Annotated in this window: 54 protein-coding genes (2 of these 54 running past the window's edge); 43 read left to right on the top strand and 11 right to left on the bottom strand. The window is 61.2% G+C overall.

Annotated features, from left to right (window positions below; genetic code table 11):
• Positions 1–1,102 carry the 5' portion of a methyl-accepting chemotaxis protein gene (locus ASR47_RS28250; RefSeq protein WP_065310171.1) on the bottom strand. The gene continues 737 nt to the left of window position 1, outside the view, so 1,102 of the gene's 1,839 nt are visible here — the first part of the coding sequence; its start codon is at positions 1,100–1,102; its stop codon lies off the left edge, out of view.
• Between the two features lie 722 nt (positions 1,103–1,824).
• On the opposite strand from ASR47_RS28250, the gene ASR47_RS23320 reads away from it, so the two are divergent.
• From ASR47_RS23320 to ASR47_RS23305, 4 genes are all read left to right on the top strand, one after another.
• Positions 1,825–10,461, top strand: coding sequence for a glycoside hydrolase family 94 protein (locus ASR47_RS23320; RefSeq protein WP_065310325.1), 8,637 nt, complete (start codon positions 1,825–1,827; stop codon positions 10,459–10,461).
• Between the two features lie 119 nt (positions 10,462–10,580).
• Positions 10,581–12,965, top strand: coding sequence for a M1 family metallopeptidase (locus ASR47_RS23315; RefSeq protein WP_065310324.1), 2,385 nt, complete (start codon positions 10,581–10,583; stop codon positions 12,963–12,965).
• Positions 12,966–13,352: 387 nt separating this feature from the next.
• Positions 13,353–15,212: a M1 family metallopeptidase gene (locus tag ASR47_RS23310; protein WP_065310170.1), complete on the top strand. Its 1,860-nt coding sequence runs from the start codon at positions 13,353–13,355 to the stop codon at positions 15,210–15,212.
• A gap of 20 nt (positions 15,213–15,232) precedes the next feature.
• Positions 15,233–16,882, top strand: a complete 1,650-nt coding sequence (locus ASR47_RS23305) for a serine hydrolase (RefSeq protein ID WP_065310169.1) — start codon at positions 15,233–15,235, stop codon at positions 16,880–16,882.
• Between the two features lie 323 nt (positions 16,883–17,205).
• Here ASR47_RS23305 and ASR47_RS23300 read toward each other — a convergent pair whose 3' ends face one another.
• From ASR47_RS23300 to ASR47_RS23265, 8 genes are read right to left on the bottom strand one after another with little or no spacing between them, the layout of a single operon-like run.
• Positions 17,206–18,027: a class I SAM-dependent methyltransferase gene (locus tag ASR47_RS23300; protein WP_065310323.1), complete on the bottom strand. Its 822-nt coding sequence runs from the start codon at positions 18,025–18,027 to the stop codon at positions 17,206–17,208.
• 38 nt (positions 18,028–18,065) lie between these two features.
• A complete protein-coding gene (locus tag ASR47_RS23295) occupies positions 18,066–18,845 on the bottom strand; it encodes a spermine/spermidine synthase domain-containing protein (RefSeq protein WP_065310168.1) in 780 nt (259 codons plus the stop codon).
• Positions 18,842–20,161 carry a sensor histidine kinase gene (locus tag ASR47_RS23290; RefSeq protein ID WP_245714453.1) on the bottom strand — a complete coding sequence of 440 codons (1,320 nt, stop codon included), beginning with the start codon at positions 20,159–20,161 and terminating at the stop codon, positions 18,842–18,844. The genes ASR47_RS23295 and ASR47_RS23290 overlap by 4 nt, the downstream gene beginning before the upstream one ends.
• A 14-nt stretch (positions 20,162–20,175) precedes the next feature.
• On the bottom strand, positions 20,176–21,510 hold the full coding sequence (locus tag ASR47_RS23285; RefSeq protein ID WP_065310166.1) for a sigma-54-dependent transcriptional regulator: 1,335 nt from the start codon (positions 21,508–21,510) through the stop codon (positions 20,176–20,178).
• Between the two features lie 17 nt (positions 21,511–21,527).
• Positions 21,528–22,766 (bottom strand): ABC transporter permease, encoded by a 1,239-nt coding sequence (locus ASR47_RS23280; protein WP_065310165.1) that lies wholly within the window; start codon positions 22,764–22,766, stop codon positions 21,528–21,530.
• Positions 22,767–22,794: 28 nt separating this feature from the next.
• Entirely contained in the window at positions 22,795–24,117 is a 1,323-nt protein-coding gene (locus ASR47_RS23275; protein WP_065310164.1) for an ABC transporter permease, read from the bottom strand.
• Positions 24,118–24,126: 9 nt separating this feature from the next.
• Positions 24,127–24,840, bottom strand: coding sequence for an ABC transporter ATP-binding protein (locus ASR47_RS23270; protein ID WP_065310163.1), 714 nt, complete (start codon positions 24,838–24,840; stop codon positions 24,127–24,129).
• 32 nt (positions 24,841–24,872) lie between these two features.
• Positions 24,873–26,138 (bottom strand): efflux RND transporter periplasmic adaptor subunit, encoded by a 1,266-nt coding sequence (locus ASR47_RS23265; protein ID WP_065310322.1) that lies wholly within the window; start codon positions 26,136–26,138, stop codon positions 24,873–24,875.
• 230 nt (positions 26,139–26,368) lie between these two features.
• Between ASR47_RS23265 and ASR47_RS23260 the strand changes: the two genes are divergently transcribed.
• Positions 26,369–27,994: a MutS-related protein gene (locus tag ASR47_RS23260; protein WP_065310162.1), complete on the top strand. Its 1,626-nt coding sequence runs from the start codon at positions 26,369–26,371 to the stop codon at positions 27,992–27,994.
• A gap of 215 nt (positions 27,995–28,209) precedes the next feature.
• The gene (locus ASR47_RS23255; RefSeq protein WP_065310161.1) at positions 28,210–28,494 is read left to right on the top strand and encodes a hypothetical protein; all 285 of its coding nucleotides are present in this window, start codon (positions 28,210–28,212) and stop codon (positions 28,492–28,494) included.
• A 1-nt stretch (position 28,495) separates the two neighbouring features.
• Here ASR47_RS23255 and ASR47_RS23250 read toward each other — a convergent pair whose 3' ends face one another.
• Positions 28,496–30,358, bottom strand: coding sequence for a phosphoethanolamine transferase (locus ASR47_RS23250; RefSeq protein ID WP_065310160.1), 1,863 nt, complete (start codon positions 30,356–30,358; stop codon positions 28,496–28,498).
• A gap of 392 nt (positions 30,359–30,750) precedes the next feature.
• Here ASR47_RS23250 and rpsL point away from each other — a divergent pair, with 392 nt between their 5' ends.
• From rpsL to rpsJ, 5 genes are all read left to right on the top strand, one after another.
• Complete coding sequence (gene rpsL, locus ASR47_RS23245) at positions 30,751–31,134, top strand: 30S ribosomal protein S12 (RefSeq protein WP_010394376.1); 384 nt, start codon at positions 30,751–30,753, stop codon at positions 31,132–31,134.
• A 150-nt stretch (positions 31,135–31,284) separates the two neighbouring features.
• On the top strand, positions 31,285–31,755 hold the full coding sequence (rpsG, locus tag ASR47_RS23240) for a 30S ribosomal protein S7 (protein ID WP_065310159.1): 471 nt from the start codon (positions 31,285–31,287) through the stop codon (positions 31,753–31,755).
• A 108-nt stretch (positions 31,756–31,863) separates the two neighbouring features.
• On the top strand, positions 31,864–33,969 hold the full coding sequence (gene fusA, locus ASR47_RS23235) for an elongation factor G (RefSeq protein ID WP_065310158.1): 2,106 nt from the start codon (positions 31,864–31,866) through the stop codon (positions 33,967–33,969).
• A 72-nt stretch (positions 33,970–34,041) separates the two neighbouring features.
• The gene (tuf, locus tag ASR47_RS23230; RefSeq protein ID WP_065310157.1) at positions 34,042–35,232 is read left to right on the top strand and encodes an elongation factor Tu; all 1,191 of its coding nucleotides are present in this window, start codon (positions 34,042–34,044) and stop codon (positions 35,230–35,232) included.
• Between the two features lie 304 nt (positions 35,233–35,536).
• Positions 35,537–35,854 (top strand): 30S ribosomal protein S10, encoded by a 318-nt coding sequence (rpsJ, locus tag ASR47_RS23225; RefSeq protein WP_010394389.1) that lies wholly within the window; start codon positions 35,537–35,539, stop codon positions 35,852–35,854.
• A gap of 98 nt (positions 35,855–35,952) precedes the next feature.
• Here rpsJ and ASR47_RS23220 read toward each other — a convergent pair whose 3' ends face one another.
• Positions 35,953–36,513: a tetratricopeptide repeat protein gene (locus ASR47_RS23220; protein WP_065310156.1), complete on the bottom strand. Its 561-nt coding sequence runs from the start codon at positions 36,511–36,513 to the stop codon at positions 35,953–35,955.
• Positions 36,514–36,709: 196 nt separating this feature from the next.
• Between ASR47_RS23220 and creB the strand changes: the two genes are divergently transcribed.
• From creB to dsbD, 32 genes are all read left to right on the top strand, one after another.
• Complete coding sequence (gene creB, locus ASR47_RS23215; RefSeq protein WP_065310155.1) at positions 36,710–37,399, top strand: two-component system response regulator CreB; 690 nt, start codon at positions 36,710–36,712, stop codon at positions 37,397–37,399.
• A 1-nt stretch (position 37,400) separates the two neighbouring features.
• Complete coding sequence (creC, locus tag ASR47_RS23210; RefSeq protein WP_065310154.1) at positions 37,401–38,822, top strand: two-component system sensor histidine kinase CreC; 1,422 nt, start codon at positions 37,401–37,403, stop codon at positions 38,820–38,822.
• Between the two features lie 80 nt (positions 38,823–38,902).
• Positions 38,903–40,327, top strand: coding sequence for a cell envelope integrity protein CreD (gene creD / locus ASR47_RS23205; RefSeq protein ID WP_065310153.1), 1,425 nt, complete (start codon positions 38,903–38,905; stop codon positions 40,325–40,327).
• Positions 40,328–40,548: 221 nt separating this feature from the next.
• Positions 40,549–41,205, top strand: a complete 657-nt coding sequence (gene rplC / locus ASR47_RS23200; RefSeq protein WP_065310152.1) for a 50S ribosomal protein L3 — start codon at positions 40,549–40,551, stop codon at positions 41,203–41,205.
• A 3-nt stretch (positions 41,206–41,208) separates the two neighbouring features.
• A complete protein-coding gene (gene rplD, locus ASR47_RS23195; protein ID WP_065310151.1) occupies positions 41,209–41,829 on the top strand; it encodes a 50S ribosomal protein L4 in 621 nt (206 codons plus the stop codon).
• Positions 41,826–42,143 (top strand): 50S ribosomal protein L23, encoded by a 318-nt coding sequence (rplW, locus tag ASR47_RS23190; protein ID WP_010394398.1) that lies wholly within the window; start codon positions 41,826–41,828, stop codon positions 42,141–42,143. The genes rplD and rplW overlap by 4 nt, the downstream gene beginning before the upstream one ends.
• Positions 42,143–42,970 (top strand): 50S ribosomal protein L2, encoded by an 828-nt coding sequence (rplB, locus tag ASR47_RS23185; protein WP_065310150.1) that lies wholly within the window; start codon positions 42,143–42,145, stop codon positions 42,968–42,970. Before rplW ends, rplB begins: the two co-directional genes overlap by 1 nt.
• Before the next feature lie 10 nt (positions 42,971–42,980).
• Positions 42,981–43,256: a 30S ribosomal protein S19 gene (gene rpsS, locus ASR47_RS23180; RefSeq protein ID WP_008444295.1), complete on the top strand. Its 276-nt coding sequence runs from the start codon at positions 42,981–42,983 to the stop codon at positions 43,254–43,256.
• On the top strand, positions 43,253–43,585 hold the full coding sequence (gene rplV / locus ASR47_RS23175; protein WP_170840583.1) for a 50S ribosomal protein L22: 333 nt from the start codon (positions 43,253–43,255) through the stop codon (positions 43,583–43,585). Before rpsS ends, rplV begins: the two co-directional genes overlap by 4 nt.
• Positions 43,586–43,594: 9 nt before the next feature.
• Positions 43,595–44,419 (top strand): 30S ribosomal protein S3, encoded by an 825-nt coding sequence (gene rpsC, locus ASR47_RS23170; RefSeq protein WP_065310149.1) that lies wholly within the window; start codon positions 43,595–43,597, stop codon positions 44,417–44,419.
• 2 nt (positions 44,420–44,421) lie between these two features.
• Positions 44,422–44,841 (top strand): 50S ribosomal protein L16, encoded by a 420-nt coding sequence (gene rplP, locus ASR47_RS23165; protein WP_010394411.1) that lies wholly within the window; start codon positions 44,422–44,424, stop codon positions 44,839–44,841.
• Positions 44,842–44,853: 12 nt separating this feature from the next.
• Positions 44,854–45,045, top strand: coding sequence for a 50S ribosomal protein L29 (gene rpmC, locus ASR47_RS23160; protein WP_065310321.1), 192 nt, complete (start codon positions 44,854–44,856; stop codon positions 45,043–45,045).
• Positions 45,042–45,314, top strand: coding sequence for a 30S ribosomal protein S17 (rpsQ, locus tag ASR47_RS23155; RefSeq protein WP_065310148.1), 273 nt, complete (start codon positions 45,042–45,044; stop codon positions 45,312–45,314). Before rpmC ends, rpsQ begins: the two co-directional genes overlap by 4 nt.
• Before the next feature lie 251 nt (positions 45,315–45,565).
• Positions 45,566–45,934: a 50S ribosomal protein L14 gene (rplN, locus tag ASR47_RS23150; RefSeq protein ID WP_008444317.1), complete on the top strand. Its 369-nt coding sequence runs from the start codon at positions 45,566–45,568 to the stop codon at positions 45,932–45,934.
• A 9-nt stretch (positions 45,935–45,943) separates the two neighbouring features.
• Complete coding sequence (gene rplX, locus ASR47_RS23145) at positions 45,944–46,258, top strand: 50S ribosomal protein L24 (protein ID WP_065310147.1); 315 nt, start codon at positions 45,944–45,946, stop codon at positions 46,256–46,258.
• Between the two features lie 6 nt (positions 46,259–46,264).
• Entirely contained in the window at positions 46,265–46,804 is a 540-nt protein-coding gene (rplE, locus tag ASR47_RS23140) for a 50S ribosomal protein L5 (RefSeq protein WP_010394421.1), read from the top strand.
• Positions 46,805–46,806: 2 nt separating this feature from the next.
• On the top strand, positions 46,807–47,112 hold the full coding sequence (gene rpsN, locus ASR47_RS23135) for a 30S ribosomal protein S14 (protein WP_010394423.1): 306 nt from the start codon (positions 46,807–46,809) through the stop codon (positions 47,110–47,112).
• 14 nt (positions 47,113–47,126) lie between these two features.
• Complete coding sequence (gene rpsH, locus ASR47_RS23130; RefSeq protein ID WP_065310146.1) at positions 47,127–47,522, top strand: 30S ribosomal protein S8; 396 nt, start codon at positions 47,127–47,129, stop codon at positions 47,520–47,522.
• 10 nt (positions 47,523–47,532) lie between these two features.
• Entirely contained in the window at positions 47,533–48,066 is a 534-nt protein-coding gene (gene rplF, locus ASR47_RS23125) for a 50S ribosomal protein L6 (protein ID WP_065310145.1), read from the top strand.
• A 13-nt stretch (positions 48,067–48,079) separates the two neighbouring features.
• Positions 48,080–48,442: a 50S ribosomal protein L18 gene (gene rplR / locus ASR47_RS23120; protein ID WP_010394431.1), complete on the top strand. Its 363-nt coding sequence runs from the start codon at positions 48,080–48,082 to the stop codon at positions 48,440–48,442.
• Positions 48,443–48,451: 9 nt separating this feature from the next.
• Entirely contained in the window at positions 48,452–48,970 is a 519-nt protein-coding gene (rpsE, locus tag ASR47_RS23115) for a 30S ribosomal protein S5 (RefSeq protein ID WP_010394433.1), read from the top strand.
• A gap of 10 nt (positions 48,971–48,980) precedes the next feature.
• Entirely contained in the window at positions 48,981–49,160 is a 180-nt protein-coding gene (gene rpmD, locus ASR47_RS26695; protein WP_010394435.1) for a 50S ribosomal protein L30, read from the top strand.
• 30 nt (positions 49,161–49,190) lie between these two features.
• A complete protein-coding gene (gene rplO / locus ASR47_RS23110; protein ID WP_034753211.1) occupies positions 49,191–49,622 on the top strand; it encodes a 50S ribosomal protein L15 in 432 nt (143 codons plus the stop codon).
• Between the two features lie 32 nt (positions 49,623–49,654).
• Entirely contained in the window at positions 49,655–50,989 is a 1,335-nt protein-coding gene (secY, locus tag ASR47_RS23105) for a preprotein translocase subunit SecY (RefSeq protein ID WP_065310144.1), read from the top strand.
• Positions 50,990–51,007: 18 nt separating this feature from the next.
• Entirely contained in the window at positions 51,008–51,226 is a 219-nt protein-coding gene (gene infA, locus ASR47_RS23100; RefSeq protein ID WP_005663428.1) for a translation initiation factor IF-1, read from the top strand.
• 42 nt (positions 51,227–51,268) lie between these two features.
• Entirely contained in the window at positions 51,269–51,382 is a 114-nt protein-coding gene (gene rpmJ, locus ASR47_RS26690; protein ID WP_010394471.1) for a 50S ribosomal protein L36, read from the top strand.
• Positions 51,383–51,396: 14 nt separating this feature from the next.
• Positions 51,397–51,762: a 30S ribosomal protein S13 gene (gene rpsM / locus ASR47_RS26685; RefSeq protein WP_046681666.1), complete on the top strand. Its 366-nt coding sequence runs from the start codon at positions 51,397–51,399 to the stop codon at positions 51,760–51,762.
• Positions 51,763–51,779: 17 nt separating this feature from the next.
• Entirely contained in the window at positions 51,780–52,184 is a 405-nt protein-coding gene (rpsK, locus tag ASR47_RS23090; RefSeq protein WP_010394475.1) for a 30S ribosomal protein S11, read from the top strand.
• A gap of 257 nt (positions 52,185–52,441) precedes the next feature.
• Positions 52,442–53,065: a 30S ribosomal protein S4 gene (rpsD, locus tag ASR47_RS23085; protein WP_038496998.1), complete on the top strand. Its 624-nt coding sequence runs from the start codon at positions 52,442–52,444 to the stop codon at positions 53,063–53,065.
• A 109-nt stretch (positions 53,066–53,174) separates the two neighbouring features.
• Positions 53,175–54,152 carry a DNA-directed RNA polymerase subunit alpha gene (locus ASR47_RS23080; RefSeq protein WP_008444343.1) on the top strand — a complete coding sequence of 326 codons (978 nt, stop codon included), beginning with the start codon at positions 53,175–53,177 and terminating at the stop codon, positions 54,150–54,152.
• A gap of 134 nt (positions 54,153–54,286) precedes the next feature.
• Positions 54,287–54,679: a 50S ribosomal protein L17 gene (gene rplQ, locus ASR47_RS23075; RefSeq protein ID WP_065310142.1), complete on the top strand. Its 393-nt coding sequence runs from the start codon at positions 54,287–54,289 to the stop codon at positions 54,677–54,679.
• Positions 54,680–54,909: 230 nt separating this feature from the next.
• A protein-coding gene (gene dsbD, locus ASR47_RS23070; protein ID WP_065310320.1) for a protein-disulfide reductase DsbD crosses the window boundary here: on the top strand, positions 54,910–56,759 show its 5' portion. Its footprint extends 10 nt past the window's final position; 1,850 of the gene's 1,860 nt are visible here — the first part of the coding sequence; the start codon lies at positions 54,910–54,912; its stop codon lies beyond the right edge, outside the window.

The following is a 56,759-nucleotide window of genomic DNA, read 5'->3' as shown; positions in this document are numbered from 1 at the left end:
CGTTGCCGCTGGCAATTTCCGCCGACGACAGCTGCACCGCGTTGCTGGTGTCGCGGATGCTGTGCAGGACGGTCGAGATCTTGTCGACAAAACGGTTGAAGGCGCGCGCGATCTGCGCCAGTTCGTCGCCGCCATCGGTATTGAGGCGCTTGCGCATGTCGCCGTCGCCCGAGGCGATATCGTCGAGCGCGTCGCGCACCAGCGCCAGGCGGCGCAGCGCCTTGGCCACCAGCAGCGCCAGCACGGCGCCGGCCGCCAGGGTCACCAGCAGCGCCATCACGGCCGAATTGCCCAGCATGGACGTGAGCGCCGCCGTCGCTTCGGCGCGGTCCAGCACGATCACCAGCAGCCAGTCTGTGCCGGGCACCTTGCTGGCGTACAGCAGGCCGTCGCGCCCCAGCAGATGTACGGCGGCTGCTTCTTGCGTGGCGGCGCTGCGCGCCAGGCTGGCGCCGGACAGCGACGCGTCAAAATCGGCCACCGGCTTGAGCGTCAGTTTTTTATCGGGGTGGGCGATGATGGTGCCGGCGCCGTCGACCAGGAAGGCAAAGCTGCTGGCCGTCGGCTTGATCGCCACCACGCTGGCCACCACGTTCTCGATCTCGATATCGGCCGCGCCGACGGCGGTGGCCGCGCCCTTCGGACCAAACGCCGCGGCGAACGTCACCACCAGCTTGGCGGGACTGGTGCTCATGTAGGGCGTGGTGAGGATGGGCGCCTCGCTCTTGAGCGCCTGCTGGTACCAGTTGCGCTGGGTCGGGTCATAGCCGTCGGGCATGGGGTGCAAGGCCAGCATGCGTTTGTCGGGGTAGCCGATATAGGTATCGTCGAACTGGCCCGCCACATGGGCCGACTGAATGAACGGGATCGGGTCGGCCAGGTCGGCCGCCAGTTTCAGCGACGACACCACCTGGCTTTTGCCGCGCACCCAGTCCGTGATGGCTTTTGCGTGCAAGGCCGACAGCTGCAGCATCTGGGCATTGAGCGAGGCCATGGTGCTGCTGCGGGTGGTGATGAAATTGGTGAACGTGATCACCAGCATGGCCAACATCACGATCACGATGCAAATGGCGATAAGACGGGTTTTTAATGATGAAAACATGCGGAATCTTTCTGGCTGGCTGAATGAGCTTGAATATTTATTTCAGGCAATTATACCGATAGTGGCTTGTCGGTCGTAAATCATGGTGCTTTTAATATGTATTTTTTTTATTGCTGTCGCATTAATGGCATGACTGTCGTTTTTTATATTGAAAAAGCAGATCCTGATTTTTATCAATGACTTAGCCCATGCATGAGCTCATGTATGTCAGGCGGAAACCGGCTTGGCCACGGCGCCGTTGTTAACTGCCAGCGGATTGATTTTTTATTAATTTATATCGTATGAATATTTTCCGGTGATATGCATCCATGCTGCCTGGCGTATATGTGGCCATGCAGCGGCAGTAATCGCAGAGGCGCTCTATTGCTGAGTTGCATCCGCGCTACTCGGCATGACGGTTTATTTCCATATGGAATCACGAATGCTGCCTGCGGGCCACTTTCTTGGCCCTGCCACGGCCAATGCCCGCTGTGTGTACGCTAGCGCACGGTCTCATGGTGGGTGCGCACCTACGATGAAGTTCAGAAAATCTCTCTGATGTTTGAGATTCATCGTAACGCTCCGGCGCTTTGCTTTCCGTCTTTGCCAGTCCCTGCTTTGCTCCCGCAAACCGGCCCTGGCCTGTGCGGCGGGTGCCGTCGTTTCATGCGCGCACCTAGAGCGAGGCCAAGTTGAAAGAGTACACAGCAGTAGTCAAGGAAAAGCTTTCCCGATTCAAGGACATTTTCCAGGGCAGTATCAATCCCGGCCATGCGGGCGAGAGCTTCGACGCCGCGCGCGACGACGCCTTGCCCTTGCGCTCGGAGTTGTTCAGCGCCATGCAGATGGCCGCGCACGGCAAGAATATCGCCACCGGCCATGCGGTCGGCAAGCGGCAGGGCCGCGACCGCCTTCTGGCGCGGCTGGCCGACAACGCGGCCCTGATCACGGCCACCGTCAATGAACTGACGGCCACCGTGAAAAGCGGGCGCCAGGTCACGCCGGCCTCGGAATGGCTGCTTGATAATTTTTACCTGATCGAAGAACAGATCCGCACCACGCGGCGCCACTTGCCGAAGAACTACAGCAAGGAATTGCCACGGCTGGCGACCGGCCCTGACGCCGGCTGTCCGCGCGTGTACAAGATCGCGCTGGAAATCATCTCGCATGGCGACGGCCACGTGGACATGGAAAACCTGTGCCACTTCGTCGAAGCCTATCAGGACGTCGCCACCCTGACCCTGGGCGAGCTGTGGGCCGTGCCCATCATGCTGCGCCTGGCGCTGATCGAAAACCTGCGCCGCGTGGCCGCGCGCGTGGCCGACGACCGCCTGCAGCGCGACCTGGCCAATGGCTGGGCCGACAAGATGATGGAGATCGCCGACAGCAACCCCAGCGGCCTGATCCTGCTGGTGGCCGACATGGCGCGCTCGAATCCGCCCACCAGCAGCGCCTTCGTGGCCGAACTGTCGCGCCGCCTGCAGGGGCAAAGCCCGTCGCTGACCCTGGCGCTGTCGTGGCTGACCCACAAACTGGCCGAAGCGGGCCTGACCATCGACCAGCAGGTGCAGGTCGAGATCGGCCAGCAGGCGGCCGACCAGGTGACGATCGCCAACAGCATCGGCAGCCTGCGCTTCCTGGGTACCATGGACTGGCAGGAATTTGTCGAGACCATGAGCGTGGTCGAGCAGACCTTGCGCCTGGACCCGGCCGGCACCTATGGCGCCATGGATTTCGCCACCCGCGACAGCTACCGCCATGCGATCGAACGCATCGCCAGGCGCAGCGACCGCAGCGAAGTGGAGGTGGCCGAAATGGCGGTGCAGCTGGCGCAGACGCATGGCGGCGGCCATGACACGCGCAAGGGCCATATCGGCTTTTACCTGGTCGGGCGCGGTGTATTGATCCTGGAAAAACAGGCCGGCGCCAAACTGCCATTCCGCGAAGCGCTGGAGCACACGGCACGGGCGGCGCCGCTGGCCGTCTACCTCGGCGCGATCTCCTTCCTGAGCCTGGCCGCCAGCGCGCTGCTGCTCGAACGCGCGCTGCGTTATGGCGTGTCGGGCTGGCCTTTGGTGCTGCTGGGCGTGCTGGCGCTGATGGGCAGCAGCCAGCTGGCCGTGGCGCTGGTCAACTGGATCGCCACCCTGATGACCGTGCCGCACCCGCTGCCGCGCATGGACTACAAGGCCGGCATTCCGTCGGACGCGCGCGCCATCGTGGTGGTGCCGACGCTGATCTACAGCGAGGCCAACGTGGCCGAACTGTGCGAAGCGCTGGAAGTGCGCTACCTGGCCAACCGCGACCCCAACCTGCGCTTTTGCCTGCTGACCGATTTTGTCGACGCGCCCGCGCAGACCCTGCCCGGCGACGAGGCCCTGCTGCGCCAGGCGCAGACCGTTATCCGTGGCCTGAACCAGAAATACTGCGTCGAAGGCGAACAGTTCAAGGACAACGGCGACCCGGCCGATCCCGAAGACCTGGGCCAGGCCGGCCCGTTCCTGCTGCTGCACCGCCCGCGCCTGTGGAACTCGCAGCAGAACGCGTGGATGGGCCAGGAGCGCAAGCGCGGCAAATTGTCGGACCTGAACCTGTTCCTGCGCGGCGGCGCGCGCGACAAATTCATGCTCGTCGAAGGCGAATTGCGCGGCCTGCGCACCATCAAATACGTGATCACGCTCGACACCGACACCCAGCTGCCGCGCGACGCGGCGCGCCATTTTGTCGCCACCATGATGCACCCGCTGAACCGCCCCGTGCTCGACGCGGCCGGCTCGCGCGTGATCGCCGGCTACGGCATTTTGCAGCCGCGCGTGGCCGTCGCCCTGCCCAGCGCCAACGCCTCGCAGTACGAACTGCTGTGCGGCGGCGAGCCGGGCATCGACCCGTACACGCGCACCGTGTCCGACCTGTACCAGGACGTCTTCTATGAAGGCTCGTTCATCGGCAAGGGCATCTACGATCTCGACATGTTCGAGCGCGTGCTGGGCCAGCGCCTGCCGGACAATAAAATCCTCAGCCACGATTTGCTCGAAGGCTGCTACCTGCGCGCCGGTCTCTTGAGCGACTCGCAATTGTATGAAGAATATCCGGCCCGCTACGACGCGGACGTGAGCCGCCGCCAGCGCTGGATCCGCGGCGACTGGCAGCTGATCGGCTGGCTGCTGGGCCGCGTGCCGGGCCGTGGCGGCAAGCGCGAACGCAATCCGCTGTCGATGCTGTCGCGCTGGAAGCTGTTCGACAACCTGCGCCGCAGCCTGGTCGCGCCGGCCACCACCGCGTCCCTGCTGCTGACCTGGGGCTTTTTGCCGCAGGTGGCGTTCTGGAGCGCGGCGGTGCTGGCCATCATTTTCCTGCCCCCCGTCATTTCGGCCCTGTACGACCTGCTGCGCAAGCCGCGCGACACCCTGTGGCGCCAGCACCTGGACGCCTTCGAGCGCCGCTGCGGCGTGCAGTTCTCGCACGCCATGCTGACCCTGGTGTTCCTGCCGTATGAAGCCTTTATCAGCCTCGACGCCATCGTGCGCACATTGTGGCGCCTGGCCGTCTCGCACAAGCATCTGCTCGACTGGCGCGCCTCGAATCTGCACAGTTCAAAAGGTGAACCGGGCGACAGCTGGCGCGCCATGTGGATCTCGCCGCTGCTGGCGGTGGCCACTTTTGCCGCGCTGCTGCACTGGCGTGCGGAAGCTGTGCCGGCGGCCGCCATCATCCTGGCGCTGTGGCTGGCCGCGCCGGTGATCGCCTGGCGCATCAGCCGTCCGATCAAGCGCGCCGCCGCCCGCCTGTCGGTGGAGCAGGGCGAATTCCTGCACGGCGTGGCGCGCAAGACCTGGGCCTATTTCGACACCTTTGTCGGCCCGGACGACCATTTCCTGCCGCCCGATAACATGCAGGAGCACCCCAGCATGGTGGTGGCGCACCGCACCTCGCCGACCAATATCGGCCTGGCGCTGCTGGCCAACCTGACCGCCTACGACTTCGGCTATATCACCATGGGCCAGCTGATCGAACGCAGCCGCGCCACCCTGCACAGCATGGGCGAACTGGAACGCTTCCAGGGCCACTTCTACAACTGGTACGACACGCAGACCCTGAAACCGCTGCAGCCGATGTATATCTCGACGGTCGACAGCGGCAATCTGGCCGGCCACCTGCTGACCTTGCAGCCCGGCCTGATCGAACTGTATGACGCGCCGATCATCGGCGCGCAGCTGGTCAAAGGCATCCGCACCACGGCCCAGGTGCTGCAGGAATTCATCGCCGTCGACAGCGGCGCGAACGGCGCGCGCGAAGCGCTGGCGCTGCTGCTGGCCGATGCCACGCCGGCCAGCCTGCCCGAGTGGCATGCTTACCTGGGCGCGGCCAACAGCGCCGCCGACGCGCTGCTGTCGCTGTCCCTGCAAGGCAGCGACAACGAGCTGTCCATGTGGGGCGATGCGCTGGCGCGCCAGTGCCGTGCGGCCCTGGCCGAACTGCTGCAACTGGCGCCATGGGCCGCGCATGCGGGCCTCGACGGTTCGCTTTCGCGCGTGCCGACCCTGCGCGAGCTGGCGACCCTGGAAGCGGCGCCCGGCACCTTGCCCGAGCTGGCCAGCCTGCTGGCGCAAGGGCGTGAACAGGCGATCCGCAATGTGCGCGACATCGCCCAGGCCGCGGGCCAGGCGCGCGACTTCGCGCAGATCGAATACGCTTTCCTGTACAACCCGGCGACCAAGCTCTTGGCGATCGGCTACAACGTCAGCGAGCGCCGTCTCGACGCCAGTTACTACGACTTGCTCGCCTCCGAAGTGCGCCTGGCCAGCTTTATCGCGATCGCCCAGGGCCAGCTGCCGCAGGAGCACTGGTTTGCCCTCGGCCGCCAGCTGTGCATGGTGGCCGGCCAGCCGGTGCTGCTGTCGTGGAGCGGCTCGATGTTCGAGTACCTGATGCCGCTCTTGGTGATGCCGAACTACCCGAATACCCTGCTCGACCAGACCTATCACTCGGTGATCGAAGCGCAGATCGACTACGGCCGCCAGCGCGACGTGCCGTGGGGCGTGTCCGAGTCGGGCTACAACACGGTCGACGCCAGCCTCAATTACCAGTACCGCGCGTTCGGCGTGCCGGGCCTGGGCTTGAAACGCGGCCTGGCCGACGACCTGGTGATCGCGCCGTACGCCAGCATGATGGGCCTGATGGTGAAACCGGAAGAGTCGTGCCAGAACATGCAGCGCATGCAGGCGGCCGGCTACATGGGACGCTACGGCTTTTTCGAGGCGATCGACTTTACGGCGGCGCGCCTGCCGCGTGGCCAGGCCAGCGCCGTGATCCGCTCCTACATGGTGCACCACCAGGGCATGGGTTTCCTGGCGCTCAGCTATCTGCTGCACGACCGGCCGATGCAGCGCCGTTTCGAATCCGATCCGCTGCTGCAATCGGCCTTGCTGGTGCTGCAGGAACGCACGCCGCAGGCCGGCGCCTTTTACTCGAACACGGCCGAACTGGCGGTGCTGCGCAGCAGCGCCACCGAGCAGACCCCGCCGATGCGCATCCTCACCCAGGCCAACAGCGCCGTGCCGGAAACGCAGCTGCTGTCGAACGGCCGCTACCACGTCATGGTCAGCAACGCCGGCGGCAGCTACAGCCGCTGGAAGGACCTGTCGGTGACGCGCTGGCGCGAAGACAGCACGCGCGACAACTGGGGCAATTTCTGCTACCTGCGCGACCTCGACGAAGGCGATGTCTGGTCCACCACCTACCAGCCGACGCTGGTCGAGCCGAAAAAATACGAGGTGATCTTTTCGGAAGGGCGCGCCGAGTTTCGCCGCGCCGACCATGGCCTGGACCTGTACACGGAAATCGTCGTCTCGCCCGAGGACGATATCGAGATCCGCCGCACCCGCATCAGCAACAATTCGAACCGCCAGCGCCGCATCGAGATCACCAGTTTTGCCGAAGTGGTGATGGCGCCGTCGGCCGCCGACGCGGCCCATCCGGCGTTCAGCAAGCTGTTCGTGCAGACCGAAATCCTGGCGCAGGAAAACGCCATTTTGTGCACGCGCCGGCCGCGCTCGAAAGAAGAGCAGATGCCGTGGATGCTGCACGTGATGACGGTGCATGACGCTGCCGGCTACGAGGTCTCGTTCGAGACCGACCGCTCGCGCTTTATCGGCCGCGGCAACACGGCGCAGCTGCCGCTGGCGCTGCAGCAGGACGGCCCCCTGAGCGGTGGCCAGGGTTCGGTGCTCGACCCCGTGGTGGCGATCCGCTATGTGGTCACGCTGGCGCCCGACCAGGCCATTACGGTTGACAGCGTGACGGGCATGGTCGAACAGCGCGAAGCGGCGCTGCACCTGATCGACAAATACCAGGACCGCCACCTGGCCGACCGCGTGTTCGAACTGGCGTGGACCCACAGCCAGGTGGTGCTGCGCCAGCTCAACGCCAGCGAAGCCGACGCCCAGCTCTATGCGCGCCTGGCCAATGCCGTGATCTATCCGAACGCCTCGCTGCGCGCCGACGCCAGCATCCTGCTGAAGAACCATCGCGGCCAGTCGGGCCTGTGGGCCTACGCGATTTCCGGCGACCTGCCGATCGTGCTGCTGCAGATCCGCGACCCGGCCAATATCGAACTGGCGCGGCAAATGGTGCAGGCGCATGCCTACTGGCGCCTGAAAGGCCTGGTGGTCGACCTGGTGATCTGGTACGAAGACCAGTCCGGCTATCGCCAGCTGCTGCAGGAGCAGATCATGGGCCTGATCGCCTCGGGCATCGACGCGCAGGCGATCGACCGTCCGGGCGGCATCTTCGTGCGCCTGGCCGACCAGATCGCCAACGAAGACCGCATCTTGCTGCAGTCGGTGGCGCGCGCCATCATCAGCGACACGCGCGGCACCCTGGCCGAGCAGGTCAAGCGGCCGGCCAGCCCGGTGCTGCGCATGCCGCCGCTGATGCTCGAAGGCGGGCGCGAAGTGGTGCTGGCGCCGCACCGCGCACCGCAGCGCGAGCTGATCCTGGAAAACGGCCTTGGCGGCTTTACGCCCGATGGCCGCGAGTACGTGATCACCACCGGCGAAGGCCAGCGCACCCCGGCGCCATGGTCGAACGTGCTGGCCAATGCGCAGTTCGGCACCGTGGTGTCGGAAAGCGGCCAGGCCTATACCTGGAGCGAGAACGCGCATGAATTCCGCCTCACGCCATGGCACAACGATCCGGTGTCCGACCTGTCCGGCGAAGCGTTCTATATCCGCGACGAGGAAGGCGGCCACTTCTGGTCGCCGACGGCCTTGCCGGCGCGCGGCACCGGCGACTACGTCACGCGCCACGGCTTTGGCTACAGCGTGTTCGAGCACTGCGAGAGCGGCATCGCCAGCGAACTGTCGACCTATGTGGCGCTCGATGCCCCCGTCAAGTACATGGTGGTCAAGCTGCGCAACGACAGCGGCGTGGCGCGCCGCCTGTCCGTCACCGGCTACATCGAATGGGTATTGGCCGACCTGCGCGCCAAGTCCGGCATGCACGTGGTGACGGAGGTGGACTCGATTACCGGCGCGCTGTTTGCGCGCAATAACTACAACACCGAGTTTTCCGGCCGTGTGGGCTTTTTCAATACCGACGCCAGCATCCGCTCGATCACCTGCGACCGCAATGAATTCATCGGCCGCAACGGCAGCCTGGCAGAGCCGGCCGCCATGCGCCGCGTGCGCCTGTCCGGCAAGGCCGGCACCGGCCTGGACGCCTGCGCGGCGATCCAGGTGCCGTTCGAACTGCAGCCGGGGCAGGAGCGCGAGATCGTCTTTATCCTCGGCGTGGGCGGGCGCCGCAATGCCGACGCCAGCACCATGGTGCAGCGTCACATGGGCAAGGATGCGGCGCGCAATGCGCTGGCCAATGTGCGCGCGCACTGGGAAAGCACGCTCGGTGCGGTGCGCATCGAAACCCCCGAGCCGAGCCTGGACGTGATCGCCAACGGCTGGCTGATGTACCAGACCATCGCCTGCCGCCTGTGGGCGCGCAGCGGCTACTACCAGTCCGGCGGCGCCTATGGCTTTCGCGACCAGCTGCAGGACGCGATGGCGATGATCCACACGGCGCCGCAGCTGCTGCGCAGCCATCTGCTGGTCAGCGCCGCGCACCAGTTCCTCGAAGGCGACGTGATGCACTGGTGGCATCCGCCATCGGACCGTGGCGTGCGCACGCACTGCTCGGACGACTACCTGTGGCTGCCGCTGGCCGCCTGCCGCTATGTGACGGCCACCGGCGACCTTGATGTGCTGTCGGAAGTGGTGCACTTCATCGAAGGGCGCGCCGTCAAGCCGGAAGAGGATTCCTATTACGACCTGCCGGTGCGGTCAAACGAATCGGCCGACCTGTACGAACACTGCGTGCGCGCGATTCGCCATGGCCTGCGCATGGGCGTGCACGGCCTGCCGCTGATGGGCTCCTGCGACTGGAACGACGGCATGGACAAGGTGGGCGAGCATGGCAAGGGCGAAAGCGTGTGGCTGGCCTTCTTCCTGTACGAGGTGCTGCAGCGCTTTGCCGACGTGGCGGTGCTGCGCGGCGATACGCAGTTCGCCCAGTTCTGCCGCGACGAGGCGGCCAAGCTGTCGGCCAATGTCGAGGAACACGCGTGGGATGGCGAGTGGTACCGCCGCGCCTATTTCGACGACGGCACGCCGCTCGGTTCGCACACCAACCTCGAATGCCAGATCGACTCGATTTCGCAAAGCTGGGGCGTGCTGTCGGGCGCGGCGAATAAAGAACGGGTGGCCGGCGCCATGCGCCAGGTCGACGCGCGCCTGGTGCGGCGCGATTCGGGCGTGATTCAATTGCTCGATCCGCCGTTCGACAAGGCCGACCTGAACCCCGGCTATATCCGTGGCTATGTGCCGGGCGTGCGTGAAAACGGCGGCCAGTACACCCATGCGGCGATCTGGACGGCGATGGCCTTTGCGCGCATGGGCGATGGCGAAAAAGCCTGGGAGCTGATGCGCATGATCAGCCCCGTGCGCCATGCCGAAGACGCCGAAGCGGTGGCGCGCTACAAGGTCGAACCGTATGTGGTGACGGCCGACGTGTATGCGGTCTCGCCGCACGTCGGGCGCGGCGGCTGGAGCTGGTACACGGGTTCCTCGGGCTGGCTGTACCGCCTGATCGTCGAATCCCTGCTGGGCGTGTCGCGCGAAGCGAACCAGCTGCGCCTGACGCCAACCTTGCCGGCCGAATGGCGCACCTTCAAGCTGCACTATCGCTTTGGCGAGAGCAGCTACGCCATCACGGTGGAAAAAGCGCAAGGGCAGGCCACCGGCTTGACGGTCGACGGCGTGGCGGTTGCCGGCGACACCATCGCCCTGCGCGACGAGAAGCGGGAATACACGGTGCTGCTGCGCGTGTAGCGGGTGGCGTGGAAGGGGGGCGCTGCAAGGCGCCGGGCAAGCCATCGCTGACAATGATTGGTTTGCAAACGGACTCGACATAGAATGCAGGCTGTCCCCCTTTTACGATGGAATGCGCCATGCCGGTCCTGGTTCGCTTGCTTGCCCTGTGTCTGCCCCTGTTGGTGTCCCTGCCCGGCGTATGCGGCCCCGCCGCGCCGTTCGATGACAAGTTCCGCCAGCTCGAAGAACTGCTGCCCACGCCAAATGGCTACCGCACCGCCTCGGGCGCGCCCGGCCACGCCTACTGGCAGCAGCGCGCCGACTATGTGATCCGCGCCACCCTGGACGAAGAGCGACGCGCGATTACCGCCAGCGAGCAGATCACCTATCACAACCGCTCGCCCGACAGCCTGGCCTACCTGTGGCTGCAGCTGGACCAGAACGGCCTGCGCAAGGACGCCGACCAGCGCCGTGTGCTGAGCGCGCCGTCGCGCCAGGCCTGGCTCAGCGGCGACGAAGAGCAGGCCTTGAAATTCGAAGACCTGCGCGCCATCCACGCCGGGCGCGAATTCGACGGCGGCTTCAAGCTGGGCGCCATTACGCTGGCCAGCGGCCAGCCGCTGGCGCACGTGGTCAACCAGACCATGCTGCGCATCGACCTGCCGGTGGCGCTGGCGCCCGGCCAGAGCATCACCTTCCATATCGCCTGGTCCTACCTGATCAACGACCAGAAGGTGCTGGTCGAGCGCTCCGGCTACGAGTATTTTGAAGACGATAAAAACACCATCTTCCAGGTGGCGCAGTGGTTTCCGCGCATGGCCGCCTATTACGACGCCGTCGGCTGGCAGAACAAGCAGTTTCTCGGCTCGGGCGAATTCACGCTCGAATTTGGCGACTACGAGCTGTACCTGACGGTACCCGCCGACCATGTGGTGGCCGCCACGGGCGAGCTGCAAAACCCGCAGGAGGTATTGTCCGGCACGCAGCGCGAGCGCCTGGCCAGGGCGAAAAGCAGCGACGTGCCGCTGATGGTGGTCACGCCGGCGGAGGCGCTGGCGGCGGAAAAAACGCGCAGTACGGCGATGAAGACCTGGCACTACAAGGCTGCCAATGTGCGCGACGCGGCCTGGGCGTCGAGCCGCAAGTTCATCTGGGATGCGCAGGGCCTGAACAGCGGCGCCAAGCGCGTGCTGGCCATGTCCTACTACCCGAACGAAGGCAATCCGCTGTGGCAGCAGTACAGCACGCGCGCGGTGGCGCACACCATCGAGCAGTACAACAAGTACAGTTTCGACTATCCCTACCCGGTGGCGCTGTCGGTCAACGGCGCCGTCGGCGGCATGGAGTATCCGATGATCGCCTTTAATGGCGGTCGCCCGGTGAAAGACAGGAAAACGGGCGAACTGACGTATTCGAAAAAGACCAAATACGACCTGATCGGCGTGATCATCCACGAGGTAGGCCACAATTATTTTCCGATGATCGTCAACTCCGACGAGCGCCAGTGGACCTGGATGGACGAGGGCCTGAACTCCTTCGTGCAGTACCTGGCCGAGCAGGCGTGGGAGGAGGATTTTCCTTCCTGGAATGGCGAGCCGCGCAAGATCGTCGACTATATGCGCAGCCAGCACCAGGTGCCGATCATGACCAACTCCGAGTCGCTGCTGCAGTTCTCGGCCAACGCCTACGACAAGCCGGCCACGGCGCTCAACATCCTGCGCGAAACCATCCTCGGGCGCGAATTGTTCGACTTCGCCTTCAAGCAGTATGCGCAGCGCTGGAAATTCAAGCGCCCCACGCCGGCCGATTTTTTCCGCACCATGGAAGACGCCTCGGGCACCGACCTCGACTGGTTCTGGCGCGGCTGGTTCTACACCACCGACGCGGTCGACATCAGCATCGACGGCATCAGCGAATATGGCGTGAACACGAAAGACCCGGAGATCGAAAAGGCCTGGAAAAAGGCGCAGCACGATGCCCAGCCGCTGTCGATCTCGGCGCAGCGCAACCGCGCGCTGCCGAAGAAAATCGACCAGGACCCCTCCTTGAAGGACTTTTATAACCGCCACGATGATTTCACGGTCACCAACAAGGACCGCAACAGCCACGCCGAAGAGATGGAAGGGCTGGAGCCGTGGGAGCGCAAACTGCTGGAACAGCGCAACGCCGGCAAATACCTGTACCTGGTCGACTTTTCCAACCTCGGTGGCCTGGTGATGCCCTTGATTCTGGAAATCGAACTGAAAAGCGGCAAGAAGATCATCGAGCGCGTGCCGGCCGAAGTATGGCGCTATTCACCGGCGAAAATCAGCAAGGTGATCGTGCTTGAGGAACCGATGGTGGGCCTGGTGCAGGACCCTTACTGGGAGACGGCCGACATCGATACCAGCAACAACGCCTGGCCGCGCAAAATCACGCCATCGCGGCTGGAGCTGTTCAAGCAGGACCGCGACAAGAACAATCTGATGAAGGATTTTAATACGCCGTTGAAGGCGGCCGAGAAGGCAGCAGAAGCAAGATAATGATACAAGCACCAGCCTGCCCGGTAATGCTGTTCAGTCAGCCTCTCCGACGTATTGAAAAGCATAAAAACGTAAAAACGGCGGGCCGAAGACGCGAGCCTGAGAAAATGCCGATGGCTGCGTTGCAGCTCCTTGTCGTACATGCGTACTGCCTGCGTCGCTGCGCCTTGCCCTCGCCATTTTTCAGGCCCGCTTGGCCCGATTGGCCTGTGCGGGCGACTGGAGGCTAATCCGTTTTGCCGGTGTGCTGCTGGCGCTGGGACGCTAACCTGACGGCATCACGGCCTGCCCGGCGCTTTTTTCTGCCAGCCCCTGCCGGAAGTGCTATTCTGCGCGACGCCCCGGCCACCATGTTGGGGCCTTTCGCAAATCATTCAAAAGACGACCATGCAAACGATGACTTTCCTGCGCGCCCTGGGCTGTGCATTGCTGTGCCAGGCCAGCCTGGCCGCGCAAGCCGATCCCTTGAGCTATGCGCGCTATGACCAGGTGCGCACGCGCGACCTGCAGCTGGACCTGAAGGCGGACTTCACGCAAAAGACCCTGTCCGGCTACGCCGAGCTGACCCTGAAATGGATAGACCCGGCCGCGCGCACGCTGGTGCTCGATACGCGCGATCTGGCGATCGCCAAGGTGCAGGTGCGGGACAGTCGCGGCGCCTGGCAGATGGCGCCGTTCCAGCTCGACGCCGCCGACGCCGAAAAGGGCCAGGCGCTGCGCATCACCACCACCGGCCAGCCGGAAAAAGTGCGCGTGTACTACCACACGGCGCCGGGCGCCATCGCGCTGCAGTGGCTCACGCCGCAGCAGACCATGTCGGGCAAGCTGCCCTTCATGTTCAGCCAGTCGCAAAGCATCAACGCGCGTTCGTGGGTGCCGTCGCAAGATACGCCGGCCGTGCGCTTTACCTACAGCGCGCGCATCGAGGCGCCCGCCGGCATGCGCGTGGTGATGAGCGCCGAGAATGACGAAAAAGCCACCGGCAAAGGCGGCTGGACCTTCCGCATGCCGCAGCCGATTCCGTCCTACCTGCTGGCGATCGCGATCGGCGAGCTGGAAGTGCGCAAACTCGGTCCGCGCTCTGCCGTGTATGCCGAGCCGCCGCGCATCAAGGCCGCCCAATACGAGCTGGCCGACACCGAGAAAATGATCAAGGCGGCCGAGTCGCTGTATGGCCCGTATCGCTGGGGGCGCTATGACATGATCGTGCTGCCGCCGTCCTTCCCCTATGGCGGCATGGAAAACCCGCGCCTGACCTTTCTGACGCCGACCATGATCGCCGGCGACCGCAGCCTGGTCGACCTGATCGCGCATGAACTGGCGCACTCGTGGTCGGGCAACCTGGTCACCAACGCCTCGTGGAAGCACATGTGGCTCAACGAAGGCTTTACCACCTATGTGACCACCCGCATCGTCGAGCAGCTGTATGGCAGCGAGGTGGCGCAGATGGGCGTGCAGGTCGACCAGGAAGAACTGGCCGCGGCGATCAAGGAACTGCCGGCCGCGAAAACGGCGCTCGTCACGCGCGACGCCGACGCCAATCCCGCCGAGACCTATACCGACGACGGCATCATCTACCCGAAGGGCGCCTGGTTTTTGGCCACCATGGAGCAGCGCGCCGGGCGCAAGGTATTCGATACCTTCCTGCGCGGCTGGTTCGACCAGCATGCCTTCCAGAGCGTGACGACCGACCAGTTCATCGCCTACCTGCGCAAGAACCTGCTGGCACAGCATCCCGAGGTGATGCCGGAAGCCGAATTGAACGCATGGCTGTACGGCGTCAAAGTGCCGGCCGGCGCCAAACCGGTGGTGTCGCCGCGCCTGGCGCTGCTCGACCAGCACCGCGATGCGTGGTTGCAGGGCGCGCTGTCGACCAAGGAGCTGGGCATGGACAAATGGATCGCCATCGAATCGATGCATTTTTTGAACGATATCAACGGCCGCGCCAGCGCCGCGCAACTGCGCGAGCTCGACCAGGTGTATGGCGTGGGCAAGAGCGGCAACAATGAAGTGGCCTACCGCTTTTACCTGGCCTCGGTCAATGCCGGCCACGACGTCAGCGCGCCGCTGCAAGCCTTTCTGATGAGCGTGGGCCGCCAGAAGTTCGTGGTGCCGCTGTATGGCGCGCTGATGAAGACGCCGCAGGGCCAGCAGTGGGCGAAAGACGTGTACGCCAAGGCGCGCGAACGCTACCACCCGGTGACACAGGAAAGCGTCGACAGATTGATGGCCGCACAAATACCTTGAACCCCATTCGGAACCTGATCATGACCTCCAAGTATTGCTTGAACACCGTTGCCGCCGCCCTTGTGCTGGCGTTTTCCAGCGCCGCCTTGCCGGCGCTGGCCGCCGATCCTGCCGCCGCCGCGCCTGTCGCGATGGCGGCACCCGTGCCTGCGTTTGACCTGGCAAACGATGTCAACCGCGCCCTGAAAACGTTCGACGTGCCCGGCATCGCGATCGCCATCGTCAAGGATGGCAAGGTGATCGCCGCCACCGGTTTCGGCGTGCGCAAGCTGGGCGAAGCGGCGCCCGTCGACGGCAAGACCCTGTTCGAGGTGGCGTCGAACTCGAAGGGCTTTACGGCCGCCGCGCTGGCCATGCTGGTCGACGAAGGCAAGCTGGCCTGGGATGATCCGGTCACCAAGCACCTGCCCGGCTTCCAGATGCACGACTCGTATGTGACGGGCGAGATGACCATCCGCGACCTGCTGACCCACAGGAGTGGCCTGGGCCTGGGCGCGGGTGACTTGCTGTGGTGGCCGACCACCACATTTACCACCGACGAGATCATCGAAAAGTTGCGCCATATTCCCCTGGCCACCAGTTTTCGCGCCAGCTATGCCTACGACAACCTGTTGTACATCGTGGCCGGCAAGATCATCGCCGAGAAAACCGGCAAGAGCTGGGGCCAGGCCATGCACGAGCGCATCCTGGCGCCGCTGGGCATGACCGGCACCACCACCAGCCTGGCCGAAAACGCGGGCAATCCCGATGTGGCCAGCGCGCACAGCAAGATCAATGGCAAGGTCGCCGCCGTCAAGTCGATGCCGGTGCCGAACGCGGTGGGCGCGGTCGGCATCAACACCAATGCGGAAGATATCGCCAAATGGATGATGGCGCTGCTCGACGGCGGCAAGATCGCCGGTGTGCAAGGCAAGGACGGCAAGGAAGCGCGCCTGTTCAGCGAAAAGCAGGCCAACGAAATGTGGACGGCGCAGACCCCGGTCAAGATCGGCGAGCCGAAACCGGCGCTGGCCGCGACCAAGCCGAACTTCAGCGCCTATGGCCTGGGTTTTCAGCTGCGCGACTACCAGGGCATGAAGGTGGCCATGCACGGCGGCGCGCTGCAGGGTTTTTATTCGCGCGTGCTGATGGTGCCGCAGGCGAAACTGGGCGTGGCGATCCTGACCAACGCGGAAAACGGTGGCTCGATGACGGCGCTGCAGTGGCGCATCGTCGACCATTACCTCAACGCCCAGCCGTCGGACTGGATCGCGCTGGTGTCCAAGGTGGAGCAGGACATGCATGCGGAAGAAGTGAAAAAGCAGGGCCAGGCGTCGACCGCGCGCGCCGCCAAGTCGCAGCCCTCGCTGCCGCTGGCCAGCTATGACGGCGAGTATGAAGACGCCTGGTACGGCAAGGTGGTGATCGCGCCGCAGGGCAAGAAGCACATCCTGAGCTTTACGCGCACGCCGGACCTGACCGGTGAACTCGAACACTGGCAGCACGACACCTTTATCGTGCGCTGGAAGGAACGCAACTTCAACGCCGACGCCTATGTGACGTTTTCGCTCAAGCCTGACGGCAGCATCGACCGCGTGAAGATGGAGCCGGTCTCGGAAGAAACCGACTTCAGCTACGACTTCCAGGATTTGAACCTGGTGCCGGTCAAGGCCAGGGAAGAGAAGAAGTAACAGGCAATACAAAAAGGCCACCGCGAGGTGTAGTGCCGTTCAGTTAAGCTGTCCGACGCATTTAAATGCGTAAGGCGTAAAAACGTAAAAATGGCGGGCCGGAGACGCGAGCCCGAGAAAATGCCGATGGCGGCGTTGCAGCTCCTCGTCGTACATGCGTACTGTCTTCGTCGCTGCGCCTTGCCCTCGACATTTTTCAGGCTCGCTTGGCCCGGTGCGCCTGTGCGGGCGACTGGGGTTTTAATTCGTTTTGCAGGTTTACTCGTAGCGCAGGGGCACTAACTGGACGGAGTTACACCGCGAGGTGGCCTTCCGCATGGTGATTATGGTTTGACGAATTTCAAGGTCATGCGGTCGCTCTCGCCGATCGCTTCATATTTGGCGCGGTCCACGTCCTTGTTGCCATAGGTGGGCGGCAGCGCCCAGACGCCGCCTTCGTGGTCGGCCTTGTCTTTCGGGTTGGCGTTGATCTCCGACTTGCCGGCCAGCTTGAAGCCGGCGTTTTCGGCCAGCTTGATCACATACGCTTCGTGGATGTAGCCGGTGCTGGCCTTGGCGTCCTGCATCTTGTTGGCCGGCAGGCGGTGTTCGACGACGCCGAACACGCCGCCCGGTTTCAGGCTGTCATAGACCTGGCCAAACAGCACTTTCAAACCCTCGTCGCCGACCGGTATCCAGTTATGGATATTGCGGAAGGTCAGCACCATGTCGGCCGTGCCTTTGGGGGCGATGCGGTAGGTGGTCGGTGGCGCAAAGGCGCCGATTTCCACCTTGTCGAAGGCGGCCGGGTTGGCGTCGAGTTTTTGCTGGAAACGGGCGGCGCTGCGGCGCGCGCCTTCGCTGCCTTGCGGGTCGCTGCCGGCGGCAATCAGCTTGCCCTGTTCGCGCAAGTAGGGCGCCAGGATCTCGGTGTACCAGCCGCCGCCGGGCGCCAGTTCGACCACCGTCATGCCCGGCTTGATGCCGAAAAAGGTCAAGGTTTCATACGGATGGCGCGCGCCATCGCGCGCCACGTTGGCAGGCGTGCGCGCGCTGCCGGCAATCGCCGCCTTCAGGGCCGCGTCGCCGCTGTCAGCTGCCACTGCCGCGCCGCCACCGAACGCCATTGCCGCGCCCAGGGCGGCAGCCAGGAATACTCGCTTCATCGTCATCTCGTGCTCCATGTTTGTTAAGGAAAAAGATTTTACTGCTGGTCCAGCATCCACTGCTTCAAGCCGTTGACCCAGTTCTTGGCTGGCAGATTGACTTGTTTTTTGATTGCCGCCGCGCGTTCGTACAGTTCGCTGAAGTCAAGCACAGGCGACTTTTTGAACGCCAGCACGACGATGTTTTCGTCTTCCGGTTCCGGCACCCACACCACGGCGTCGAATACCAGCTCCATCGCCTGCAGGTTCTTGTCGTAGTTGGGAAAGTCGCCGAACACATTGGTGCACATGATGCCGTCGTCCGCCAGGCAGTCGAAACAGGCTTGATAGAACTCCGGCGTGTCGAGCACGGGGCCGCGCGCTTCCTCGTCGTACAGGTCGACCTGCAGCACGTCGACCTTGCCATGGTTGCTTTTGTCGAGCACGAAGTCGAGCGCGTTCATTTCACGCACGTCCAGGCGATCGTCGTTCGGCGGCAGCGCGAACTGGGCGCCGCAGATGGCGATCACGTTCGGGTTCAGTTCGACCGCCGTCACGCTGGCGTCGGGAAAGCGGCGGTAGCTGAACTTGGTCAGCGCGGCGCTGCCCAGGCCCAGTTGCACGATGCGTTTCGGGTCCGGCTTGAACAGCATCCACATCATCATCATCTGCACGTATTCGAGCTCGATGGCGTCCGGTTTGTCCAGGCGCATGGCGCCCTGCACCCATTTGGTCCCCAGGTGCATGTAGCGGATGCCGCGGTGCTGCGTGATGGTGGCCGGCGGATGGCCGGGTTGTGTAAAGGCGGCGTTGGTGTTGGAGGTAAATTCGATCGTCATGACGCCAGTGTAGCAGCCGGCAGTATGATGACCACGGCCAGGCCGCCGCCGTCGCGGTTCGACAGGCTGATGCGCCCGCCATGGGCTTCGGCGATTTCGCGCGCCAGCGCCAGCCCCAGGCCGGTGCCGCTGCGCTTGGTGGAGTAAAACGGCACCAGCGCGTTTTCCAGCACGGCGCCGCTCATGCCCGGGCCCCGGTCGCGCACTTCGATGCGCAGCATGCCCTGCGCCAGGCTCACGTGCAGGCCGATCTGCTGCGGTGGCGAGCCCGACTCAAGCGCATTTTTCAGCAGGTTCAGCAGCGCCTGCTGCAGCTGCGCCGCATCGAACAGGGCCGGCTGGGCGGGCGGCTCGCAGTCCAGCGTGAAGACTGCCTGCGCGGCCAGGCTGTCGAGGAATGGTTGCCAGGCGCAACTGGCCAGGCGCGGCGCGGGCAGCTTGGCGAAGCGCGCATAGCCGAGGATAAAACTCTCCAGGTGGCGCGTGCGCTCCTCGATGGTGGCGAGGATTTGCGGCAGGCGTTCGGTCTGGCCGCGCCGCACCAGTTCCGCACCCGAATGGGCCAGCGAGGCCAGCGGCGCGAGCGAATTGTTCAGCTCATGGCTGATCACGCGGATAACTTTTTTCCAGGTCTGCACTTCCTGGCGCCGCAGTTCCAGTGTCAGCTGGCGCAGCAGCAGCAGCTGGTGACGGCGTCCGTTCAGGCTGAAACTGCGCCGCGCCAGGTGGTACACCTCTTCCTGTTCGCCTTCGCCACTAGTAAACAAGCCGTCATTGCCGCGCGCCAGCGCTTCGGCCAGCGCCGGCGCGTTCTCATCCACGATGTCGGCCAGGTGGCGGCCTTCGAGCCGGCGGCCGTGGTGCAGCAGCTGGCGCGCGGCCAGGTTGGCGTAGACGATGGCGCTGCCTTCGGCCACCAGCAGCATGGCCACAGGCGTGTTCTGCACCATGGTGTCGAGCAGCAGTTCGCGCTGCACCAGGTCCAGGCGCTGCTTGCGCAGCACGTCGCCCAGCGCGTTGTGGGCCGCCACCAGGTCGGCCAGCTCATCGTTCTGCGGCCAGCGCAGGCTGAAACCGAAGTCGCCATCCTGGTAGCTGGTGACGGTGCCCGACAAGGCGCGAAACAGCGACAGCATCGCTTGCAGCTGGGCGCGGATGGTGATGATGGCCACCGGCAGCACGCACAGCAGGGTGGCGCCCAGCACCAGCAGCGGCTGGCCCGGCAAATAATGCGCCAGCAGCAGGGCGATGGCCACGCCCAGCACCAGCAGGGTGGCCACCAGCGCCGTCCAGCGCGTCAGCAGAGAGAGGCGCATGGTTGTGGCCGCCATCAGCCGCGCGCGATGCCCAGGCGCTCCATGCGGCGGTACAGGGCCTGGCGCGACAGGCCCAGTTCCTGCGCCGCCTGCGCCACCACGCCATGGGCGCGCGCCAGCGCCTCGGCCACGCTGTCGCGGTCCGGCTCCAGCACCGCCGACGGCGCGATGGCTGCGGCCGGCAAACCCAGCTCGGGCGCGTGGATCACGCTGCCGGCGGTGAGCAGGCTGGCGCGCTGCATGACGTTCTTCAGTTCGCGCACATTGCCGGGCCAGCCGTGCGCCAGCAGCGCCGCCTGCGCCTGCGCGTCCAGGGTTTTGTCGCTGCCCAGGAAATGGCGCGCCAGCACCAGGATATCCGCCGGGCGCTGCGCCAGCGGCGGCAGCCGCAGCTCGATCACGTTGAGGCGGTAGAACAGGTCTTCGCGGAAGGTGCCGGCCTTGATCATCGCCGGCAGGTCGGCGTTGCTGGCGCTGATGATACGCACCTTGACCTGCCGCTCACGGTTCGAACCCAGGCGCTCGAAGCGGCCCGTTTCAAGCACGCGCAGCAGCTTCATTTGTCCTGCCAGCGGCAGGTTGCCGATCTCGTCGAGGAACAGGGTACCGCCGTCGGCCGCGTCGAACTTGCCGTCGCGCGCGCGCGCCGAGCCGGTATAGGCGCCCGCTTCGGCGCCGAACAGTTCGGCCTCGATCAGGTCGACCGGCACGGCGCCGCAATTGAGCACCACGAAGGGGCCGGCCGCCACCAGCGAATTGGCCTGCACGATGGCGGCGATGCATTCCTTGCCGCTGCCGTTCGGGCCGGAGATCAGCACCGGCACGTCGGCGCGCGCCACCTGGCAGGCCAGATGCACCACGCGCTCGGTGGCCGGGTCCTGCCACACCATGCCGCGCAAATCAAACGCGTCTTGCAGCGCATGGCGCTGGCGCTGTTCGGCCACCACGCGCGCGCGCAAGGCGCGGTTGGCCTGGCCCAGTTCGAGCAGGTTGCGCACGCTGGCCACCAGGCGCCGGTCGTCCCAGGGCTTGGCCAGGTAGTCGGCCGCGCCCGATCTGATCAGGTCGACCGCCGCGTCGAGCTGGGTCCAGGCGGTGAGCAAAATCACCGGCAGGTCGGGGTGGCGCGCGCGGATCGCGTGGAACAGCGCGGCGCCTTCCTCGCCCGAGGTGGTGTCGGCCGAAAAGTTCATGTCCTGCACCACCAGGTCTACGCAATGGCGTTCGAGCAGCGCCAGACCCTCTTCGGGCGTGGCGGCGCTCAGGGCGTCGATCTCGTGCAGGGAAAACAGCACTTCGAGCGCGATCGCCACGGCGGCGTGGTCGTCAATAATCAGTACGGTAGGCATGGCCGCAGCATAACATTTCAGGTGCTGCGGGTGGCGGTGGCCGGCGAAATGCTGGCCGCGCGCCAGGCCGGGCCGTACACCGCACCCACCCCCAGCAGCCAGAACACCAGCGCGCCGGCCAGCAGGTAGCCCGGTGGCAGGCGCGCCATTTCCAGCTGGCTGACCAGCAGGTGGTTCAGGCCCAGCGCCAGCAGCACGCCAGCGGCCACGCCGACGCTGGTGATCATGAAATTCTCGGTCAGGAAATAGCGCAGGATATCGATGCGCCGCGCGCCCAGTGCGCGCCGCACGCCGATCTGCTTCTTGCGCTGCGTTACCCACAGGCTGGCGATGCCGACGATGCCGCTGGCGGTCACCAGCAACAGCAGCATCGACACGGCGATCAGCATCCACGACAGGCCCTGCTCGGCCCGGTAGCGCGCCTTGCGATGCTGTTCCAGGGTGTCGGTGGTGACCAGCAGCCGGTCCGTGCTGGACGTGCGGATGGCCTGCTGCGCCTCCTGCATCAGGCGGTCACGCTGGCCCGGTTCGGCCCGCACGGCGTAGATCAGCAGGCCGCGCCCGCCGGTCAGGCGCGCCGGCAGCAGGGACGAATACTCGCCGCGCGGCTTGGACTGCGCGCTCTGGGTTTGCAGCCGCTCGACGACGCCCACCACGCGCAGTTGCGGGTCGTCCGAGCCGGTGCCCTGGTACAGCATCCTGCCGACAAAGCTGGCCTCGCCAGGCCAGATCTTCTGCGCCGCCGCCCGCGTCAGTATCAGCACCTTGGGCGAGCTCTCGTCGACGTCTTCATTGATCTCGGGCACCTCGTCGGGCCGGAAATCGCGCCCTTCGACCAATTGCAGGCCATACGTCCTGATCAGCGAATCGGGACTGACATAGGTGGATACTTCGGCGCTGGCCGCGGCTTGGTCACGCTTGGCGTACATGCTGGTGATGTGGCCGGAGCGCGACAGCACCGCCTGTGACGTTTGCGCCACCGACATCACGCCCGGCAGTGCGCGCAGCAGCGCCGCCTGGCGCTTCTGTTCGGCCAGCTGGCGCTCATGGCTGCCGCGGTTGAGGTTCTGGATATTGACGTAAAAAATATCGCTTTCAGCGGCCACGCCGGTGGGCCGCGCGGCCACGGCCTGGCGCAGATTGACGATGTGCAGGGCGTTGGCCAGGATGGCCAGGCTGATCGCGACCTGCACCGCCACCAGGACGGCGCCGGTTTTGCTGCGCATCAGCGCCGACAGGATGGGACGAATTTCCATGCTGGACCTCATGTTGGGGAAAAGGGTGTCATTGGGATTTGAGCTGGATCGCCGGCGTCACCTGGCAGGCGCGCCAGGTGGGCAGCAGGCCGGCCACCAGGGCGGCCAGCACCGACATCGCAAACGTCAGCAGCAGCATCGGTATGTCCATGTGCGCGACCGTGCCCAGGTCCTCGGACTGCTGGCTGACCACGGCCAGCGCGCCAAACGCCAGCAGCAGGCCCAGCACGCCGCCGGCCAGGCCGATGACGCTGGTCTCGATCAGGAACTGGCTGAAGATGTCGCGCCGGGTGGCGCCCAGCGCGCGGCGGATGCCCACCTCGGAGGCGCGCACGGAAAATTTCGCCAGCAACAGGCCGATGGTGTTGACCAGGCATAGCAGCAGGAAGCCGAACGCCAGCCAGGCCGCCAGCTTGTTGTCGTTGTCGACCACCTGCAAAAAGCCCATCCATTCGTTCAGGTCGTACAGGCGGTTCGGCGCGTTGCGCTTCATGCGCCCCAGCTTGCGCTGTTCGCCGGCATAGGCGTCCAGGTACTGTTGCAACTGGCCACGCTCGCCGCTGCTGGCCATCTCGAACCAGAACTGCAGCCAGGTGCAGCCCGAGGCCAGCCTGCCCTGGTAGCCCGGTGCGTTATTGTCGCCGTTGCAGCTCATGCCGCCATCGTGCTCGGTCTCGTGGCGGATCGCGCTGGCGAACGGCATGAAGAACTCATCCTCCGGGCCGAAGGCGCCCTTGGTGCCGATAATGTGATGGGCGCGCGGCACCACGTCCCAGGTCGCCAGCACGCCGGTCACCAGATAGGGACGGCCCAGCACCGTCACGCGCTGGCCGACCGGATTGGCGCTGCCGACCAGCTTCTCGGACAGCGCGCGGCTGAGCACGATCACGTCGGCGCCGCTGGCGTCATCGGCCTCGCTCCACGGCTGGCCGTACAGGAAGGGCGGCTCGAACATCGCAAAGAAGTCGCGCGTGGGCGCCATGCCCTGGGCATTGAAGACGCCGAGATCCTTGCGCATGGGCTCGACCGGGCCGGCCACGCCGTACATCACGGCGCGGCGCACGCCGATTTTGCTGCGCATGAAATTCTGCGCGTCGATATAGCTGATTTGCGACTGCGAAAAGCTGGGCTTTTCACCGGGGACATAGCCTTTCAGGGGCAGGATGTCAATCATCGGCACGAACAGGCGGTCGCTCTTGTGCGGCAGCGGGTCGCCCGACATGGCGTGCAGGATGGTGACGGTCGACACGCTGGCGGCCACGCCGACGGCCAGGGTCAGTATCATCAGCGCGGTCAGGGCGCGGTTGCGGCGCAGGCTGCGCAGGCCCAGCTTGAAATAGTATTCGAACATGGCCGCTCCTCAGGCAGTGGCGGGGTGGCGTGCGCCGGCGAGCGAGGCGCCGTGCTGCACCAGGTCCGACACCTGGCCGTCGATGATGTGCACATTGCGCTGGCTGCGCAGCGCCAGTTCCGGATCGTGCGTGACCATCAGGATGGTGGTGCCTTGCGCATTGATTTCTTCGAGCAGCTCCATCACGCCGCGCGCCATCTGCGTGTCGAGGTTGCCGGTCGGTTCATCGGCCAGCAGCAGCTTGGGCGAGCCGGCCAGCGCGCGCGCGATCGCCACGCGCTGCTGCTGGCCGCCCGACAGCTCGGCCGGATAATGCTTCATGCGCGAGGCCAGGCCAACCTTGGCCAGCGCTTCCTCGATGCGCTCGCGGCGCTCGGCGCGGTTGAAGCCGCGGTAGCGCAGCGGCACGTCGACATTGTCGAACAGCGACAGGTCGGGAATCAGATTGAAGCCCTGGAAGATGAAGCCCAGCTTTTCATTGCGCAGGCGCGAGCGGGCGTTGTCGTCCATGCCCTGGACGTTGACGCCGTCGAGGATGTACTGGCCGTCGGTGAATTCTTCGAGCAGGCCGGCGATATTGAGAAAGCTGGTCTTGCCGGAACCCGAAGGGCCGGTGACGGTGACGAATTCGCCCTGTTGCACATGGATGTCGAAGCCGCGCAGGGCGTGGGTTTCGATCATGTGGGTGCGGTAGACTTTGCTCAGGTTGTGCATGCGCAGCATGGGGAGCCTCTTGTAGAAGTTAAAGAATAATGTCAGTTGAGCGAGACGCGCGCGGCGTTCTCGAAGTGTTCGGTGCCGGCGACCACCACCTTGTCGCCCTGCTGCAGGCCGCCGAGGATCTCGACCGCCGACACGCTGGTCGCGCCCAGTTTGATCGGCGTGCGCTGCGCCACGCCGTCGCGCACGACGTAGGCAAAGCGGCCGCCCTCGGCCTCGACAAACGAGCCGCGCGCCAGCATCAGCACGCCCGGTTTTTCATCGATCAGGAGGCGCGCCGAGACGCGCTGGTTCTGGCGCAGGCCGGCCGGCTGTTCGCCGTCGAAACGCACGCGCGCCAGGACCTGGTTTTTCACCACTTCCGGCGACAGCGCCGACAGCTTGCCGGTCGCCTTGATCACGCCCGTTTCGATCTCGGCGCGCATGCCCAGGCCCATGTCGGCCACATAGGTCTCGGGCACCTCCAGTTCGACTTCCAGTTGCGACAGGTCGACCAGCGTCATCAGGGCGGTATTGGCTTGCACCACGCTGCGGTTGGCCACCGACAGGGTGCCGATAAAGCCGTTCACGGGGGCGCGCACGGTCAGCTCGTCGACGCGGCGCCGGGCGTTGTCGCGGCTGAGGCGCTGGCGTTCGAGTTCATTGGTTTTGGTCTTCAAAGCCAGTGCCACGTCTTCGCTTTCCAGGCCCGCCGCCTGCGAAGCATGCTTGCTGCGGATAGCGGCGGAATTGAGGGCGTCCTTCGCCTTTTGATAATCGATCTTGGCGATGATGCCCACCTGCGCCACGCTTTCATAGCGCTCCAGCGTGCGCTGCGCCGACAGGCGGTCGATTTCGGCCGTATCGGCTTCGCGCCGCGCCAGCAGTTTCTGTTTCTTGGCCAGGATCTGCTGGCGCGCCACTTCCGCTTCGAGCTGCTGCACGCTCGACTGTTCGCGCTTGAGCGCGTCGGACAGGTCGGGCGATTCGAGCACGGCCAGGATGTCGCCCTTTTTTACCGTGTCGCCGGCCTTGGCCGTCAATGTGACGGTGGCCACCGTGGTCGAATACAGGGTGGGGCTGATCGAGGCCACCACGCGGCCGGTGACGGCGGCGTCGCGCACCAGGGTGCCGCGCGTCACTTCGGCGATGCGCAGCCGGCTGGCGTTGACCGAGTGCTCGCTGCCGCGCCAGCTGTGCAAGGCGGCCCAGGCGCAGGCCAGCAAGGCCACGCTGCCGGCGGCGATCAGCAGGCGGCGCCTGGCAAACTGGCCTTTGGGGGCGGCGATAACGGCGTCTTGTTGGGAAGTGTCGCGGATCATGGCAATCACAAGGAAAGGAATGATGACTGTATTGCACGAAACGTGCCAGTGTTTAAGTCCTTGATTTGCCTGGGTTGTGGCGGTGCTGTCCGCTGTCCGCGCGTGTCCGCGGTGTCCACGCTCACGCTGGCCGGACACGCTTTGATTGCCAGCTTGATAATCCTGCCATCGTCCTGATATTGTCTTGTGATGAAGAGCGGCGCCGCAGCTCGCATCCCACCTGGAGCATCATGACACTGCCCGACAAGAAGCCTGCTTTCCCGATCCGCCTGCGCGGCTGGCTGCGCCAGCTGGCCAGCCTGCCCGCACCGCCGGAATGCGATTATCCGTTTGCGCGCAGCGATATCGCCATGCTGGCCACGCTGGAAGGCGGCTCGGCGCTGATCGATGCGCAAACCTGGGATGAAATGCTGCTCGACGCCTACAGCGCATCGCTGGCGGAACAAACCAGCATCTTCGGCCAGCAGCGCCTGCATCAGCGGCTGGCCGGTGGCACCGCCGATCCGGCCTCGGCCGAACGCGTGCGCGCCTTGCTGGACGCGCCGGACGCCATGCTGCGTTTGCAGCAGGCCATGCACGGCCTGCGCAGCGTTGACATGGAAGTGAGCGCGCCCCTGTTTGGCCAGCCGATCGCCTCGCCGCCGTGGTGGCGCCGCCTGCTGCCGTTGCCGCCGCTGGCGCTGCTGCTGTCGCTGGCGGCGGCGCTGCTGTTCGCGCCGCTGGCCTGGTTCGGCGTGCTGGCCGCATGGGCGATATTGATGGTAGTGCAGGTGCAGTTTCATGAGCGCTGCAAGCACTGGCAGCGCAGCGTGCGCAGCTTGCAGCAATTGCTGCTGGCGCATGAGCGCCTGGGAGCGCTCGATACGCCGTTTACGCAAGGATGGCAGGCGGAGGCGCGCCAGTCAGGCCGCCTGCACCGGCAGTTGGTGCCGATGCGCTGGCTCAAGCTGATACCGCTGCTGTCCGAATACGAGGACTGGTTCGTGCTCGGCGATGTGCGGCGTTATTTCCGCAGCCGCCTGGTGCTGCTGCGCCAGCGCGACTTCTTCCGCGCCAGTTTTTTGCGGGTGGCCGATCTGGAAGCCGACCTGGCGCTGGCGCGCCACTTGCGGGCCAGCGGGCAGTTCTGCTGGGCGCAGGCGGCGCCCGGCGATGCGCTTCATCTGCGGCTCGAACAGGTGCGCCATCCGCTGCTGCCGGCGGCGCTGCCGCTGTCGCTGAACCTGGACGGACGGGGCGCTTTTGTCTCGGGCCAGAACGGCATCGGCAAAAGCACACTGCTGCGCACCCTGGGCCTCAACCTGGTGTGCGCACGCGCCTTCGGCTTTTGCCATGCGCAGTCAGCCCATGTGCCGCTGCTGCCGCTGTATTCGAGCATGCAGAGCGAAGACTCGCTGGCCGGCGGCGAAAGTCTTTATCTGGCCGAACTGCGCCGCGCGCGCGAACTGCTGGCGCTGGCCGATGGTGCCGAACCTGCGCTGTTCATCATCGACGAGATCTTCCGCGGCACCAATCACCTCGAATCGATCTCGGCCGCCGCCGCCGTGCTGCACACCCTGGCGGCGCGCCACCTGGTCATCGTGTCTTCGCACAACCTGGTGCTCGCGCCGCTGCTGGAGGACTGCCTGGCGCCGTGGTGCGTACGGCGCGGCGCTGGTGCGGGCTTGCTGCTGGCGCCCGGCGTATTGCAGGCAACCAACGGCATCGCGCTGCTGGCCGAGCGCGGTTTTGGCAGCGCCATCGAAGACAAGGCGGGCAGGGTGTTCGGCTGGCTCAGCAGCCATATGGCGCAGCCGGCCGATTGCAGCGGCGTGCTGCACGAAGCGTCGGGCGACGAAAATGTATTGACATTGTAAAGGCGTGAACTATGCATACCTGCATGCATCCTCTTCGACCAATTGGCAGAGCAGGTAGTTGGTATTGGCGTTAAGTCAGCGTCTTTTCTTAACCCAAAAGCAAGATCCGGGATCGCACCCTCAGGGTCCGACCCCGGCATTTTCGCCGTTCGGGCTGAGTGCGAAATGCTTAGATAGCTTAACTTGATGACTTCAGGAGCAGGAGGAAATGCACTATGTTGTCTGAACGCTTGAAAACCCGGCTGGCGAAAGACCGTCCCATGACGTCGATCACCTTGCGCATCCCGGTCGACGTGGTCGACGCGATGAAAGAGATCGCCCCGCTGCGCGGCTTTGCCGGCTACCAGACCTTGCTCAAGTCCTGCCTGAACGAAGGCCTGCGCCGCGACGAGGCGCAGTTTGCGCAGGGCTCGACGGCGCGCCTGATCGAGGCCCTGAAAAAACGCGGCGTGCCCGAGGCGCTGCTGCGCGACGCCGAACCCGAGTCGGCCGCCGCATAGCTTATTTCTCCTGCTTTCGCGGCGTGCTCTTGTCGATCACTTCGCGGCAGTCGCCGCGCAGGGTGGCGTTGTCGTAGTTGGTCCAGCCGTAGCTGTCGACATAGCGCTTGTGCTGCCTGAAGCGGGGATTGGCGATGCTCCACTCGGGCTGTTCGCCGGCGTAGCGGATGTCGCCCATGTCGAGCAGGGTGTGGAACATGTTCTCGGTCGACAGTTTCGACTGTCGGTGGCGGCGCACCTGCTTTACCTTGTCCGGGTAGCGCAGCGCGAATTGCGGCGAATACCAGACAAACGACGGCACGTGGAATTCGAACTGCGTGTTGTGGCCGTGGAAGGCCAGGCGGCAGCTGCCGTCGTACAGCGTCTGGCCGTGGTCGGATACGTACAAGAGCGAGCTGCGCAGCGCCGTGCGCTCGCCGCCGTCCTTCAGCATGCCGATCACGCTGGATAAGAACCAGTCGGTGTACAGGATCGAGCTGTCGTAGCTGTTGTTGAGCTGCGGCTTGATGGCCGTGTCGGTGTAGACGGGCTTGTCGACGCCGAACAGCGACGGTTGCCACTTGTCGAACTGTTTCGGGTAGCGCTGGCTGTAGTTCCAGTGGCTGCCCAGGGTGTGCAGCACGATCAGTTTTTTCGGCGCCGGGTCGGCCAGCGCGTTCTTCAGCGGGTCGAGCAGTATCTGGTCGAAGTTCGAGCTGTTGGTAAAGCCGCCCAGGTTCAGGAACTGCACCACGTCGGCCTCTTTGGCAAACACGGACACGGGCGTGTCGAACTTGCCGAACGAGATCTGGTTCGACAGCCAGTAGGTCTTGAAGCCGGCTTCCTTGTAGGCGGACAAAAACGATTTTTCCGAAAAGCCGGCCTTCAGGCTTTCCGTGGCTTTTTTGCGCGATACGATCACCGGCACTGACAAGCGCGTCGCCGAGACGGCCGTGATGACGTCGGCCAGCGGCACCAGGTTGTCTTCCTGCTTGAGCAGGGGATTGGTTTCGCGCGCGTAGCCGTTCAGGCTCCAGCGGTCGTAGCGCGACGATTCGCCGATCACCATCACCACCACTTCCGGCTGGGTGTCCGGCGCCTGCTGGTGGGCGCCGAAAGTAAAGTTGTTGTTTTTCTTGCCCAGTTCGGCCAGATACTGGCGTTCCTTGTAAAAATCGACGCCGCGCGCCATCAGGCCGAAGGGCCAGGAGCCGCTGACGGTGGCAACGCTGTACGGCAGGCGCATCCAGTGCGGCAGGCTGGGCCAGTCCAGCCCGGTTTCCCCGGCGCCCTCGATGCCGGCCACCTCGGCTTCGCCGCTGTCGCTGGCACTGGCGCTGGCGGACGCGGTGCTGGCTGCCGGCGTGCTGGCGTCAAAGCCGAATTCCTGGCCATACAGCCAGCCCGCGCCCAGCAGCAACAGCAGCACCAACACGATGGGCCGGCTCTTGCCGCGCCAGTGCAGGCTGCGCGTGCGCGTGGCCGCATGCCAGCTTGCCGCGTACCACACGAGCACGGCCAGCATTACGGCGCCCATCAGCCATACTTTCTGGCCCAGGAACTCCATCGCTTCCTTGGGGCTGGTCTCGAAGATGATGCCCAGGTGGTGCGTGGAGATGCCCTGGCCGTAGAACACGAACAGGTAGATCTCGGTCGGCAGCGCCAGAAAGGCCGGTATCAGCAGCCAGTGAAAATACGCCGGGCGCTGGAAAATGCTCCACACGGCCAGCCAGGCTAGCAGCTCGAAGCCCAGCAACTGCCACGGATGCTCGGGCGTGCGTCCCAGCAGCACCGGCAGGAAGGGCACGGCCGTGAGCAGGGCGTAGGTCAGCAGCAGGAAGGCGTTGGCCAGGCTGGTGCCGGCAGGGCGAAACAAGGAGCGCATAAGGAGTGGCGGCGGGGCGGCGGCGAAAAAATGTTCGCTATTATCATTCCTTTTGCCATCTTGCGGTCGTTCAACACAGCGCTTGGCATTACGGCGCCATCGGTGCCTGCAATGGAAAAATTGGCGTAAATGCCACGATCGCCTGTTTACTTTGCTCTTTTTTATAGCAAAAAGCCGTAAACTGATTGACCCCCCGTAACACTAGGTCTAAACTAGCGAGTTCTCGATTTTATTCTGCACATCGTTTACGTGTTGCCTGGCATTTTCTGGCCGCTCCTTGTCGAGTGGCTGCGGGCGCCTGCGGTGTGGAACGATAAAAGCGGGACGAGGTTTTAGTCGCCGGGCAGCAATGTCCGGGTTATTAATCGTAGTTTTTTGTTGGATTTATAACGATGCCAACCATCAATCAATTGATTCGCAATCCACGCGTCGCCTTGACCGTGAAGAGCAAATCGCCGGCGCTGGAAAACAGCCCGCAAAAACGTGGCGTTTGCACACGTGTTTACACCACGACGCCAAAAAAGCCTAACTCGGCTCTGCGTAAAGTCGCCAAAGTGCGTCTGACCAACGGTTTCGAAGTCATTTCGTACATCGGCGGTGAAGGCCACAACCTGCAAGAGCACAGCGTTGTTCTGCTGCGCGGCGGTCGTGTAAAAGATTTGCCAGGTGTTCGTTACCACATGGTTCGCGGTGCTCTGGATACCCAAGGCGTCAAAGACCGTAAGCAATCGCGTTCGAAATACGGTACCAAGCGCGCTAAAGCAGGCAAGAAGTAATAGTTGTAGCAGCAAACCCAAGTTTCGCTCAGTGGCAACTAACTAAGTGAATGTAGTCGACCGCATCTGGTCGAGTAAGTGGGTGACTATGATGGTCGTCCGCGAGTGTGCGAAGAACGCGCGCTCAACTGAAGATTGAAAGGAATTGATATGCCACGTCGTCGTGAAGTACCCAAGCGCGAAATTTTGCCAGATCCAAAATTCGGCAACACTGATGTCGCCAAATTCGTGAACGTGTTGATGCTGTCCGGTAAAAAATCGGTTGCAGAAAACATCATCTACGGTGCTTTCGAGCACATCGCAGCAAAATCGGGTAAAGATCCACTCGAAGTTTTTGTTACCGCAATCAACAACGCCAAGCCGCTCGTTGAGGTGAAATCCCGTCGCGTCGGTGGTGCAAACTACCAGGTGCCGGTCGAAGTTCGCCCAGTGCGTCGTATGGCTCTGTCCATGCGTTGGTTGCGCGAAGCTGCTAACAAGCGCAGCGAAAAATCGATGCCACAACGCCTCGGCGGTGAGCTGATGGAAGCGGCTGAAAGCCGCGGCGGCGCGATGAAAAAACGCGACGAAGTCCATCGCATGGCTGAAGCGAACAAAGCGTTCTCGCATTTCCGCTTCTAATAAAAAGCCAGCTTCCGCAAGGCGGCTGTCAAGTATCTGTTGTTCGAGGCCGGGCTCATTTTTGCAAAAAAATGCTGCTCGGTTTTGTCCATTCATTTAGGATTAAATATGGCCCGCAAGACCCCCATTGAGCGCTACCGCAATATCGGTATCTCCGCTCACATCGATGCAGGTAAGACGACCACCACCGAACGCGTGCTGTTCTACACGGGCGTCAATCACAAGATTGGCGAAGTGCATGATGGCGCCGCCACCATGGACTGGATGGAGCAAGAGCAAGAGCGCGGCATCACGATTACCTCGGCAGCGACCACCTGCTTCTGGAAAGGGATGGCTAACAATTTCCCTGAGCACCACATCAACATCATCGACACCCCGGGCCACGTTGACTTCACGATTGAAGTTGAACGCTCGATGCGCGTGTTGGATGGCGCCTGCATGGTTTACTGTGCGGTCGGCGGTGTGCAGCCACAATCGGAAACGGTATGGCGCCAGGCTAACAAGTACAAAGTGCCACGTCTGGCCTTCGTGAACAAGATGGACCGTACCGGCGCCAACTTCTTCAAGGTCTACGAGCAGATGCGTGCCCGCCTGAAAGCCAACCCGATTCCTCTGCAGATTCCTATCGGCGCCGAAGAGAACTTCCTGGGCGTGGTCGATCTGGTCAAGATGAAAGCGATCTTTTGGGACGACGCGTCGCAAGGCATGAAGTTCGACTACCGTGATATCCCTGCGGAGCTGGCTGATCAAGCCGCCGAGTGGCGCGAGAAGATGGTCGAAGCCGCTGCCGAAGCATCCGAAGAGCTGATGAACAAGTACCTGGAAGAAGGCGACCTGTCGGAAGCTGAAATCAAGGCTGCTTTGCGCACGCGTACGCTGGCATCGGAAATCGTTCCAATGATGTGCGGCACCGCCTTTAAAAACAAGGGCGTGCAAGCCATGCTGGACGGCGTGATCGAATACCTGCCATCGCCACTGGACATCAAGCCAGTGCAAGGCATGGATGAAGATGACCAGCCGATCTTCCGTAAAGCCGACGACAACGAGAAATTCGCTGCGCTGGCATTCAAGATCATGACCGACCCGTTCGTCGGCCAGCTGATTTTCTTCCGCGTCTATTCGGGCACGATCAAGTCGGGCGACACCGTCTACAATCCGATCAAGAACAAGAAAGAACGTCTTGGCCGTATTTTGCAGATGCATGCGAACCAGCGCGAAGAAATCAAGGAAGTGCACGCCGGCGATATCGCCGCAGCGGTGGGCCTGAAAGATGCAACCACGGGCGAAACCCTGTGCGATCCATCGGCCATCATCACCCTGGAAAAAATGGTTTTCCCTGAGCCAGTGATCTCGCAGGCCGTCGAGCCTAAGACCAAGGCTGACCAGGAAAAAATGGGCCTGGCGCTGAACCGCCTGGCACAGGAAGATCCTTCGTTCCGCGTGAAAACCGATGAAGAATCGGGCCAGACCATCATCGGTGGTATGGGCGAGTTGCACCTGGAAATTATCGTTGACCGCATGAAACGTGAATTCAACGTTGAAGCGACTGTCGGCAAGCCACAAGTGGCTTACCGCGAAACGATCCGCAAAACTTGCGAAGAGTCGGAAGGCAAATTCGTCAAGCAATCGGGTGGTCGTGGTCAATACGGTCACGTGGTTCTGAAGATCGAACCGCAAGAACCAGGCAAGGGTTTCGAATTCGTTGACGCGATCAAGGGCGGTACCGTTCCTCGCGAATACATCCCTGCAGTTGAAAAAGGTGTGCGCGACACGCTGACTTCGGGCGTGATGGCTGGCTACCCGGTCGTTGACGTCAAGGTCACGCTGTTCTTCGGTTCCTACCATGATGTCGACTCGAACGAAAATGCATTCCGCATGGCCGCTTCGATGGCATTCAAAGATGGCTGCCGCAAAGCATCGCCAGTCATCCTGGAGCCGATGATGTCGGTGGAAGTGGAAACGCCGGAAGACTACGCCGGTACCGTGATGGGCGATCTGTCGTCGCGTCGCGGCATGGTGCAAGGTATGGACGAGATTGCTGGCGGTGGCGGCAAGATCATCAAGGCCGAAGTACCACTGTCGGAAATGTTCGGCTACTCGACCTCGCTGCGCTCCGCAACGCAAGGCCGTGCGACTTACTCGATGGAATTCAAGCACTATTCGGAAGCTCCGAAACACGTGACTGAAGCAATCGTAAGCTCGAAAGCTAAGTAATTGTTGTGCCGGACCGGCTTTCACGAGAATGCCGGTCCCTACATTTAAATCATTGTTCTAAGGAAGAATAAAATGGCAAAAGGTAAATTCGAACGGACCAAGCCGCACGTCAACGTCGGCACCATCGGCCACGTCGACCACGGTAAAACCACGCTGACCGCTGCAATCGCAACGGTTCTGTCGAAGAAATTCGGCGGCGAAGCCAAAGCATACGACCAGATCGATGCGGCTCCAGAAGAAAAAGCACGCGGCATTACCATCAATACCGCCCACGTCGAGTACGAAACGGCTTCGCGTCACTACGCGCACGTTGACTGCCCAGGCCACGCCGATTACATCAAGAACATGATTACCGGCGCAGCCCAGATGGACGGCGCGATCCTGGTGTGCTCGGCAGCTGACGGCCCAATGCCACAGACCCGCGAACACATCCTGCTGGCCCGCCAGGTTGGCGTTCCATACATCATCGTGTTCCTGAACAAGTGCGACCTGGTCGACGACGCGGAACTGCTGGAACTGGTTGAAATGGAAGTGCGCGAGCTGTTGTCGAAATATGAATTCCCAGGCGACGACGTGCCTATCATCAAAGGTTCGGCCCGTATGGCGCTGGAAGGCAAAGAAGGCGAAATGGGCGTTGACGCAGTGCTGCGTCTGGCCGATGCCCTCGATTCCTACATCCCAACCCCAGAGCGCGCTGTTGACGGTGCATTCCTGATGCCAGTGGAAGACGTGTTCTCGATCTCGGGTCGCGGTACCGTTGTGACCGGTCGTATCGAACGCGGCATCATCAAGGTCGGCGAAGAGATCGAAATCGTCGGCATCATCGATACCGTCAAAACGACTTGCACCGGCGTGGAAATGTTCCGCAAACTGCTGGACCAGGGTCAAGCAGGCGACAACGTTGGTCTGCTGCTGCGCGGCACCAAGCGTGAAGACGTGCAACGTGGTCAAGTGCTGGCAAAGCCAGGCTCGATCAAGCCGCACAACCACTTCACCGGCGAGATCTATGTGCTGTCGAAAGACGAAGGCGGCCGTCACACGCCATTCTTCAACAACTATCGTCCACAGTTCTACTTCCGTACGACGGACGTGACCGGTTCGATCGAGTTGCCAGCAGACAAAGAAATGGTCATGCCAGGCGATAACGTGTCGATCACCGTCAAGCTGATCAACCCGATCGCGATGGAAGAAGGCCTGCGCTTCGCTATCCGTGAAGGCGGCCGTACCGTCGGCGCCGGCGTGGTTGCAAAAATCCTGGCTTAATTCTTAAGCCTGCATGAGGACGCCGATTAAAACCTGCTGCGCGTCGGTATTTGCGGCCTGCGATGCTCACTGTACCTCCGTACAGTTGCGCTTCTCAGCCACAACTACCTTCCGCTCGCTACGGTTTTGTTCGGCGTTGTAAAAGAAGACGCGTCGTCGCCCGGCGCCCTTCTTTTTATTCAACTGCCGGGGTAGGCAAGCATTTTGGTGCTATCATGTCGACCCTGACGGTTGTTGTGTCAAAAATTCCCGCATTACCTCATTGCCGTGCAGACCGCGCGGTTCGTTCTTTTAAGGAAATATCATGTCGGCACCAAACCAGAAAATCCGTATCCGCCTGAAGGCTTTCGATTACAAACTGATCGACCAGTCCGCTCTGGAAATCGTTGAAACCGCGAAGCGCACCGGCGCTGTCGTCAAAGGCCCAGTACCACTGCCTACCCGTATTCAGCGTTTCGATGTGCTGCGTTCCCCGCACGTCAACAAAACTTCGCGCGATCAGTTCGAGATCCGTACGCACCAACGCCTGATGGACATCGTTGACCCAACGGACAAAACCGTTGACGCACTGATGAAGCTGGATCTGCCAGCTGGTGTTGATGTCGAAATCAAACTGCAATAATCGATTTCACGATGGTGGCCAGGGTATCCTGGCCGCCACATTGTAAAAACCGGGCCCGTTCGTGATCGAACCAGCCCGGTTTTTTTATGCGCGCCAGCTTATTTCAAGGTGGCGGCCGTTTCCATGAAGCGCTTGCCCAGCGCCGCCTGCTCTGCGCCTTGCAGCTGCCTGGCGTACTGGCGCAGCACCTCGGCCGAGTAGGTGCGCGAGGTGTCGGACATCTTGTGCAGCAGCGGCAGCGAGCGTTCCAGGTAGGCGCTGCCCTCCTGCCATTTGCCTTGCGCCGACAGCGCCGAGGCCAGTTCCACCAGGCGCCGGCCAATGCGCGCGTCGCTGCGCGGCAGGGCCGCTTCTTCGGTCGCCAGCGCCTGCTTGTACAGCGTTTCGGCTTCCACATGCTTGCCCAGCAAACGCTTGATGCGGCCCAGGTTGTACTGGCGCTGCGACAGCAGTTCGTCTTTCGCGCCGGCCTTGACGGCGCTGTCGAGCGCCTGCTTGCACGCCAGTTCCGCTTCGGCCAGCTGGCCCTTGAGCTCGGCCGCATTGCAGGCCTCGTTCTGCACGCCGGAGGCGGCGACGGCAGGGGCGGTATCGGGGGTGCTTGCGCAGGCGGCCAGCAGGCTGGCGGCGCATAACAGGCTGACGGTGGATGTCTTCATGATTTCCTCGTACGGGCGGTGGACACGGGTGCATCTCTTGGGAAGGATTTGATGAATATACTATAACTAATTTACTGTAAGCATTTTTTTGCGGACTTGTGCGCGCTGGCCAACACTGGACTGGAGACGGGCACAATTGACGCTGCTTGTCCGCTTCGGGGATACTCCGTGTTTCCTCATTGACCACGGCGCCACCATGACCCGCACCATCCTGATTGTCGAAGATGAACAGGCGATCGCCGACAGCATCGCCTATGCGCTGCGCACCGATGGTTTCACGCCGCGCCACGTGATGCTTGGCGAGCAGGCGCTGGCCGTCCTGCGCAGTGCCGACGCGCCGCAGCTGGTGGTGCTCGATATCGGCCTGCCCGACATGAGCGGCCTGGAAGCGTGCCGCCGGCTGCGCCAGTTTTCCGACGTGCCGGTGATTTTCCTCACCGCCCGCAGCGATGAAATCGACCGCATCGTCGGCCTGGAAATCGGCGCCGACGATTACGTCACCAAGCCGTTCTCGCCGCGCGAACTGGTGGCGCGCATCCGCGTCATCCTGCGCCGCGCCGGCGTGGCGCAGCCGCCGCCAACGGCGCCCGCCGATGCCGCGCGCTTCGAACTGCGCGCCCTCGAAGCGCGCGTGCTGTTCCATGGCCAGCCGCTGGAGCTGACCCGCTACGAGTACCTGCTGCTCAAAAACCTGCTCGAGCATCCCGGCCACGTGCTGTCGCGCGCGCAGCTGATGGAGCGCGTCTGGAGCGGCGCGCCAGATACGTTGGAGCGCACGGTCGACGCCCATGTCAAATCGCTGCGCGCCAAGCTGCGCGCCATCGATGCGGACATCGATCCGATCCAGACCCACCGTGGCCTGGGCTACAGCCTGGCGCTGGCCTGACATGAAGATCGGCCTGCGCATCCTGTGCGGCTACTTCCTGGTGGTCGGCCTGGCGGCCTGGTTCCTGCTCAATGTGTTCATGGAGCAGGTCAAGCCCGGCGTGCGCTCGACCCTGGAAGACACCCTGGTCGACACCTCGCAGCTGCTGGCCGCGCTGGTGGCGAGCGATATCCGCGACGGCAAGCTGGACGACTCCATCGTGCTGCGGCGCATGCAGCACTATGCGCAGCGCGCCATCGACGTCAATATCAACGGCGTGCGCAAGCGTTCGCTCGACTACCGCATCACGATCACCGACCGCCATGGCCTGGTACTGTTCGATTCGACCGGGCGCGATGTCGGGCGCGACTACTCGCGCTGGAACGACGTGTACCTGACCTTGCAGGGCAAGTACGGCGCGCGCAGCACGCGCTCCGACCCTGACGACGAGATGTCGACCGTAATGCACGTGGCCGCGCCGATACGCGACGCCGGCGAGATCGTCGGCGTGCTGACGGTGGCCAAGCCGAACGCCAGCGTGCAGGCCTTCGTCGAGCGCAGCCAGCGCATCATTCTGCAGCGCGGCGCAATCCTGCTGCTGCTGTCGCTGCTGATCGGCCTGGCCTTTGCGTGGTGGTTGCACCAGGCGCTGGGCAAGCTGATGGCGTATATCGGCGCGGTGGAGGCGGGCCGCAAGGCGACGCTGCCGCCGCTCGGCAACAGCGAGATCGGCATCCTGGGCCGGGCACTGGACGCGATGCGCACGCGGCTCGAAGGCAAGGAGTATGTCGAGCAGCTGATGCATACGCTGACACACGAATTGAAAAGCCCGATCGCCGCCATCCAGGCCTCGGCCGAGCTGCTGCAGGAAGACATGCCGGCCGAGGAGCGGTCGCGCTTCCTTGGCAGTATCCTGGAACAGAACGCGCGCCAGCGGCAGCTGATCGACAAGCTGCTGGCCCTGGTGCGGGTGGAAAAGCAGCAGCGCCTCGATGCGCCCGAGCCGATCGCGGTGGCGCCGCTGCTGGCGCAGGTGGCGCAGGATGCGGCCGCCTCGCTGGCGGCGCGCGGCGTGCAGCTGAAGGTTCAAGCCATCGATGCGCAGGTGCCCGGCGACGCCTTGCTGCTGCGCCAGGCGCTGGGCAACCTGCTGGAAAACGCCATCGGCTTCGCGCCGCAGGGCAGCCGCATCGACCTGCGGGCCGCCACCAGCGGGCAGGGCATCGCCATCAGCGTGCGCGACCGCGGCGAGGGCATCCCGCCGTATGCGCAAGAGCGCGTGTTCGAACGCTTTTATTCCCTGCCGCGTCCTTCCTCCGGCAAGAGCACCGGCCTGGGCCTGCCGTTCGTGCGCGAGGTGGCCCTGCTGCATGGCGGCACGGCGCAGGTGGGCAACCACGACGAGGGCGGCGCGCTGGCGCGGCTGTGGCTGCCACTCGCTTAAATATTTCTCTGCTTCACACGCAACGCATCGTCAGCGCATACGGGTTTTCTAGACTGGCCTCCTTACCATTCGGAGGCACCATGCAAAAAACATTGTTGATCAAGGCGCTGATCGTGTTCGGCCTGATGCTGCTGATCGGCCTGCCGCTGTTGATGATCCAGGAGACCATCAAGGAGCGCATGCAGTTTCGCCAGGAAGCGGTCGACAGCATCGCCGCCGATTCCGTGCGCGAGCAAACCCTCATCGGACCCATCCTGGTGATACCCTATGTGGAGCAGTACGACGAGCGGGTCGATATCCCCGTCGACAAGGAGGTGAAAGGCGCTGCGCCGGCGCGCACCGAAGTACAGCGCCGCGTGATGCAGCGCCGCTTGCTGGTGTACCCGAACAACCTGCTGCAGGAAGGCACCATCGAGACCGATCGCCGCTACCGCGGCATCCACCAGGTGCTGGTCTACAGCGGCCAGCATGCCTTCAAGGGCGACTTCACGATACCGAGCCTGGAGCAGTTGCCGCGCAAGGTGCCGGACGCGCGCATCAGCGCTGGCCAGCCCTTCGTTGCGCTGTCGATCGAGGACGTGCGCGGCATCCGCAATATCCCGAAAATCGACTGGGGCGGGCGCCAGATCGAATTCGAGCAGGGCACCGACCTGTTTGCCTTCCGCAGCGGCCTGCACGCGCCGCTCGGCGCGATGCCCCTGGCCGCGCCGCAGCAGGTGAAATTCAGCTTCGAGCTGGGCCTCGATGGCATCGAACGCCAGCATTTCGTGCCGGTGGCCAAGAACACCCAGGTCGTGCTCAAGTCGAACTGGCCGCATCCGCAGTTTGGCGGGCGCTTCCTGCCGTCGCCGAAACACCGCCAGATCGACGCCAGCGGTTTCGTGGTGGAGTGGGGCATCTCGGCGCTGGCCTCCGACGCGCAGCGCCAGATCTCCGCCATCGAAGCCGAATTCAAAGTGCCCGACCATGCGCCGCTGGGCCAGGTCGACCGTTTCAGCGTGGGCTTCATCGAGCCGGTCAACGTGTATTCGCAGTCGGACCGCGCCACCAAGTATGGCCTGCTGTTTGTGGCGCTGACGTTTGCCGCCTTCCTGATCTTCGAGATCCTGAAAAGCCTGCCGATCCATCCGGTGCAGTACTTGCTGGTGGGGCTGGCCCTGGTGATCTTCTTCCTGCTGCTGGTCGGCCTGGCCGAGCATATCGCCTTCTGGATGGCCTACGTGATTGCCAGTGCGGCCTGTATCGTGCTGACCAGTTTTTACCTCACCTACGTGCTCCGGAGCGCGGCCAGGGCGATCGGCTTCGGCGTGGCATTGACGATGCTGTACGGCGCCCTGTATGGCCTCTTGAACTCGGAGAGCAATGCGCTGGTGATGGGCAGCATCCTGCTGTTTGCCGTGCTGGCCGCCGTGATGGTGGTGACGCGCAAGGTCGACTGGTACCAGGTGGGCAAGAGCAACACTTTGCCGGCTGGAAACCCGCATGAACAGTTGAAAGACGCTTGAAAAGCGGTCGATCTGTGGTACCTTGACGCTCCTTCGCGGCCATGCCGGCAACTTGCCGCGAAGCGCACAACAACACTTTGACATACCTCGTGTTAACTTGTTGCGTCAAGGGTTTTTGTGCTATATACTAGCCGGCTTCGGTATGGATTCGTCCTTTTTGAGTCCTACGTTATTTGTAGTTAAACAAGCCCCGCCCAATCGCAGGTGGGAATGGAGAAAAAATGAGCCTAGGCCTTCTCGGTCGCAAGGTTGGTATGATGCGCATTTTCACGGACGAAGGGGATTCGATTCCTGTCACCGTGCTGGACGTATCGAACAACCGTGTTGCGCAAATCAAAACCCCTGAAACAGATGGTTACTTCGCTGTTCAGGTCGCATTCGGTCAACGTCGCGCTTCCCGCGTGACCAAAGCTGTTGCTGGTCATCATGCTAAAGCTGGCGTTGAAGCCGGTACTCTGTTGAAAGAGTTCCGCGTTGATGCTGCTAAAGCCGCCGAATTGAAAGCTGGCGATGTCGTCGCCGCTTCCCTGTTCGAAGTCGGTCAAAAGATCGACGTGCAAGGCGTTACCATCGGTAAAGGCTATGCAGGCGTTATCAAACGTTACCACTTCGCTTCTGGCCGTGCAACGCACGGTAACTCGCGTTCGCACAACGTTCCAGGTTCCATCGGTATGGCGCAAGATCCAGGTCGTGTTTTCCCTGGTAAGCGCATGACCGGTCATCTGGGTGACGTTAACCGTACGATCCAGAACCTCGTGATCGCCCGTATCGATGCCGACCGTCAGCTGCTGCTGGTCAAAGGCGCGATTCCAGGCGCGAAAAATGGCCAGGTAGTTGTCTCGCCAGCCATCAAAACCAAAGCCAAGAAGGGAGCTTAAACGATGGAACTCAAGCTTCTGAATGCGCAAGGTCAAGCCGGCTCCAATGTCGTCGCTGCTGATGAAATTTTCGGCCGTGATTACAACGAAGCGCTGATCCACCAAGTCGTGATCGCTTATCAGGCGAATGCACGTAGCGGTAACCGCAAGCAAAAAGACCGTGAAGAAGTTCACCACACGACGAAAAAGCCATGGCGCCAAAAAGGTACCGGCCGCGCTCGTGCTGGTATGTCGTCGTCGCCACTGTGGCGCGGCGGTGGTCGGATTTTCCCGAACTCGCCTGACGAAAACTTCACCCACAAAGTGAACAAAAAAATGTATCGCGCAGGTGTCTGCTCGATCCTGTCGCAGCTGGCTCGCGAAGAGCGCCTGATCGTCATCGACGATCTGACGATCGACGCGCCAAAAACCAAGCTGCTGTCGCAAAAATTGAACGGCCTGGGCTTTGATTCGGTTCTGATCATCACCGACGTTCTGAACGAAAACCTGGAACTGGCATCGCGCAACCTGCCGAACGTACTCGTCGTCGAGCCACGTCACGCAGACCCGATGTCCCTGGTGTTCTACAAGAAGATCCTGGTCACCAAAGCTGCACTGGCCAAGATTGAGGAGATGCTGGCATGAGCGCGATTTTGAAACATAGCGAAGAACGCTTGATGAAGGTGCTGTTGGCGCCCGTGATTTCCGAAAAGGCCACCATGGTCGCGGAAAAGAACGAGCAAATTGTATTCCGCGTACTGCCGGATGCAACCAAGCCTGAAATCAAGGCAGCAGTCGAACTGCTGTTCAAGGTCGAAGTGCTGTCCGTGCAAACTGCAAACCGCGAAGGCAAGCAGAAGCGCACCGGCAAGTTCAACGGCCGTCGTAATCATACCAAGCGTGCTTTCGTGTGCCTGAAGCCTGGCCAGGAAATCAACTTCTCCGAGGAGGCTGCATAATGGCACTCGTTAAGATGAAACCAACCTCGCCAGGCCGTCGCGGCATGGTAAAGGTGGTGAACCCGGACCTGTACAAAGGTCGTCCGTTCGCTGCCCTGGTTGAAAAGAAATCCAAGACCGCTGGTCGTAACAACAACGGTCACATCACCACCCGTCATATCGGTGGTGGTCACAAGCAACACTATCGCCTGATCGACTTCAAGCGCACCAAAGATGGTATTCCAGCGAAAGTGGAACGTATCGAATACGATCCAAACCGCACCGCGAATATCGCTCTGCTGTGCTACGCCGACGGCGAGCGTCATTACATCATCGCAACCAAAGGCATGTCCGTTGGCGACAGCGTGATGAACGGTTCGGAAGCACCGATCAAATCGGGTAACTGCTTGCCAATCCGTAACATCCCGGTCGGTACCGTGATGCATTGCGTCGAAATGCTGCCAGGTAAAGGTGCCCAGATGGCCCGTACCGCCGGCGCCGGCGTCGTGCTGATGGCCCGTGAAGGTACTTACGCTCAAGTGCGCCTGCGCTCGGGTGAAGTACGTCGCGTGCACATCGAGTGCCGTGCAACCGTGGGCGAAGTCGGCAATGCCGAACACAGCCTGCGTAAAATCGGTAAAGCTGGTGCGATGCGCTGGCGCGGTGTTCGTCCTACCGTTCGCGGTGTGGTCATGAACCCGGTCGATCACCCGCACGGTGGTGGTGAAGGTAAAACAGCAGCTGGTCGTCATCCAGTTTCGCCTTGGGGCCAACAGACTAAAGGTAAGAAGACACGCAGCAACAAGCGTACTACTTCCATGATCGTCTCGCGCCGCGGCAAGAAATAAGGGGTAGCACATGACACGTTCATTGAAAAAAGGGCCGTTCTGTGACGCCCACCTGGTGAAAAAAGTTGAAGCCGCGCAAGCTGCCAAAGACAAAAAGCCAATCAAAACCTGGTCGCGTCGTTCGACAATCATGCCTGACTTTATCGGCCTGACGATCGCGGTTCATAACGGCAAGCTGCACGTGCCGGTGTATGTTTCCGAAAACATGGTTGGTCACAAGCTCGGCGAATTCGCACTGACCCGTACGTTCAAGGGTCATGCAGCTGACAAAAAGGCTAAGAAATAATGGAAACCAAAGCTATCCTCAAAGGTGTGCGCCTGTCCGACCAAAAAGGTCGCCTGGTTGCTGACCTGATCCGTGGCAAGAAAGTTGACGCAGCACTCAACATCTTGCAATTCAGCCCGAAAAAAGGTGCTGCGATCATCAAGCGTGTTCTGGAATCGGCAATCGCCAATGCGGAACACAATGACGGCGCGGACATCGACGAATTGTTCGTGAAAACGATCTACGTCGAAAAGGGCCCGGTCCTGAAGCGCTTCACCGCGCGTGCAAAAGGCCGTGGCGACCGTATTTCGAAACAATCCTGTCACGTTTACGTGACTGTCGGTAACTAAGGAGCCACGATGGGTCAGAAAATTCATCCAACCGGTTTCCGTCTGGCGGTCACCCGTAACTGGGCTTCGCGCTGGTATGCAGGCAACGGCAATTTCGCTGCCATGCTGAACGAAGACTTGAAAGCACGTGCTTACCTGAAAAAGAAACTGAAGAACGCTTCGGTTGGCCGCATCGTTATCGAGCGTCCTGCCAAGAACGCGCGCTTCACGATCTACAGCTCGCGTCCAGGCGTGGTCATTGGTAAAAAAGGCGAAGACATCGAAGTACTGAAGTCCGCTTTGACCAAGATCATGGGCGTACCTGTTCACGTGAACATCGAAGAAATTCGCAAGCCTGAAATCGACTCGCAACTGATCGCCGATTCGATCTCGCAGCAGCTGGAAAAACGGATCATGTTCCGCCGCGCCATGAAGCGTGCAATGCAAAATGCAATGCGCCTGGGTGCACTCGGTATCAAGATCATGTCGTCCGGCCGTCTGAACGGTATCGAAATCGCACGTAAGGAATGGTACCGCGAAGGCCGCGTGCCTCTGCATACCCTGCGCGCCGATATCGACTACGGTACCAGCGAAGCGCTGACCACCTACGGCATCATCGGTGTCAAGGTGTGGGTATACAAAGGTGACCGCGCGCCTAACGGCGATGCACCAGTCATCGATACCCCAGCTGACGAGAAGAAGAGCCGCGGTCCACGCCGTGACGATGGCAAGCCAGCTGGCCGCCCACGTCCAGCAGGCGCCGGTGCGAAACCATCCACAGCACCAGGTGCACGTGTGCGTACCGCCGCTAAACCGGCCGCCGCCGCAGCACCAGCTGAGAAAGCAGGAGAATAATCATGCTGCAACCAGCACGCAGAAAGTATCGTAAAGAGCAGAAAGGCCGTAACACCGGTATTTCGCACAGCCGCGGCACCGCCGTGTCGTTTGGCGAATTCGGTCTGAAGGCAGTTGCGCGCGGTCGTATCACTGCACGTCAAATTGAAGCGGCGCGTCGTGCAATGACGCGTCACATCAAGCGCGGTGGCCGTATCTGGATCCGTATTTTCCCGGACAAACCGATTTCGAACAAACCGGCCGAAGTCCGTATGGGTAACGGTAAAGGTAATCCTGAGTACTACGTCGCTGAAATTCAGCCAGGCAAAGTACTGTACGAAATGGATGGCGTTGATGAAGCGCTGGCACGGGAAGCCTTCCGTCTTGCCGCCTCTAAACTGCCACTGGCGACGACGTTTGTCATTCGCCAAGTCGGCCAATAATTGGAGTTGAATATGAAAGCAACTGAACTCCGCGGCAAAGACCAGGCAGCTCTGCAAAAAGAGCTGAATGACTTGTTGAAGGCACAGTTCGGCCTGCGCATGCAAATCGCTACGCAGCAGCTGAGCAACACTTCGCAGCTCAAGAAGGTACGCCGCGATATCGCGCGTGTGAAGACGGTAATGAATCTGAAGGAAGCCAAATGAACGAACCAGTGAAACAGTCGCTCAAGCGCACGCTGATCGGTAAAGTGGTATCCGACAAGATGGACAAGACCGTTACCGTTCTGATCGAGCGCCACGTAAAACATCCTTTGTATGGCAAGATCATCATGCGTTCGAACAAGTATCACGCGCATGACGAAACCAACCAGGTCAAAGCCGGTGACACGGTAGAGATCCAGGAAGGTCGTCCGATCTCCAAAACGAAGGCATGGACGGTGACACGTGTGGTTCAAGCCGCACCCATCGTTTAAATAAAATCCACCGTTTCGGCGGTGGTTTTTAATTAGTACTTGCAGGCCCGCAAATTGTATGTAATACTTGCGGGCTTCGTTCATGTAACGCCGCAAAGTGTCTGGCCACAGACATAGCTCCGCGGTCAGTTGATGTATGAAGGTCATGCACCCAAACAGTGAAGCCCAGCAGGGCGGCTCTGGCGGGACCAAGACTGACCGCGGGTCTACATTGTGTGGATTCTTCGGCTTAAGTTGGGAAAGAGAATACTATGATTCAAACTGAAAGCCGGCTCGAAGTGGCTGACAATACCGGTGCCAAGGAAGTAATGTGCATCAAGGTATTGGGTGGCTCCAAGCGCCGTTATGCTGGCATTGGCGATGTGATCAAGGTAACCGTCAAGGTTGCTGCGCCACGTGGCCGTGTCAAAAAAGGTGAAATTTATAACGCCGTGGTTGTGCGCACCGCTAAAGGTGTTCGCCGCCAAGACGGTTCCCTGGTGAAGTTCGACGGCAACGCCGCCGTTCTGTTGAACGCCAAGCTGGAACCGATCGGTACCCGTATTTTTGGACCTGTCACGCGCGAACTGCGCACTGAGAAGTTCATGAAAATCGTGTCCCTGGCACCGGAAGTCCTGTAAGGAGTCGTAATGGATAAGATTCGTAAAAACGACGAAGTCATCGTTCTGACCGGGAAAGACAAGGGCAAACGTGGTGTGGTGCAGCAACGTATCGATGCTGAACATATCGTGGTTGATGGCATCAACGTCGCTAAAAAAGCGACCAAGCCAAACCCGATGACTGGCGTAACTGGTGGTATCGTCGACAAGACCATGCCAATTCACGTGTCCAACGTTGCATTGTTCAATGCAGCGACTGGCAAGGCAGATCGCGTGGGTTTCAAAGAAGTGGACGGCAAGAAAGTCCGCATCTTTAAATCCTCCGGCGAAGTAGTGAAGGCTTAAGAAATCATGGCACGTCTCCAAGAATTCTATAAAGAAAAAGTCGTTGCCGACCTGACCAGCAAGTTTGGTTACAAGTCGGTAATGGAAGTTCCACGCCTGACCAAGATCACCCTGAACATGGGTGTTGGTGAGGCTATCGCGGATAAAAAAGTTCTCGAGCACGCAGTTGCCGACTTGACCAAGATTGCTGGCCAGAAGCCAGTAACCACCAAGTCCCGCAAAGCGATCGCAGGCTTCAAAATCCGTGAAGGTTACCCGATCGGTACGATGGTCACCCTGCGCGGCGCTCGCATGTACGAGTTCCTGGATCGCTTCATTACCGTGGCTCTGCCGCGCGTACGCGATTTCCGTGGTGTGAACGGTCGTGCATTCGACGGTCGTGGCAACTACAACATCGGTGTCAAGGAACAGATCATTTTCCCTGAAATCGAATACGACAAGATTGACGCGTTGCGCGGTATGAATATCAGCATCACGACAACCGCTAAGACCGATGACGAAGCCAAAGCTTTGCTCGCCGCCTTTAAATTCCCTTTCAGGAACTGATCATGGCCAAACTGTCACTGATTAATCGTGAGATCAAGCGTGCTGACCTGGTGGCGAAATTCGCCCCTAAGCGCGAAGCTCTCAAGGCCATCGTCGATGACCAATCGAAATCGGAAGAAGAGCGCTACGAAGCTCGCCTGAAATTGCAGGCGCTGCCACGTAACTCGAACCCGACGCGTCAACGTAACCGTTGCGCCATCACTGGTCGTCCGCGCGGCACATTCCGTAAATTCGGTCTGGGTCGTATCAAGCTCCGTGAATTCGCCATGCGTGGTGAAATTCCGGGTATGACTAAAGCAAGCTGGTAATAGGAGAATATGCAATGAGTATGAGCGATCCTATCGCCGATATGCTGACCCGCATTCGTAACGCCCAGGGCGTGCAAAAAACGACCGTGGCCATGCCATCGTCGAAAGTCAAAATTGCGATTGCCAACGTCCTGAAGGACGAGGGTTACATTGAAGATTTCGCTGTTGCCGAAGCTGGTGGCAAGGCGGAACTGAAGATCGGTTTGAAGTATTATGTTGGCCGTCCTGTCATCGAGCGCCTCGAGCGCGTGTCCCGTCCGGGCCTGCGCGTCTACAAAGGCAAAGATGACATTCCTGTCGTGATGAATGGCTTGGGTGTGGCGATCGTGTCGACTCCGCAAGGCGTCATGACTGACCGCAAAGCACGCGCTACCGGTGTCGGCGGCGAAGTTATTTGCTACGTGGCTTAAGGAGTTACACATGTCTCGAGTAGCTAAAATGCCTATCGTTGTGCCAGCTGGCGCTGAAGTCGCCATCTCCGCACAAGCGATCACCGTAAAAGGCCCACTGGGCGTGCTTTCCCAGGCCCTGACCGGCCAGGTTAAAGTAGAAAACAATGCAGGAACCCTGAGTTTCGACGTGGCGAACGACAGCCGCGAAGCCAATGCCATGTCCGGCACGCTGCGCGCACTGGTCAACAACATGGTCGTTGGCGTCACCAAGGGTTTCGAGAAAAAGCTGAACCTGGTAGGCGTGGGTTACAAGGCGCAAGCACAAGGCGACAAGCTGAATCTGTCCCTGGGCTTCTCGCACCCTGTAGTGCATGACATGCCAGCCGGCGTTACCTGCGCAACACCAACCCCGACCGAGATCCTGATCAAGGGTATCGACCGTCAACAGGTTGGCCAGGTAGCCGCTGAAGTTCGTGCTTACCGCTCCCCTGAGCCTTATAAAGGCAAGGGCGTTCGCTATGCGGACGAAGTGGTCAAGCTTAAAGAAACCAAGAAGAAGTAATTAGGGGCTGACGATGGATAAGAAAGAATCACGGCTTCGCCGCGGACGCCAAACCCGCATCAAGATTGCGGAATTGAAAGTAAATCGCTTGTCGGTGCATCGCACCAACCTGCACATTTACGCCAACCTGATCAGCCCGGACGCTAAAGTCCTGGTTTCGGCCTCGACGGCTGAAGCGGAAGTTCGCGCTGAACTGGCAGGCCAATCCGGCAAAGGCGGCAATGCCGCTGCTGCAGCCTTGATCGGCAAGCGCGTCGCTGAAAAAGCGTTGAAAGCAGGGATTACCGAAGTTGCGTTTGACCGCTCCGGTTTCCGTTACCACGGCCGTGTGAAAGCGTTGGCAGAAGCCGCACGCGAAGCCGGTCTGAAGTTCTAAGGATCAATCATGGCAAAAATGCAAGCAAAAATGCAAAGCGACAAGCCGGATGATGGCATGCGCGAAAAAATGATCGCGATCAACCGCGTGACCAAAGTGGTCAAGGGTGGTCGTATCATGGGTTTCGCCGCGCTGACCGTAGTTGGTGATGGCGATGGCCGCGTCGGCATGGGCAAGGGCAAATCGAAAGAAGTGCCAGTTGGCGTGCAAAAAGCAATGGAAGAAGCTCGCCGCAACCTGATCAAAGTGCCGCTCAAAAACGGTACCTTGCATCACACGGTAGTCGGTCGTCACGGCGCGTCGAAGGTTCTGATGAACCCGGCCAAGCCTGGTACCGGCGTGATCGCTGGTGGCGCAATGCGCGCGATCTTCGAAGTAATGGGCGTGACGGACGTGGTGGCGAAATCCACCGGTTCGAACAACCCTTACAACCTGGTGCGCGCTACGCTGGACGGCCTGTCGAAAATGAGTACTGCTTCCGATATCGCTGCCAAACGCGGCAAGTCGGTTGAAGACATTCTGGCTTAAGGTGGACAAAATGACAAACACAGTCAAAGTGCAATTGGTCAAGGGCTTGATCGGTACGCGCGAATCGCATCGCGCTACCGTGCGCGGTCTGGGTCTGCGTCGTGTAAATTCGGTTTCCGAACTGCAAGACACCCCATCCGTACGCGGCATGATCAATAAAGTATCGTATCTCGTTAAAGTTGTCGGGTAAGCCTTCGGGCTTACACGAACGGAGCAAATCATGGAATTGAATACTATTGCACCAGCCGAAGGCGCCAAGCACTACAAGCGTCGCGTCGGTCGCGGTATCGGCTCCGGCCTGGGTAAAACCTCGGGTCGTGGTCACAAAGGTCAGAAATCGCGTTCGGGCGGCTTTCATAAAGTCGGTTTCGAAGGCGGTCAGATGCCTCTGCAACGCCGTCTGCCTAAGCGCGGTTTCAAATCGATGCACGCAACCTTCAAAGCTGAAGTGCGCCTGTCCGATCTGAACAACCTGGCTGTTGGCGATGTCGACATTCTGGTCTTGAAGCAAGCTGGCGTCCTGGGCGTGTTGGCCCGTGACGTGCGCGTGATCTTGTCCGGCGAAATCACCAAAGCGGTGAATTTGAAGGGCTTGAAAGTGTCCGCTGGCGCGAAAGCCGCCATCGAAGCAGCCGGCGGCTCGGTAGCCTGAGTTGACCGCTAACAGCTTGATCGGAGCGAAAATTGGCGACTAATCCACAACTTGCTAAAAGTGCAGCGGCCGGTTTCCCTTGGGGACGGCTCTGGTTTTTGCTTGGCGCATTGGTGGTTTATCGTATCGGTGCTCACGTCCCGGTTCCCGGGATTGACCCGACACAATTAGCCTCGCTGTTCAAGGAGCACGAAGGCGGCGTCCTGGGCATGTTCAACATGTTCTCGGGCGGTGCCTTGTCTCGTTTTACAGTGTTTGCGCTGGGTATCATGCCTTACATCTCGGCCTCGATCATCATGCAATTGCTGTCGATCGTGTCACCGCAGATGGAAGCGTTGAAAAAAGAAGGCGAAGCAGGCCGTCGCAAGATCACCCAGTACACCCGGTATTTCACGGTGGCACTGGCTCTGTTTCAAGCGTTGGGTATTGCAGTCGCACTGGAGTCGCAACCTGGTCTGGTGTTGGAACCTGGGCTTGCATTCCGCTTCGTGACGGTCGTCACTTTGTTGACCGGAACAATGTTTTTGATGTGGTTGGGTGAGCAGATTACCGAGCGTGGCTTGGGTAACGGCATCTCGATCATCATTTTTGCCGGTATTGCAGCAGGTCTGCCTTCCGCACTGGGTGGTTTGTTCAGCCTGGTATCGAATGGTTCGATCGGCAGCTTGGGCGCGATCTTCATCGTGCTGCTGGTAGCCCTGGTAACGTTCTTCGTGGTGTTTGTCGAACGCGGTCAGCGCAAAATATTGGTCAATTACGCGAAGCGCCAGGTAGGCAACAAGATTTATGGCGGTCAAACCAGCCATTTGCCGTTGAAGCTGAACATGGCCGGCGTGATCCCGCCGATCTTTGCTTCTTCGATCATCTTGTTTCCGGCCACTATCGTGGACTGGTTTTCAAAGGGCGCCGACAACGCTAACCCTGCGGTGCGGTTCTTGAAAGATTTGGCAGCATCGATGGGGCCTGGTGAGCCTATCCATGCGCTGTTGTACGCAGTGGCCATCGTGTTTTTCTGTTTCTTCTATACGGCGCTGGTATTCAACAGCAAGGAAACAGCGGATAACTTGAAGAAAAGCGGTGCGTTCATTCCCGGGATTCGTCCAGGCGAGCAGACAGCCCGTTACATCGACAAGATCCTGACACGCTTGACACTTGCCGGCGCAGTCTACATCACCCTGGTGTGTTTATTGCCGGAATTTATGCAAGCCCAGTGGAAAGTACCATTCTATTTCGGCGGTACTTCTTTATTGATTATTGTAGTTGTCACCATGGATTTCATGGCGCAAGTACAGAACTACGTGATGTCGCAGCAATATGATTCACTGCTGCGCAAAGCAAATTTCAAGGGCGGAATTCCGACGCGTTAAGCGCGGTAAACATACCGAATGGCAAAAGACGACGTCATACAGATGCAGGGCGAGATTCTTGAGAATCTCCCAAATGCAACATTTCGAGTGAAGCTGGAGAACGGACACGTGGTGCTCGGGCATATTTCAGGTAAAATGCGGATGAACTATATTCGCATTCTCCCTGGAGACAAGGTGACGGTGGAGTTGACGCCGTATGACCTGAGCCGAGCCCGCATTGTGTTCCGTACCAAGTAACACAGTGAATCAAACCAAAGAAGCGAAAGAAAGAGCCCCAAAATGAAAGTTCTCGCATCAGTCAAGCGGATCTGCCGCAACTGCAAGATCATCAAGCGCAAAGGCGTAGTCCGCGTAATCTGCGTGGAACCACGTCACAAGCAGCGTCAAGGTTAATCGAGGAATAACAAATGGCACGTATTGCAGGGGTTAATATCCCAAATCATCAGCATACCGTTATCGGCCTGACAGCCATCTACGGTGTTGGCCGTCCACGCGCAGAGAAAATCTGTGCATCGACCGGTGTAGCAACCAACAAAAAGATCAAAGATCTGGATGACAGCGAACTGGAAAAACTGCGCGATGAAGTAGGTAAATTCATCGTCGAAGGCGATCTGCGTCGTGAACTGTCCATGAACATCAAGCGTTTGATGGATCTGGGCTGCTACCGCGGCATGCGTCATCGCAAGGGTCTGCCTTGCCGTGGCCAGCGTACGCGTACGAACGCACGTACCCGCAAGGGACCGCGTAAAGCCGCTCAATCGCTGAAAAAATAATCCGCTAGGGAATAATTATGGCCAAGTCGCAAAATAACGCCGCATCAGCACGCGTGCGTAAAAAAGTTAAAAAGAACGTCGCTGAAGGCATCGCACATGTCCACGCTTCGTTCAATAACACCATCATTACCATCACCGATCGTCAAGGCAATGCCTTGTCGTGGGCTACCTCCGGCGGTGCAGGCTTCAAGGGTTCGCGTAAATCGACCCCATTCGCAGCGCAGGTCGCCGCGGAAGCCGCTGGTAAAGTGGCTGTCGAGTGTGGCGTGAAGAACCTGGAAGTACGTATCAAGGGCCCAGGTCCTGGTCGTGAATCCGCCGTTCGCGCGCTGAACAACCTGGGCATCAAGATCACCGAGATCCAGGACGTGACGCCGGTACCGCACAACGGTTGCCGTCCACCGAAACGTCGTCGTATCTAAGACAGCATTGCAGAGGGCGCCACGGCGCCAGCTGCTCTTCTGTTTGTTGTATTGAGTACAGTTGTGTGAAAACGCTGGAGCAGGTAGCCGGAAACGGTTATACTGCCCGGCTGTTCTTGCCTGTCAAATTGTATTTGACGGGTTTTTCGTTTTCAGCCACCGTCTGATCGCAAGTGAATCAGACTAGCGCCTAACCGCATCAGTGTGTTTGATCATGCATGTGGCTGGGGCGTTATCATTTAAAAAAAGGAAGTCTCGTGGCACGTTATATCGGACCTAAAGCAAAACTCTCCCGCCGTGAAGGTACTGACCTGTTCCTGAAGAGCGCACGTCGCTCGCTCGACAGCAAGTGCAAACTGGACGTCAAACCAGGCCAGCACGGTGTCAAATCCGGCGCCCGCACCTCGGACTACGGTAACCAACTGCGCGAAAAGCAAAAAGTCAAGCGCATGTACGGCGTGCTGGAACGTCAATTCCGCCGCTACTTCGCTGAAGCGGACCGTCGTAAAGGCAACACCGGCGAAACGCTGTTGAAGTTGCTGGAAACGCGTCTGGACAACGTTTGCTACCGCATGGGCTTTGGCTCGACCCGCGCTGAAGCGCGTCAACTGGTCAGCCACAAAGCGTTCACCGTGAACGGTATCGTTGTCAACATCGCTTCGTACTCGGTCAAAGTCGGCGACATCATCGCTGTTCGTGAAAAATCGAAAAAGCAAGTGCGTATCGTTGAAGCACTGTCGCTGGCCGAACAAGTTGGCATGCCTAGCTGGGTTTCGGTTGATGCCAAGAAAATGGAAGGTACTTTCAAGTCCCTGCCAGAACGTAACGAAATCGCCAACGACGTCAACGAATCGCTGATCGTCGAGCTGTACTCGCGTTAATAGCAGTCAGTAGCACCATCACCGCCCACTCAGCTGCATGAGTGGGCGTTTTACTAATGCCATCAGCCTTATCGGCGTAACGAGCCGAGGGTATTGAAAAGGACATTTCATGCAAAACAGTTTGTTGAAGCCACGTATTATCGATGTTGAAGCTCTCGGTGCAGGTCACGCCAAGGTCGTGATGGAACCGTTCGAGCGCGGCTATGGCCACACATTGGGTAACGCGTTGCGCCGCGTTCTGCTGTCGTCGATGGTGGGCTACGCGCCGACCGAAGTGACGATCGCCGGCGTCGTCCACGAATATTCCTCCCTCGATGGCGTGCAAGAAGACGTCGTCGATCTGTTGCTGAACTTGAAGGGTGTGGTTTTCAAAGTCCACAACCGCGATTCGGTCACCCTGACTCTGAAAAAAGAAGGCGAAGGCGCCATCCTGGCCTCCGACATCGACCTGCCGCATGACGTCGAACTGATCAACCCTGACCACGTGATCGCCCACCTGACCGCCGGTGGCAAGCTGGACATGCAGATCAAGGTTGAAAAAGGCCGCGGCTACGTTCCTGGCAACGTGCGTCGCCTGTCGGAAGACACCAATAAAACCATCGGCCGCATCATCCTGGACGCGTCGTTCTCGCCAGTGCGCCGCGTGTCGTACTTCGTTGAATCGGCCCGCGTCGAACAGCGTACCGACCTGGACAAGCTGATCATCAACATCGAAACCAACGGCGTGATCTCGCCGGAAGAAGCGATCCGCCAGTCGGCCCGCGTCCTGGTGGACCAGTTGAATGTGTTCGCTGCCCTGGAAGGCACGGAAGCTGCCGCCGAAGCACCATCGCGCGCTCCGCTGGTCGATCCTATCCTGCTGCGTCCAGTCGACGACCTGGAGTTGACCGTGCGTTCGGCCAACTGCCTGAAAGCGGAAAACATCTACTACATCGGCGACCTGATCCAGCGTTCGGAAAACGAACTGCTGAAAACGCCGAACCTGGGCCGCAAGTCCCTGAACGAAATCAAGGAAGTGCTGGCGTCGCGCGGCTTGACCTTGGGCATGAAGCTGGAAAACTGGCCGCCTGCCGGTTTGGAAAAGTAATTCGAAGTTGCAGCAAACTGCCTGGGACAGGTGTCCCAGGCTTTTATTTTTGAAGTGCCAAACCGGCCCGCGATGAAGCATAAGCAGCATCGATCGAAGAGCTGGATTTAAACTCACTACCGAAAGGATTTACCATGCGTCACGGTCACGGCCTCCGTAAACTGAATCGTACCTCGTCCCACCGTCTGGCTATGCTGCGCAACATGACAGTATCGCTGCTGCGTCACGAAGCGATCAAAACCACCCTGCCAAAAGCAAAAGAACTGCGCCGCGTTGTCGAGCCAATTCTGACCATCGGCAAAACCGATTCCCTGGCAAACAAGCGTCTGGCTTTCAACCGCCTGCGCGACCGTGAAATGGTCGTCAAACTGTTCGCCGAACTGGGCCCGCGTTATGCCAACCGTAACGGTGGTTATGTGCGTATCCTGAAAATGGGCTTCCGCGTCGGCGACAATGCTCCTATGGCATTCGTTGAACTGATGGATCGTCCAGATACGACCGAAGCAGTTGAAGTCGCTGGCGAGTAATCCCGGCTGCTGCTTCATGAAAAGCCAGGCCTAGCCTGGCTTTTTTGCTTTCTGCTGCAACCGCCTCTGCCGCGGTGTACTATTCTTCTTTCGCGCCGGCCCCGCATGCCCGCGCGGCTCTTCGTCGAATGGTCAAAAAGGTAGTATTCATGTCCTGTTTTCGCTCTCGCGCCACGCCGTCTTCCCGTCTATCCCTCTGGTTTGCCGCCTGCCTGCTGCTGCTGATCGCCATGTTCGGCGCCGGCCACGCCCGCGCCGACGATGAATTCCTCGCCCCCGAGCTGGCGTTCAAGTTCTCCGCACGTATGCAGGACCCGTCCACCATCGCGGTGACCTATGTGATCGCCGACGGCTACTATATGTATCACGAGCGTTTCAAGTTCGAGGCCAGCGGCGCGAAACTCGGTGCGCCGGTTTTTCCGAAGGGCAAGGTCAAGTTCGATGAAACGTTCCAGAAGAACGTCGAGACCTTCCGCCACACGCTGACCATCACCATCCCGGTCGAGGCCGCCGGCGCCTTTACGCTCAAGGCCACCGGCCAGGGCTGCTCCGACAAAGGCCTGTGCTACGCGCCGCAGGATGCCACGGCCAAGCTGATGGGCGCCGGTGGCCAGAGCGTGGCGCCCGGCGCGGTGGCTTCCAAATTCGCGCTGCCGGCAGCACCCGCGGTCGACACAACGGCCGTCAACGGCCCGCAGGCGCAAGCCTCGCCGGGCGTGTCGGTGATGAGCATTGCGCAAGCCGATATCACCAGCACCCCCGATCCTGTCGTAGCCTCACCTGTGCCGGCGCCGGCCGCCGCCGCGGCGTCCGCGCCAACGGAAATGGGCAGCATCGAATCGGCTCTGAAAGGCGGCAAGCTGCTGGTGATCGTGCCGCTGTTCATGCTGCTGGGCCTGGGGTTGGCCTTCACGCCGTGCGTGCTGCCGATGGTGCCGATTCTGTCGTCGATTATCGTCGGCGATGGCGGCAAGGTCAGCCGTTCGCGCGGCCTGCTGCTGTCACTCACGTATGCGCTGGGCATGGCGATTGTCTATACCGCGCTGGGCGTGGCGGCCGGCCTGGCCGGCGAAGGCCTGGCGGCCAAGCTGCAGAACCCGTGGGTGCTCGGCTTTTTTGCCCTTCTGATGGCCGGTCTGTCGCTGTCGATGTTCGGTTTTTATGAGCTGCAGGTACCGGCCTTTTTGCAAGGCAAGCTGACCAGCGTGTCGAACCAGCAGTCGTCGGGCCGCCTGGCCGGCGTGTTCATGATGGGCGCCATTTCCGCCCTGATCGTCGGCCCATGCGTGGCCGCGCCGCTGGCCGGCGCCTTGCTGTACATCAGCCAGACGCGCGACGTCGTCATCGGCGGCAGCGCGCTGTTCGCCATGGCCGTCGGCATGAGCGTGCCCCTGATCCTGGTCGGCGTGTCGGCCGGCGCCTTGCTGCCGCGCGCCGGCGCCTGGATGGACGCCGTCAAACGTTTCTTTGGCGTGCTGCTGCTGGCCGTGGCCTGGTGGCTGGTGTCGCCGGTGCTGCCGGGCTTGGTGCAGATGCTGGGCTGGACGGCGCTCTTCATCGGCTATGGCATGTATCTGCTGGTCGGCAAAACCACCTCGAAAAACGCCTGGGTGGCCAAGGCCTTTGGCCTGGTGTTTGCCATCCTCGGCGCGGTGCAACTGGTGGGCGCGGCCAGCGGTGGCCGCGATCCGCTGGCGCCATTGGCCCACCTGGGCGGCGGCCAGGTCCACCCGCACGCTTTTACGCGCGTCAAGACCGTGGCGCAGCTCGACGCGGCGCTGGCGCAATTGAACGGCAAGACGGCGCTGCTCGATTTTTACGCCGACTGGTGCGTGTCGTGCAAGGAGATGGAAAAGCTGACCTTTGTCGCGCCGGCCGTGCGCGACAAGATGGGGCAATCGGTGCTGCTGCAGGTCGACGTGACGGCCAATGACGCCGACGACAAAGCCATGTTGAAACGTTTTCAGCTGTTCGGCCCGCCCGGCATCATCATGTTCGATCCGCAGGGCCAGGAGATCGCCCACTCGCGCGTGATCGGCTTCCAGAATGCCGAGACGTTCCTGGCGTCGCTTGCCAAGCT

The sequence above is a fragment of the Janthinobacterium psychrotolerans genome, assembly GCF_001677885.1.
Lineage (GTDB): Bacteria > Pseudomonadota > Gammaproteobacteria > Burkholderiales > Burkholderiaceae_D > Janthinobacterium > Janthinobacterium psychrotolerans.
The sequence above is the reverse complement of the archived record's forward strand: the minus strand, read 5'-3'. Positions and strand labels throughout refer to the sequence as shown.

What these genes read in the sequence shown, in the direction of transcription:
- rplD (WP_065310151.1), top strand. Translation starts at nt 41,209, where the DNA reads ATGGAACTCAAGCTTCTGAATGCGCAAGGTCAAGCCGGCTCCAATGTC.
- ASR47_RS23305 (WP_065310169.1), top strand. Translation starts at nt 15,233, where the DNA reads ATGACCTCCAAGTATTGCTTGAACACCGTTGCCGCCGCCCTTGTGCTG.
- rplW (WP_010394398.1), top strand. Translation starts at nt 41,826, where the DNA reads ATGAGCGCGATTTTGAAACATAGCGAAGAACGCTTGATGAAGGTGCTG.
- rpsE (WP_010394433.1), top strand. Translation starts at nt 48,452, where the DNA reads ATGGCAAAAATGCAAGCAAAAATGCAAAGCGACAAGCCGGATGATGGC.
- ASR47_RS23275 (WP_065310164.1), bottom strand. Translation starts at nt 24,117, where the DNA reads ATGTTCGAATACTATTTCAAGCTGGGCCTGCGCAGCCTGCGCCGCAAC.
- rpsQ (WP_065310148.1), top strand. Translation starts at nt 45,042, where the DNA reads ATGAACGAACCAGTGAAACAGTCGCTCAAGCGCACGCTGATCGGTAAA.
- ASR47_RS23295 (WP_065310168.1), bottom strand. Translation starts at nt 18,845, where the DNA reads ATGACGATCGAATTTACCTCCAACACCAACGCCGCCTTTACACAACCC.
- rpsG (WP_065310159.1), top strand. Translation starts at nt 31,285, where the DNA reads ATGCCACGTCGTCGTGAAGTACCCAAGCGCGAAATTTTGCCAGATCCA.
- rpsM (WP_046681666.1), top strand. Translation starts at nt 51,397, where the DNA reads ATGGCACGTATTGCAGGGGTTAATATCCCAAATCATCAGCATACCGTT.
- rpsK (WP_010394475.1), top strand. Translation starts at nt 51,780, where the DNA reads ATGGCCAAGTCGCAAAATAACGCCGCATCAGCACGCGTGCGTAAAAAA.
- ASR47_RS23255 (WP_065310161.1), top strand. Translation starts at nt 28,210, where the DNA reads ATGTTGTCTGAACGCTTGAAAACCCGGCTGGCGAAAGACCGTCCCATG.
- rpsL (WP_010394376.1), top strand. Translation starts at nt 30,751, where the DNA reads ATGCCAACCATCAATCAATTGATTCGCAATCCACGCGTCGCCTTGACC.
- ASR47_RS23310 (WP_065310170.1), top strand. Translation starts at nt 13,353, where the DNA reads ATGCAAACGATGACTTTCCTGCGCGCCCTGGGCTGTGCATTGCTGTGC.
- rplB (WP_065310150.1), top strand. Translation starts at nt 42,143, where the DNA reads ATGGCACTCGTTAAGATGAAACCAACCTCGCCAGGCCGTCGCGGCATG.
- rplF (WP_065310145.1), top strand. Translation starts at nt 47,533, where the DNA reads ATGTCTCGAGTAGCTAAAATGCCTATCGTTGTGCCAGCTGGCGCTGAA.
- rplC (WP_065310152.1), top strand. Translation starts at nt 40,549, where the DNA reads ATGAGCCTAGGCCTTCTCGGTCGCAAGGTTGGTATGATGCGCATTTTC.
- rpmD (WP_010394435.1), top strand. Translation starts at nt 48,981, where the DNA reads ATGACAAACACAGTCAAAGTGCAATTGGTCAAGGGCTTGATCGGTACG.
- rpmC (WP_065310321.1), top strand. Translation starts at nt 44,854, where the DNA reads ATGAAAGCAACTGAACTCCGCGGCAAAGACCAGGCAGCTCTGCAAAAA.
- rplX (WP_065310147.1), top strand. Translation starts at nt 45,944, where the DNA reads ATGGATAAGATTCGTAAAAACGACGAAGTCATCGTTCTGACCGGGAAA.
- creB (WP_065310155.1), top strand. Translation starts at nt 36,710, where the DNA reads ATGACCCGCACCATCCTGATTGTCGAAGATGAACAGGCGATCGCCGAC.
- rplO (WP_034753211.1), top strand. Translation starts at nt 49,191, where the DNA reads ATGGAATTGAATACTATTGCACCAGCCGAAGGCGCCAAGCACTACAAG.
- rpsH (WP_065310146.1), top strand. Translation starts at nt 47,127, where the DNA reads ATGAGTATGAGCGATCCTATCGCCGATATGCTGACCCGCATTCGTAAC.
- ASR47_RS23250 (WP_065310160.1), bottom strand. Translation starts at nt 30,358, where the DNA reads ATGCGCTCCTTGTTTCGCCCTGCCGGCACCAGCCTGGCCAACGCCTTC.
- ASR47_RS23280 (WP_065310165.1), bottom strand. Translation starts at nt 22,766, where the DNA reads ATGGAAATTCGTCCCATCCTGTCGGCGCTGATGCGCAGCAAAACCGGC.
- infA (WP_005663428.1), top strand. Translation starts at nt 51,008, where the DNA reads ATGGCAAAAGACGACGTCATACAGATGCAGGGCGAGATTCTTGAGAAT.
- rplR (WP_010394431.1), top strand. Translation starts at nt 48,080, where the DNA reads ATGGATAAGAAAGAATCACGGCTTCGCCGCGGACGCCAAACCCGCATC.
- rpsC (WP_065310149.1), top strand. Translation starts at nt 43,595, where the DNA reads ATGGGTCAGAAAATTCATCCAACCGGTTTCCGTCTGGCGGTCACCCGT.
- ASR47_RS23270 (WP_065310163.1), bottom strand. Translation starts at nt 24,840, where the DNA reads ATGCTGCGCATGCACAACCTGAGCAAAGTCTACCGCACCCACATGATC.
- rpsJ (WP_010394389.1), top strand. Translation starts at nt 35,537, where the DNA reads ATGTCGGCACCAAACCAGAAAATCCGTATCCGCCTGAAGGCTTTCGAT.
- ASR47_RS23300 (WP_065310323.1), bottom strand. Translation starts at nt 18,027, where the DNA reads ATGAAGCGAGTATTCCTGGCTGCCGCCCTGGGCGCGGCAATGGCGTTC.
- rplN (WP_008444317.1), top strand. Translation starts at nt 45,566, where the DNA reads ATGATTCAAACTGAAAGCCGGCTCGAAGTGGCTGACAATACCGGTGCC.
- rpsN (WP_010394423.1), top strand. Translation starts at nt 46,807, where the DNA reads ATGGCCAAACTGTCACTGATTAATCGTGAGATCAAGCGTGCTGACCTG.
- creD (WP_065310153.1), top strand. Translation starts at nt 38,903, where the DNA reads ATGCAAAAAACATTGTTGATCAAGGCGCTGATCGTGTTCGGCCTGATG.
- ASR47_RS23260 (WP_065310162.1), top strand. Translation starts at nt 26,369, where the DNA reads ATGACACTGCCCGACAAGAAGCCTGCTTTCCCGATCCGCCTGCGCGGC.
- rplQ (WP_065310142.1), top strand. Translation starts at nt 54,287, where the DNA reads ATGCGTCACGGTCACGGCCTCCGTAAACTGAATCGTACCTCGTCCCAC.
- ASR47_RS23285 (WP_065310166.1), bottom strand. Translation starts at nt 21,510, where the DNA reads ATGCCTACCGTACTGATTATTGACGACCACGCCGCCGTGGCGATCGCG.
- rpsS (WP_008444295.1), top strand. Translation starts at nt 42,981, where the DNA reads ATGACACGTTCATTGAAAAAAGGGCCGTTCTGTGACGCCCACCTGGTG.
- fusA (WP_065310158.1), top strand. Translation starts at nt 31,864, where the DNA reads ATGGCCCGCAAGACCCCCATTGAGCGCTACCGCAATATCGGTATCTCC.
- rplP (WP_010394411.1), top strand. Translation starts at nt 44,422, where the DNA reads ATGCTGCAACCAGCACGCAGAAAGTATCGTAAAGAGCAGAAAGGCCGT.
- rpmJ (WP_010394471.1), top strand. Translation starts at nt 51,269, where the DNA reads ATGAAAGTTCTCGCATCAGTCAAGCGGATCTGCCGCAACTGCAAGATC.
- ASR47_RS23265 (WP_065310322.1), bottom strand. Translation starts at nt 26,138, where the DNA reads ATGATCCGCGACACTTCCCAACAAGACGCCGTTATCGCCGCCCCCAAA.
- creC (WP_065310154.1), top strand. Translation starts at nt 37,401, where the DNA reads ATGAAGATCGGCCTGCGCATCCTGTGCGGCTACTTCCTGGTGGTCGGC.
- ASR47_RS23290 (WP_245714453.1), bottom strand. Translation starts at nt 20,161, where the DNA reads ATGCGCCTCTCTCTGCTGACGCGCTGGACGGCGCTGGTGGCCACCCTG.
- ASR47_RS23220 (WP_065310156.1), bottom strand. Translation starts at nt 36,513, where the DNA reads ATGAAGACATCCACCGTCAGCCTGTTATGCGCCGCCAGCCTGCTGGCC.
- ASR47_RS23080 (WP_008444343.1), top strand. Translation starts at nt 53,175, where the DNA reads ATGCAAAACAGTTTGTTGAAGCCACGTATTATCGATGTTGAAGCTCTC.
- tuf (WP_065310157.1), top strand. Translation starts at nt 34,042, where the DNA reads ATGGCAAAAGGTAAATTCGAACGGACCAAGCCGCACGTCAACGTCGGC.
- ASR47_RS23315 (WP_065310324.1), top strand. Translation starts at nt 10,581, where the DNA reads ATGCCGGTCCTGGTTCGCTTGCTTGCCCTGTGTCTGCCCCTGTTGGTG.
- rplE (WP_010394421.1), top strand. Translation starts at nt 46,265, where the DNA reads ATGGCACGTCTCCAAGAATTCTATAAAGAAAAAGTCGTTGCCGACCTG.